69 protein-coding genes (1 of these 69 running past the window's edge) are annotated in these 54546 nt (G+C 44.6%); 14 read left to right on the top strand and 55 right to left on the bottom strand.

What is annotated here, in order from left to right; all coding sequences use genetic code 11:
* The first annotated feature begins 22 nt into the window (after positions 1–22).
* Genes ACHUFI_RS11865 through ACHUFI_RS11855 form a run of 3 tightly spaced genes read left to right on the top strand, consistent with a single transcriptional unit; the run spans position 23 to position 1969 of the window.
* Entirely contained in the window at positions 23–589 is a 567-nt protein-coding gene (locus ACHUFI_RS11865; protein ID WP_394249325.1) for a Crp/Fnr family transcriptional regulator, read from the top strand.
* Positions 590–647: 58 nt separating this feature from the next.
* Positions 648–1100: a GNAT family N-acetyltransferase gene (locus ACHUFI_RS11860; RefSeq protein WP_394249323.1), complete on the top strand. Its 453-nt coding sequence runs from the start codon at positions 648–650 to the stop codon at positions 1098–1100.
* On the top strand, positions 1100–1969 hold the full coding sequence (locus tag ACHUFI_RS11855; RefSeq protein WP_394249321.1) for a DMT family transporter: 870 nt from the start codon (positions 1100–1102) through the stop codon (positions 1967–1969). Before ACHUFI_RS11860 ends, ACHUFI_RS11855 begins: the two co-directional genes overlap by 1 nt.
* Positions 1970–1972: 3 nt before the next feature.
* Here ACHUFI_RS11855 and ACHUFI_RS11850 read toward each other — a convergent pair whose 3' ends face one another.
* The gene (locus tag ACHUFI_RS11850) at positions 1973–2536 is read right to left on the bottom strand and encodes a LysM-like peptidoglycan-binding domain-containing protein (RefSeq protein WP_394249319.1); all 564 of its coding nucleotides are present in this window, start codon (positions 2534–2536) and stop codon (positions 1973–1975) included.
* 212 nt (positions 2537–2748) lie between these two features.
* Between ACHUFI_RS11850 and ACHUFI_RS11845 the strand changes: the two genes are divergently transcribed.
* Entirely contained in the window at positions 2749–3369 is a 621-nt protein-coding gene (locus ACHUFI_RS11845; RefSeq protein WP_394249317.1) for an FKBP-type peptidyl-prolyl cis-trans isomerase, read from the top strand.
* Positions 3370–3472: 103 nt separating this feature from the next.
* The gene (locus tag ACHUFI_RS11840; protein WP_394249315.1) at positions 3473–3961 is read left to right on the top strand and encodes a DUF2780 domain-containing protein; all 489 of its coding nucleotides are present in this window, start codon (positions 3473–3475) and stop codon (positions 3959–3961) included.
* Between the two features lie 126 nt (positions 3962–4087).
* Here the strand turns inward: ACHUFI_RS11840 and rplQ are convergent, their stop codons facing one another.
* From rplQ to fkpA, 39 genes are all read right to left on the bottom strand, one after another.
* Positions 4088–4468 carry a 50S ribosomal protein L17 gene (gene rplQ / locus ACHUFI_RS11835; RefSeq protein WP_004729812.1) on the bottom strand — a complete coding sequence of 127 codons (381 nt, stop codon included), beginning with the start codon at positions 4466–4468 and terminating at the stop codon, positions 4088–4090.
* Positions 4469–4492: 24 nt separating this feature from the next.
* A complete protein-coding gene (locus tag ACHUFI_RS11830; protein ID WP_004729813.1) occupies positions 4493–5485 on the bottom strand; it encodes a DNA-directed RNA polymerase subunit alpha in 993 nt (330 codons plus the stop codon).
* 22 nt (positions 5486–5507) lie between these two features.
* Positions 5508–6128, bottom strand: coding sequence for a 30S ribosomal protein S4 (gene rpsD, locus ACHUFI_RS11825; RefSeq protein WP_137358611.1), 621 nt, complete (start codon positions 6126–6128; stop codon positions 5508–5510).
* 31 nt (positions 6129–6159) lie between these two features.
* Complete coding sequence (gene rpsK / locus ACHUFI_RS11820) at positions 6160–6549, bottom strand: 30S ribosomal protein S11 (RefSeq protein WP_004738778.1); 390 nt, start codon at positions 6547–6549, stop codon at positions 6160–6162.
* Between the two features lie 19 nt (positions 6550–6568).
* On the bottom strand, positions 6569–6925 hold the full coding sequence (rpsM, locus tag ACHUFI_RS11815; protein WP_017029081.1) for a 30S ribosomal protein S13: 357 nt from the start codon (positions 6923–6925) through the stop codon (positions 6569–6571).
* A 148-nt stretch (positions 6926–7073) separates the two neighbouring features.
* Positions 7074–7187 carry a 50S ribosomal protein L36 gene (gene rpmJ, locus ACHUFI_RS11810; RefSeq protein WP_000868186.1) on the bottom strand — a complete coding sequence of 38 codons (114 nt, stop codon included), beginning with the start codon at positions 7185–7187 and terminating at the stop codon, positions 7074–7076.
* Between the two features lie 41 nt (positions 7188–7228).
* Entirely contained in the window at positions 7229–8563 is a 1335-nt protein-coding gene (gene secY, locus ACHUFI_RS11805; protein WP_137358610.1) for a preprotein translocase subunit SecY, read from the bottom strand.
* A gap of 20 nt (positions 8564–8583) precedes the next feature.
* Entirely contained in the window at positions 8584–9018 is a 435-nt protein-coding gene (gene rplO, locus ACHUFI_RS11800) for a 50S ribosomal protein L15 (RefSeq protein ID WP_137358609.1), read from the bottom strand.
* A 5-nt stretch (positions 9019–9023) separates the two neighbouring features.
* Positions 9024–9200 (bottom strand): 50S ribosomal protein L30, encoded by a 177-nt coding sequence (gene rpmD, locus ACHUFI_RS11795; protein ID WP_004736756.1) that lies wholly within the window; start codon positions 9198–9200, stop codon positions 9024–9026.
* Between the two features lie 7 nt (positions 9201–9207).
* The gene (gene rpsE / locus ACHUFI_RS11790) at positions 9208–9708 is read right to left on the bottom strand and encodes a 30S ribosomal protein S5 (protein ID WP_004738783.1); all 501 of its coding nucleotides are present in this window, start codon (positions 9706–9708) and stop codon (positions 9208–9210) included.
* Positions 9709–9722: 14 nt separating this feature from the next.
* Positions 9723–10076: a 50S ribosomal protein L18 gene (gene rplR, locus ACHUFI_RS11785; protein ID WP_394249311.1), complete on the bottom strand. Its 354-nt coding sequence runs from the start codon at positions 10074–10076 to the stop codon at positions 9723–9725.
* Between the two features lie 9 nt (positions 10077–10085).
* Entirely contained in the window at positions 10086–10619 is a 534-nt protein-coding gene (rplF, locus tag ACHUFI_RS11780; RefSeq protein ID WP_137358606.1) for a 50S ribosomal protein L6, read from the bottom strand.
* 12 nt (positions 10620–10631) lie between these two features.
* Positions 10632–11024, bottom strand: coding sequence for a 30S ribosomal protein S8 (gene rpsH, locus ACHUFI_RS11775; protein WP_004738788.1), 393 nt, complete (start codon positions 11022–11024; stop codon positions 10632–10634).
* A 29-nt stretch (positions 11025–11053) separates the two neighbouring features.
* Positions 11054–11359, bottom strand: a complete 306-nt coding sequence (gene rpsN, locus ACHUFI_RS11770; RefSeq protein WP_004738789.1) for a 30S ribosomal protein S14 — start codon at positions 11357–11359, stop codon at positions 11054–11056.
* Positions 11360–11376: 17 nt separating this feature from the next.
* Positions 11377–11916, bottom strand: a complete 540-nt coding sequence (rplE, locus tag ACHUFI_RS11765; protein ID WP_137358605.1) for a 50S ribosomal protein L5 — start codon at positions 11914–11916, stop codon at positions 11377–11379.
* A 24-nt stretch (positions 11917–11940) separates the two neighbouring features.
* Entirely contained in the window at positions 11941–12258 is a 318-nt protein-coding gene (gene rplX, locus ACHUFI_RS11760) for a 50S ribosomal protein L24 (RefSeq protein WP_113795478.1), read from the bottom strand.
* Positions 12259–12269: 11 nt separating this feature from the next.
* The gene (gene rplN, locus ACHUFI_RS11755) at positions 12270–12641 is read right to left on the bottom strand and encodes a 50S ribosomal protein L14 (protein WP_004738793.1); all 372 of its coding nucleotides are present in this window, start codon (positions 12639–12641) and stop codon (positions 12270–12272) included.
* Between the two features lie 162 nt (positions 12642–12803).
* Positions 12804–13058, bottom strand: a complete 255-nt coding sequence (gene rpsQ, locus ACHUFI_RS11750; protein ID WP_394249308.1) for a 30S ribosomal protein S17 — start codon at positions 13056–13058, stop codon at positions 12804–12806.
* Positions 13058–13249, bottom strand: coding sequence for a 50S ribosomal protein L29 (gene rpmC, locus ACHUFI_RS11745; RefSeq protein ID WP_004736737.1), 192 nt, complete (start codon positions 13247–13249; stop codon positions 13058–13060). The genes rpsQ and rpmC overlap by 1 nt, the downstream gene beginning before the upstream one ends.
* Positions 13249–13659, bottom strand: coding sequence for a 50S ribosomal protein L16 (gene rplP, locus ACHUFI_RS11740; RefSeq protein ID WP_004398466.1), 411 nt, complete (start codon positions 13657–13659; stop codon positions 13249–13251). The genes rpmC and rplP overlap by 1 nt, the downstream gene beginning before the upstream one ends.
* Before the next feature lie 11 nt (positions 13660–13670).
* Positions 13671–14369 carry a 30S ribosomal protein S3 gene (gene rpsC, locus ACHUFI_RS11735; RefSeq protein ID WP_004738797.1) on the bottom strand — a complete coding sequence of 233 codons (699 nt, stop codon included), beginning with the start codon at positions 14367–14369 and terminating at the stop codon, positions 13671–13673.
* A gap of 18 nt (positions 14370–14387) precedes the next feature.
* Entirely contained in the window at positions 14388–14720 is a 333-nt protein-coding gene (gene rplV, locus ACHUFI_RS11730) for a 50S ribosomal protein L22 (protein WP_004736732.1), read from the bottom strand.
* Positions 14721–14730: 10 nt separating this feature from the next.
* Entirely contained in the window at positions 14731–15009 is a 279-nt protein-coding gene (gene rpsS, locus ACHUFI_RS11725) for a 30S ribosomal protein S19 (protein ID WP_004736729.1), read from the bottom strand.
* Between the two features lie 19 nt (positions 15010–15028).
* Complete coding sequence (rplB, locus tag ACHUFI_RS11720; protein WP_137358603.1) at positions 15029–15853, bottom strand: 50S ribosomal protein L2; 825 nt, start codon at positions 15851–15853, stop codon at positions 15029–15031.
* Between the two features lie 15 nt (positions 15854–15868).
* Positions 15869–16171, bottom strand: coding sequence for a 50S ribosomal protein L23 (gene rplW / locus ACHUFI_RS11715; protein ID WP_004736765.1), 303 nt, complete (start codon positions 16169–16171; stop codon positions 15869–15871).
* On the bottom strand, positions 16168–16770 hold the full coding sequence (rplD, locus tag ACHUFI_RS11710) for a 50S ribosomal protein L4 (protein WP_032553334.1): 603 nt from the start codon (positions 16768–16770) through the stop codon (positions 16168–16170). The genes rplW and rplD overlap by 4 nt, the downstream gene beginning before the upstream one ends.
* 16 nt (positions 16771–16786) lie before the next feature.
* Positions 16787–17416, bottom strand: a complete 630-nt coding sequence (gene rplC / locus ACHUFI_RS11705) for a 50S ribosomal protein L3 (protein WP_004738804.1) — start codon at positions 17414–17416, stop codon at positions 16787–16789.
* Between the two features lie 14 nt (positions 17417–17430).
* Complete coding sequence (gene rpsJ / locus ACHUFI_RS11700; RefSeq protein WP_102406620.1) at positions 17431–17742, bottom strand: 30S ribosomal protein S10; 312 nt, start codon at positions 17740–17742, stop codon at positions 17431–17433.
* Positions 17743–18106: 364 nt separating this feature from the next.
* A complete protein-coding gene (bfr, locus tag ACHUFI_RS11695; protein ID WP_394249304.1) occupies positions 18107–18589 on the bottom strand; it encodes a bacterioferritin in 483 nt (160 codons plus the stop codon).
* Between the two features lie 81 nt (positions 18590–18670).
* Positions 18671–18859, bottom strand: coding sequence for a (2Fe-2S)-binding protein (locus tag ACHUFI_RS11690; protein WP_394249302.1), 189 nt, complete (start codon positions 18857–18859; stop codon positions 18671–18673).
* Between the two features lie 300 nt (positions 18860–19159).
* Positions 19160–20344, bottom strand: coding sequence for an elongation factor Tu (tuf, locus tag ACHUFI_RS11685; RefSeq protein WP_394249089.1), 1185 nt, complete (start codon positions 20342–20344; stop codon positions 19160–19162).
* A 147-nt stretch (positions 20345–20491) separates the two neighbouring features.
* The gene (gene fusA / locus ACHUFI_RS11680; protein ID WP_394249300.1) at positions 20492–22588 is read right to left on the bottom strand and encodes an elongation factor G; all 2097 of its coding nucleotides are present in this window, start codon (positions 22586–22588) and stop codon (positions 20492–20494) included.
* A gap of 143 nt (positions 22589–22731) precedes the next feature.
* On the bottom strand, positions 22732–23202 hold the full coding sequence (rpsG, locus tag ACHUFI_RS11675; RefSeq protein ID WP_017073678.1) for a 30S ribosomal protein S7: 471 nt from the start codon (positions 23200–23202) through the stop codon (positions 22732–22734).
* A gap of 104 nt (positions 23203–23306) precedes the next feature.
* Positions 23307–23681 carry a 30S ribosomal protein S12 gene (gene rpsL / locus ACHUFI_RS11670; RefSeq protein ID WP_004737194.1) on the bottom strand — a complete coding sequence of 125 codons (375 nt, stop codon included), beginning with the start codon at positions 23679–23681 and terminating at the stop codon, positions 23307–23309.
* Between the two features lie 181 nt (positions 23682–23862).
* On the bottom strand, positions 23863–24138 hold the full coding sequence (gene tusB, locus ACHUFI_RS11665; RefSeq protein ID WP_394249298.1) for a sulfurtransferase complex subunit TusB: 276 nt from the start codon (positions 24136–24138) through the stop codon (positions 23863–23865).
* A 7-nt stretch (positions 24139–24145) separates the two neighbouring features.
* Positions 24146–24502: a sulfurtransferase complex subunit TusC gene (gene tusC, locus ACHUFI_RS11660; RefSeq protein ID WP_394249296.1), complete on the bottom strand. Its 357-nt coding sequence runs from the start codon at positions 24500–24502 to the stop codon at positions 24146–24148.
* Complete coding sequence (gene tusD / locus ACHUFI_RS11655; RefSeq protein ID WP_394249294.1) at positions 24499–24897, bottom strand: sulfurtransferase complex subunit TusD; 399 nt, start codon at positions 24895–24897, stop codon at positions 24499–24501. Before tusD ends, tusC begins: the two co-directional genes overlap by 4 nt.
* On the bottom strand, positions 24894–25616 hold the full coding sequence (locus ACHUFI_RS11650; RefSeq protein ID WP_137358596.1) for a helix-turn-helix transcriptional regulator: 723 nt from the start codon (positions 25614–25616) through the stop codon (positions 24894–24896). The genes tusD and ACHUFI_RS11650 overlap by 4 nt, the downstream gene beginning before the upstream one ends.
* Before the next feature lie 193 nt (positions 25617–25809).
* The gene (fkpA, locus tag ACHUFI_RS11645; RefSeq protein WP_394249292.1) at positions 25810–26595 is read right to left on the bottom strand and encodes an FKBP-type peptidyl-prolyl cis-trans isomerase; all 786 of its coding nucleotides are present in this window, start codon (positions 26593–26595) and stop codon (positions 25810–25812) included.
* A gap of 131 nt (positions 26596–26726) precedes the next feature.
* Between fkpA and ACHUFI_RS11640 the strand changes: the two genes are divergently transcribed.
* Together ACHUFI_RS11640 and ACHUFI_RS11635 are read left to right on the top strand one after the other, a co-directional pair.
* Complete coding sequence (locus tag ACHUFI_RS11640) at positions 26727–27707, top strand: WD40 repeat domain-containing protein (RefSeq protein ID WP_394249290.1); 981 nt, start codon at positions 26727–26729, stop codon at positions 27705–27707.
* A 1-nt stretch (position 27708) separates the two neighbouring features.
* Positions 27709–27936 (top strand): SlyX family protein, encoded by a 228-nt coding sequence (locus ACHUFI_RS11635; RefSeq protein ID WP_394249288.1) that lies wholly within the window; start codon positions 27709–27711, stop codon positions 27934–27936.
* A 51-nt stretch (positions 27937–27987) separates the two neighbouring features.
* Here ACHUFI_RS11635 and ACHUFI_RS11630 read toward each other — a convergent pair whose 3' ends face one another.
* The 5 genes from ACHUFI_RS11630 to kefG form a co-directional block, all read right to left on the bottom strand.
* A complete protein-coding gene (locus ACHUFI_RS11630) occupies positions 27988–28953 on the bottom strand; it encodes an isoaspartyl peptidase/L-asparaginase family protein (RefSeq protein WP_394249286.1) in 966 nt (321 codons plus the stop codon).
* A 189-nt stretch (positions 28954–29142) separates the two neighbouring features.
* Entirely contained in the window at positions 29143–29727 is a 585-nt protein-coding gene (gene slyD / locus ACHUFI_RS11625) for a peptidylprolyl isomerase (protein ID WP_394249284.1), read from the bottom strand.
* A 96-nt stretch (positions 29728–29823) separates the two neighbouring features.
* The gene (locus ACHUFI_RS11620; RefSeq protein WP_394249282.1) at positions 29824–30024 is read right to left on the bottom strand and encodes a YheV family putative zinc ribbon protein; all 201 of its coding nucleotides are present in this window, start codon (positions 30022–30024) and stop codon (positions 29824–29826) included.
* Between the two features lie 27 nt (positions 30025–30051).
* On the bottom strand, positions 30052–31845 hold the full coding sequence (gene kefB, locus ACHUFI_RS11615) for a glutathione-regulated potassium-efflux system protein KefB (RefSeq protein WP_394249280.1): 1794 nt from the start codon (positions 31843–31845) through the stop codon (positions 30052–30054).
* Positions 31832–32413, bottom strand: a complete 582-nt coding sequence (gene kefG, locus ACHUFI_RS11610; protein ID WP_394249278.1) for a glutathione-regulated potassium-efflux system ancillary protein KefG — start codon at positions 32411–32413, stop codon at positions 31832–31834. The genes kefB and kefG overlap by 14 nt, the downstream gene beginning before the upstream one ends.
* A 178-nt stretch (positions 32414–32591) precedes the next feature.
* Between kefG and ACHUFI_RS11605 the strand changes: the two genes are divergently transcribed.
* Both ACHUFI_RS11605 and ACHUFI_RS11600 read left to right on the top strand, forming a co-directional pair.
* Positions 32592–34514, top strand: a complete 1923-nt coding sequence (locus tag ACHUFI_RS11605; RefSeq protein ID WP_394249276.1) for an ABC transporter ATP-binding protein — start codon at positions 32592–32594, stop codon at positions 34512–34514.
* On the top strand, positions 34511–34990 hold the full coding sequence (locus tag ACHUFI_RS11600) for a TIGR02444 family protein (protein WP_394249274.1): 480 nt from the start codon (positions 34511–34513) through the stop codon (positions 34988–34990). Before ACHUFI_RS11605 ends, ACHUFI_RS11600 begins: the two co-directional genes overlap by 4 nt.
* A gap of 17 nt (positions 34991–35007) precedes the next feature.
* Here ACHUFI_RS11600 and ACHUFI_RS11595 read toward each other — a convergent pair whose 3' ends face one another.
* Complete coding sequence (locus tag ACHUFI_RS11595; protein ID WP_394249272.1) at positions 35008–35604, bottom strand: LysE family translocator; 597 nt, start codon at positions 35602–35604, stop codon at positions 35008–35010.
* Between the two features lie 131 nt (positions 35605–35735).
* On the opposite strand from ACHUFI_RS11595, the gene ACHUFI_RS11590 reads away from it, so the two are divergent.
* The 5 genes from ACHUFI_RS11590 to crp all read left to right on the top strand — a co-directional run bounded on the left by ACHUFI_RS11590 (position 35736) and on the right by crp (position 40186).
* A complete protein-coding gene (locus ACHUFI_RS11590) occupies positions 35736–37124 on the top strand; it encodes an aminotransferase-like domain-containing protein (RefSeq protein ID WP_394249270.1) in 1389 nt (462 codons plus the stop codon).
* On the top strand, positions 37121–38098 hold the full coding sequence (locus tag ACHUFI_RS11585; protein ID WP_394249268.1) for a hydrolase: 978 nt from the start codon (positions 37121–37123) through the stop codon (positions 38096–38098). The genes ACHUFI_RS11590 and ACHUFI_RS11585 overlap by 4 nt, the downstream gene beginning before the upstream one ends.
* Positions 38099–38139: 41 nt before the next feature.
* The gene (locus ACHUFI_RS11580; RefSeq protein ID WP_394249266.1) at positions 38140–38352 is read left to right on the top strand and encodes a YheU family protein; all 213 of its coding nucleotides are present in this window, start codon (positions 38140–38142) and stop codon (positions 38350–38352) included.
* A gap of 88 nt (positions 38353–38440) precedes the next feature.
* Positions 38441–39310 (top strand): phosphoribulokinase, encoded by an 870-nt coding sequence (locus ACHUFI_RS11575; RefSeq protein WP_394249264.1) that lies wholly within the window; start codon positions 38441–38443, stop codon positions 39308–39310.
* Between the two features lie 243 nt (positions 39311–39553).
* Positions 39554–40186: a cAMP-activated global transcriptional regulator CRP gene (gene crp / locus ACHUFI_RS11570; RefSeq protein WP_004410522.1), complete on the top strand. Its 633-nt coding sequence runs from the start codon at positions 39554–39556 to the stop codon at positions 40184–40186.
* Positions 40187–40322: 136 nt separating this feature from the next.
* Here the strand turns inward: crp and ACHUFI_RS11565 are convergent, their stop codons facing one another.
* From ACHUFI_RS11565 to ACHUFI_RS11525, 9 genes are all read right to left on the bottom strand, one after another.
* Positions 40323–41114 carry a DUF1338 domain-containing protein gene (locus ACHUFI_RS11565; RefSeq protein ID WP_394249262.1) on the bottom strand — a complete coding sequence of 264 codons (792 nt, stop codon included), beginning with the start codon at positions 41112–41114 and terminating at the stop codon, positions 40323–40325.
* Positions 41115–41264: 150 nt separating this feature from the next.
* Positions 41265–42722, bottom strand: a complete 1458-nt coding sequence (gene astD, locus ACHUFI_RS11560; protein ID WP_394249260.1) for a succinylglutamate-semialdehyde dehydrogenase — start codon at positions 42720–42722, stop codon at positions 41265–41267.
* A 44-nt stretch (positions 42723–42766) separates the two neighbouring features.
* On the bottom strand, positions 42767–43786 hold the full coding sequence (gene astA / locus ACHUFI_RS11555) for an arginine N-succinyltransferase (RefSeq protein WP_394249258.1): 1020 nt from the start codon (positions 43784–43786) through the stop codon (positions 42767–42769).
* Between the two features lie 93 nt (positions 43787–43879).
* Complete coding sequence (locus ACHUFI_RS11550) at positions 43880–45091, bottom strand: aspartate aminotransferase family protein (protein WP_394249256.1); 1212 nt, start codon at positions 45089–45091, stop codon at positions 43880–43882.
* A gap of 379 nt (positions 45092–45470) precedes the next feature.
* Complete coding sequence (locus ACHUFI_RS11545; RefSeq protein WP_394249254.1) at positions 45471–46049, bottom strand: aminodeoxychorismate/anthranilate synthase component II; 579 nt, start codon at positions 46047–46049, stop codon at positions 45471–45473.
* A 176-nt stretch (positions 46050–46225) separates the two neighbouring features.
* On the bottom strand, positions 46226–47122 hold the full coding sequence (locus ACHUFI_RS11540) for an endonuclease I family protein (RefSeq protein WP_394249252.1): 897 nt from the start codon (positions 47120–47122) through the stop codon (positions 46226–46228).
* A gap of 47 nt (positions 47123–47169) precedes the next feature.
* Entirely contained in the window at positions 47170–50550 is a 3381-nt protein-coding gene (locus ACHUFI_RS11535) for an ExeM/NucH family extracellular endonuclease (protein ID WP_394249250.1), read from the bottom strand.
* A gap of 113 nt (positions 50551–50663) precedes the next feature.
* Positions 50664–53861, bottom strand: a complete 3198-nt coding sequence (locus ACHUFI_RS11530; protein ID WP_394249248.1) for an ExeM/NucH family extracellular endonuclease — start codon at positions 53859–53861, stop codon at positions 50664–50666.
* A gap of 21 nt (positions 53862–53882) precedes the next feature.
* On the bottom strand, positions 53883–54546 hold the 3' portion of the coding sequence (locus ACHUFI_RS11525) for a porin (protein ID WP_394249246.1). The gene runs 443 nt beyond the window's last position; the window shows 664 of its 1107 coding nt (coding positions 444–1107); the start codon falls outside the window, past its right edge; it ends in the stop codon at positions 53883–53885.

Genomic DNA, 54546 nt, shown 5'->3' with positions numbered 1-54546 from the left:
ATTTATCTTAGCCGCCTCGATTATGCATTCGTCTTTTATTGAACAACTTCAATCCTTCAATTTTACTGACAGTGAAATTGAATCATTAGTGAACATTGCCAAACCGTTAGAGCTCCCAACCCGACACATCTTAGTCAATCAAGGGGAAGTGCCTGACTCTTTTTATTTCATTATCGAAGGTCTTTGTCATGCTTGCTACCTCACTCAAGAAGGAAAGCAGTTCAGCAAAGAGTTTTACTGGGAACAGGATTGGGTCATGGGCTTTGAAAGTTTAATCAAAGAGCAGCCTTCCCCTTACCTGCTCGAAACGTTGACTCCCATCGTGCTTCTCCAGCTCCCTATGAGCGCTCTTTCTGAATGGCGACAAGAATCCAACCCGCTTTACATTAAGCTGTTGGAAACACAGCTCATGTACAAAGAGAACAAAGAACGCTTTATGCTGCTATATACACCAGAGCAACGATACCAACTTTTTTGCGAACACTATCCAGATTTGGAAGAGCGCTTGAACGACAACCAAATTGCCGCCTATCTGGGGATAACAGCCATTAGCCTAAGTCGAATTAAGAGCCGCCTTAACATTTGTTAATGCTTAACTAAAACAGCACTGCTAAAGTCGATGTCAACTTAGATAAAAGGAACATCGAATGATTACTTGGCAGTGCACCCCTTTCGCTCAACTTTCTACCACCGAACTCTACGAGCTGTTAAAGCTGCGCGTTGATGTATTCGTAGTAGAACAGACCTGCCCTTATCCAGAACTCGATGACAAGGATCACCAAGATGGAGTTCAGCATCTTTTGGGCTACCAAGATAACGAACTCGTGGCCTGCGCTCGATTGTTGCCCGCTGGCACAACATATCAACATGTCAGTATTGGACGGATTGCGACCAAGAAAAGCGCTCGAGGCATTGGACTAGGTCACCTGTTACTTACAGAAGCGCTAGATGCTTGCGAAGCACTGTGGCCCAAGCAAACTATTGATATTGGCGCACAAGAACACTTGAATAGCTTTTATCAAAGCCATGGGTTCAAGCAGATATCTGAGATGTACTTAGAAGATGATATTCCTCATATCGATATGAGGCTCAGCAAGTAGTGAGCAATACGACTGCTGCCATCCTGTTATTAGTATTTGGGAACTTGTTAGCGTCCCTCTCTGATGTCGCTGTAAAGGTACTGGATGGTGAAGTGTCCCCTTTTCAATATATGTTTGCACGGCAGATAATCTCATTACTGCTGATCTTTCCCCTCTGGTACAAACAATCCAACGCCCAACGAGCGCTAAAACAGATACCCGTGACGATAATTCGAGCCCACCTCATTCTAATTGGGAGTGGGTGTATGGTTGTTGCAGTCACATACTTACCGTTAGCGACTGCAAATGCGGTTTTCTACGCAGCGCCTCTAATTATGATTCCGCTATCCATCGTACTAGTAAAGGAAACGCCTCCTACAGCTAAGATAATAGGAACGGTCATCGGGTTCATTGGTGTTTTGATCGTATTAAGGCCTTCCCATTTCCATTGGGCAGCTTTATTTGCACTAGGGACAGCCTGCACACTCGCGCTCTTTAATGTACTGGTTCGCAAACTACCCAATGAGCAATCTGTCGTGACAACACTCTGGTGGACAACGCTATTCTCTATTCCAGTGTCGTTGGCCTTATGTGTGATTTATTGGCAGCCAATTGAATGGAAAGCAATCATGTTCATTGCCTTAAGCGCATTATGCATATTGGGGTACAATGGTTTAGCAGTGGCAGCTTATAAGAAAGGACCTGCAGGGCAAATTGCTCTAGCTGAGTATTCCGGTTTAGTCTTTGTGAGCCTGTTTGGGATCATGTGGTTCAACGAAGTACCAGATGGTTACACTGCATTAGGGATATTACTTATCGTCATCCCCCTAATGCCACTAAAATATGGGAAAGGGTTGGCTACAAAATGGAAAAGAATAGCGCAGATTTAAACGCTATTTACTTCGACCAAAGCCACCATCAGATAATCTGAAAAACATCACTGAATCACCGCTCTTCTCAAGCTGTAAGATATCTAATTGACCAGTTTCTGCTAGTTTGAAACGGACTAACTGGCCTTTTTTTATACGACTCAAAGGCTTGTCTTGGCCTTCTATTTTTACTAATGCATTAAGGTCTGATAACGGGAGATCGTTGTTTCGAAACACCTGAGCTAAAGTGTCGCCTTGCTTAACACTGTATTCTTTCCACTGACTAGACTTCAATTCTTTTTGTTCAGTACTCTTTTGCTCACTTAAACCTACCGTACTAATTTCAAGTTCAACGCGACTTGAAGGTGAAGAGGTCGAGGTTGGCTCCGCCACTTTAGGGGACGGCAGAACTGCAAGAATACCCACAACAGGAACTAAAACCATCAGAAGTTTACGGTGGAGTGACGGTAGTACATTCCAAGTATGAGAGAACTTGGATTTTATCTGGGGAACATCAATCGCGCCCAAGCGAGTTTTCACTAGATCCACATAATCAACTTTTTGCTTTTTCTTATGACGACGATTCATAGCTATATGCCCAAACTTAAAACTAGTAAGAGTATAAAAAGCAAATGCCACTGAGTATAGGTTTTTCAAACAAAGCACCAAGGAAATGACAGAATTCAAACAATTTTGAGAGCTAAATACACACCTTTCTATATAACGGACGAGCAAGGGATTTCTTCACAAAGTCAGAACTGGTATCCTTTGCCTTTCTCTACACAATAAGAGTGACATTCATGTCTGAAGTAAAATTTGAAACCGTTGAGCAAAAAGCTAGCTACGGTATCGGTCTACAAATGGGCCAACAACTTGCAGGTTCTGGTCTTGAAGGCCTAAGCGTTGACGCTATCGCAGCAGGTATCGCAACTGCACTAACTGGTGACATGCCAGCAATCGAAATTGATGAGATCAACAACGCTCTTCAAGAACTTCACACTCGCGGTGAAGCTGCTCGCCAAGAAGCGGCAAAAGCAGCTGCTGCAGACGGTGAAGCTTTCCTAAAAGACAACGCTCTACGTTCTGAAATAACAGTTCTTGAGTCTGGCCTACAGTACGAAATCATCACTGAAGGCACTGGTGAAATCCCAACTTCAGACAAGCAAGTTCGCGTTCATTACCACGGTGAACTTACAGACGGTACTGTTTTTGACAGCTCTGTATCTCGTGGCCAACCAGCTGAATTCCCAGTAACTGGCGTAATCAAAGGTTGGGTTGAAGCACTTCAACTAATGCCTGTAGGTTCTAAGTGGAAACTATACATCCCACAAGACCTAGCATACGGTGAGCGTGGCGCTGGCGCATCAATCCCACCGTTTGCTGCTCTAGTATTTGAAGTAGAACTTCTAGCTATCCTATAAGATAGTTTTAATACAAGAACTTCAATTCACGGCGATGTAACAACATCGCCGTTTTTCGTTTATAGTAATAATTCAATTTAGCTTTATTACTTAAGGACGAATAATGAAGAAAGCGCTTACCATAGCACTTGGCTGCCTGACCATTACATCATGTGCAACTACATCTGATTCAACAGATACTTCAAGTGATACAAACTACACTCAATTATCTCAAACGGCACTCACAGCCGCCTTATCTATGTGGTCACAACAAGAGCAAACCGCAGCATTAACAGAAACAGTCGCAACACAAGCTTCAGTAACTACCGAGCAAGCAGCTGGAGGAATTGGTTCGCTATTGGCGGTTGCCCAGAATTCATTAAGCTCAGCGGACAATAAAGAGTTGAATGACTTAATACCTGGTATGTCTAGCTTACAACAGACTGGCTTAACAGCCTTACTCAGTGACAATGCAGCCGTCTCGGGTGCTTTCAAAAGCTTAGGTATGGATCCGACATTAATCAGCACTTTTGCTCCCATCATTCTTCAAGCTCTTCAGTCACAAGGGGCAAGTGATTCGTTGTTAGGATCGTTAGGTTCGATCTGGGGATAAACTTGACGTCAAACGTCTGGATAGATAATGACACCTAACTAATTAAATTGATGTGTACTTAAAAAGCATTAGATACAAAAAAGCCGAGCAGATGCTCGGCTTTTTGTATTAACAATCTAGTGTAGATTACTCGGCAGCTTCTTCAGCAGCTGGGCGGTCTACAAGCTCAATGTAAGCCATTGGAGCTTTATCACCAGTACGGAAACCACATTTAAGAATGCGAGTGTAACCACCTTGGCGAGCCGCAAAACGCGGGCCTAGTTCATTAAATAGTTTTGCTACAACTTCGTTATCACGAGTGCGAGCAAATGCAAGACGACGGTTAGCAACACTGTCTGTCTTAGCTAGGGTAATCAACGGCTCAATTACGCGACGTAGTTCTTTTGCTTTTGGCACGGTAGTTTTGATAACTTCGTGGCGAACAAGAGAGCTAGCCATATTGCTGAACATCGCTTTACGATGACTGCTGTTGCGGTTGAGTTGACGACCACTTTTACGATGGCGCATGACCTAATCCTTCTAACTTTTCGATTAATCTTCAGCGATTGACGCTGGTGGCCAGTTTTCTAGACGCATGCCTAGAGAAAGACCACGTGAAGCAAGCACATCTTTAATCTCTGTAAGAGATTTCTTACCAAGGTTTGGCGTTTTAAGTAGCTCAACCTCAGTGCGCTGTACAAGATCACCGATGTAGTGAATCGCTTCTGCTTTCAAACAGTTAGCAGAGCGAACTGTTAGTTCAAGATCGTCTACAGGACGCAGTAGGATTGGATCGAATTCTGGCTTCTCTTCCTTCTCCTCAGGTACACGTACATCACGAAGATCTACGAACGCATCCAATTGCTCAGCTAAAATAGTAGCTGCGCGACGGATAGCTTCCTCAGGTTCAAGAGTACCGTTCGTTTCCATGTCGATAACAAGCTTGTCTAAGTCAGTACGCTGCTCTACACGTGCCGCTTCTACAGCGTAAGCGATTTTATCAACCGGGCTGTATGTAGCGTCAACAAGTAGACGACCGATTGGACGCTCATCTTCTTCAGTATGGATACGAGCTGAAGCTGGAACGTAACCACGACCACGTTCAACTTTGATACGCATAGCGATCTCAGCGTTGTCATCCGTTAGGTGACAAATTACGTGCTCAGGGTTAGCGATCTCTACATCACCATCGTGGGTGATGTCACCTGCAACAACAGGGCCTGAGCCTGATTTGTTCAGTGTAATAAACACTTCATCTTTGCCTTCAGCAACGCGTACAGCTAAACCTTTAAGGTTTAGAAGGATTTCAAGAATATCTTCCTGAACGCCTTCTTTTGTGCTGTATTCGTGTAGCACACCTTCAATTTCAACTTCTGTTACGGCACAACCCGGCATAGAAGATAGAAGAATGCGGCGAAGAGCATTACCTAGAGTGTGGCCAAAACCACGCTCTAATGGCTCAAGAGTTACTTTTGCGTGTGTCGTATTGATCTGTTCAATGTCAACAAGACGCGGCTTAAGAAATTCTGTTACAGAACCCTGCATTGTGTCCTCTCTTTTTTTAACCTTACTTAGAGTAAAGTTCGACGATCAAGTGTTCGTTGATGTCAGCTGATAGGTCAGAACGCTCAGGCATACGCTTGAATGTACCTTCCATCTTGCCAGCATCTACTTCAATCCAAGTTGGTTTTTCACGTTGTTCAGCAACTTCTAGAGCCGCTTTAATACGAGATTGCTGTTTAGCTTTCTCGCGGATAGAAACAACGTCGTTAGCCGCTACTTTGAAAGAAGGAACGTTTACAACTTTACCGTTAACTAGGATAGCTTTGTGGCTAACTAGTTGACGAGATTCAGCGCGAGTTGCACCAAAGCCCATGCGGTAAACTACGTTATCAAGACGACCTTCAAGAAGCTGAAGTAGGTTTGCACCTGTGTTGCCTTTAAGACGTGCAGCTTCTTTGTAGTAGTTACGGAATTGTTTTTCTAGAACGCCGTAGATACGACGAACTTTTTGCTTCTCACGAAGCTGAACGCCATACTCAGATAGACGACCGCGACGAGCGCCGTGTACACCTGGTGCGTTATCAATTTTACACTTGGTATCGATCGCGCGTACACCTGACTTAAGGAATAAGTCTGTACCTTCGCGACGGCTAAGCTTCAGCTTAGGACCCAAATATCTTGCCATGATCTTTCTCCAATATTCCTAGAAACGAAACTTAAACGCGACGTTTCTTAGGTGGACGACAACCGTTATGAGGGATTGGTGTCGCATCAACAATGTTAGTGATACGGAAACCAGCAGCGTTCAGTGCACGAACAGTAGATTCGCGACCTGGACCTGGACCCTTAACCATAACTTCCAAGTTCTTTAGGCCATATTCTTTAGCCATTTCACCACAACGCTCAGCTGCAACTTGTGCTGCGAACGGAGTAGATTTACGAGAACCACGGAAACCTGAGCCACCTGCTGTAGCCCATGCAAGAGCGTTGCCTTGACGGTCAGTGATAGTTACGATTGTGTTGTTGAAAGAAGCATGGATGTGCGCTACGCCATCAGCTACTTGCTTGCGTACGCGCTTACGCGCGCGAGTTGGTTGTTTTGCCATTGTACTCTACCTTATCCGACTATTTCTTGATCGGCTTGCGCGGACCCTTACGGGTGCGAGCGTTGGTTTTAGTACGCTGTCCACGTAGTGGTAGACTGCGACGATGACGAAGACCGCGGTAACAGCCAAGGTCCATAAGACGCTTGATGTTCATCGATACTTCACGACGTAGATCACCTTCTACAGTGTACTTAGCTACACCATCACGCAGTTGATCGATCTGCTCTTCAGTTAGTTCACTGATCTTAGCATTTTCAGCAATACCCACTTCAGCTAGGATAGCTTGAGAGCGAGTTTTACCGATGCCGTAAATTGCAGTTAATGCAATCACAGAATGCTTGTGATCAGGAATGTTAATGCCTGCTATACGGGCCATTATTCACTCCTAAGGGGTTCATAAAAGAATTATCCGCAGCAAAGCCCGTTATGGATACGCTGCGGCATACTACTTCTTTTGCACGCAAAAGGTAGGCCGAGGAATATACTCGACACTACCTTATATTTCAAGTAAAAATTTCTGCTAATTAGCCTTGGCGTTGCTTATGCTTTGGCTCACTGCAAATCACGCGAACGACACCGTTACGCTTGATAACTTTACAGTTACGGCAGATTTTTTTAACGGAAGCACGAACTTTCATTGCTAAACTCCGTAAATGGAACTGAAACTATTACCACCGAATTAACGGCCGTAACCTTTCAGATTCGCTTTCTTTAACACAGAATCATACTGTTGTGACATCAGATGAGTCTGTACCTGTGCCATGAAATCCATGATTACAACCACTACGATAAGTAGTGACGTTCCGCCGAAGTAGAAACGTACGTTCCACGCGACCATCATGAATTCAGGAATCAGACAGATAAAAGTAATGTATAGAGCGCCCGCTAGGGTCAATCTTGTCATCACTTTATCGATATACTTCGCTGTCTGCTCACCTGGGCGGATACCGGGTACGAATGCACCAGACTTCTTCAAGTTATCAGCTGTTTCACGTGGGTTAAACACCAACGCTGTATAGAAGAAACAGAAGAAGATTATAGCTGCTGCATAAAGCATTACATACAGAGGCTGACCTGGGCTAAGAGCTAATGACACGTCAGTTAACCAACCGAACGCGCTGCTTTCACCATTTTGACCAAACCACTGTGCTAATGTTCCTGGGAACAAAATAATACTTGATGCGAAAATCGCTGGAATAACACCTGCCATATTAATTTTAAGAGGCAAGTGAGAGCTTTGTGCTGCAAAAACCTTACGACCTTGTTGACGTTTCGCATAGTTAACGACAATACGACGTTGACCACGTTCCATGAAAACTACGAAGTAGATAACAGCAAAAGACAATACAGCAATCAACAGCAGAAGAAGCACATGCAATTCACCTTGACGCGCTTGCTCGATTGTTTGACCGATTGCAGAAGGCAATCCAGCAACAATACCTGCAAAAATCAGAATGGATATACCATTACCGATTCCTCGCTCAGTGATTTGTTCACCTAACCACATTAAGAACATGGTACCAGTTACTAAACTCACGGTAGCAATTAGCGTAAACATGGTTTGGTTGATAACAACCAGATTGTCGACCATGTTTGGTAAGCCAGTTGCAATACCAATAGCTTGGAATGTTGCAAGTACAAGCGTGCCGTAGCGTGTATATTGGCTGATCTTACGACGGCCTGCTTCACCCTCTTTCTTGAGTTCCGCTAACGCTGGATGAACTACAGTTAGCAATTGGACTACGATCGATGCCGAAATGTACGGCATGATACCCAATGCTAATATAGATGCACGCTCAAGAGCACCACCGGAGAACATGTTAAACATTTCTACGATGGTACCTTTTTGCTGTTCGAACAAATCGGCAAGTACAGCTGCGTCAATACCAGGAATCGGCACAAAAGAGCCGGCTCGGAATACTAAAAGAGCACCCACTACGAATAATAAGCGCGACTTTAGTTCACTTAAGCCGCTCTGAGCACTACGAAAATCTTGTCCTGGTTTCTTAGCCATCTGTACCTCGTTCCTCGAGATTATTCCTCGATTTTACCGCCTGCAGCTTCGATTGCAGCTTTAGCGCCTTTAGTCACGCGTAGACCTTTAACAGTCACAGCTTTGCTAAGTTCACCAGAAAGAACAACTTTTACAAATTCGATGTTCTTAGTGATTACGTTAGCAGCTTTTAAGCTGTTTAGGTCAACTACGTCACCTGTTACTTTCGCCAGCTCAGCTAGACGAACTTCAGCAGACACTAGGCTCTTACGAGAAGTGAAACCGAATTTAGGTAGACGTTGTTTCAGAGGCATTTGACCGCCTTCGAAACCTGGACGAACAGAGCCGCCAGAACGTGACTTTTGACCTTTGTGGCCGCGGCCACCTGTTTTACCAAGGCCAGAACCGATACCACGACCTACACGCTTCTTAGAAGGTTTAGAGCCAGCAGCCGGTGATAGAGTATTCAAACGCATTCTGATTACTCCTCAATCTTAACCATGTAGTAAACCTTGTTGATCATACCGCGTACGCACGGAGTATCTTCAAGTTCTACTGTATGGTTGATGCGACGAAGGCCTAAACCTTTCAAGCACGCTTTGTGCTTAGGTAGGCGACCAATTGAGCTTTTAGTTTGAGTTACTTTAATAGTTGCCATAGTGTTCTTACTCCGAAATAGATTCAACAGTTAGACCACGTTTAGCAGCAACCATTTCTGGTGACTTAACGTCTACTAGAGCACCAATCGTTGCACGAACGATGTTGATAGGGTTCGTAGAACCGTATGCTTTAGAAAGTACGTTATGTACGCCCGCAACTTCAAGTACAGCACGCATTGCACCACCGGCAATAACACCTGTACCTTCAGCAGCTGGCTGCATGTAAACTTTAGAGCCCGAATGACGACCTTTCACCGGGTGGTGAAGTGTGCCTTCGTTAAGCGCAACAGTAACCATGTTACGACGCGCTTTTTCCATTGCTTTTTGAATCGCAGCAGGTACTTCACGAGCTTTGCCGTAACCGAAACCTACGCGACCATTACCGTCACCAACTACTGTTAGTGCAGTGAAGCTCATGATTCGACCACCTTTAACCGTCTTAGAAACACGGTTAACTGCGATCAGCTTTTCTTGCAAATCATTAGCTTGTTGTTGTTCTTTAGCCATCTTCCAACCCTACCTTAGAATTTCAGACCAGCTTCGCGAGCAGATTCTGCTAGCGCCGCTACTCGACCGTGGTATTGGAAACCAGAACGATCGAAAGCAACATCTGAGATGCCTTTTTCGATAGCGCGCTCAGCAATAGCTTTACCTACAGCTTTAGCAGCGTCAACGTTACCAGTATTCTTAACTTGCTCACGGATCGCTTTTTCTACAGTAGAAGCAGCTGCGATAACCTCAGAGCCGTTTGCCGCGATAACTTGTGCGTAAACGTGGCGAGGAGTACGGTGTACTACCAGGCGAGTTGCACCAAGTTCTGCAATCTTACGACGTGCACGTGTAGCACGACGGATGCGAGATGCTTTCTTATCCATAGTGATACCTTACTTCTTCTTAGCTTCTTTAGTACGCACATTTTCATCTGCGTAACGAACACCTTTGCCTTTGTAAGGCTCAGGTTCGCGGTAAGAACGAATGTCAGCCGCAACTTGACCAACTAGCTGCTTATCACAACCAGTAATAATGATCTCAGTTTGGCTAGGGCATTCAGCTTTAATACCTTCAGGTAGAGCGTGCTCTACTGGGTGAGAAAAGCCAAGTGTTAGACCTACAGCGTTGCCTTTCATAGCAGCACGGTAACCTACACCTTTAAGCACTAATTTCTTAGTGAAGCCCTGAGTAACACCAACAACCATGTTGTTAACTAGAGCGCGAGCTGTACCAGCTTGTGCCCATGCGTTAGCAACACCTTCTTTCGGACCGAAAGTTAGGTTGTTTTCTTCCTGTGCAATCACTACTGCGCCGTTAAGAACGCGAGTTAGCTCACCTTTACCACCTTTTACAGTGATTTCTTGGCCGTTTAGTTTCACCTCTACGCCAGCTGGAATAGCGACAGGTGCTTTAGCAACACGAGACATAGTCTACTCCTATTAAGCTACGTAACAGATGATTTCACCACCAAGACCTGCTTTGCGAGCAGCACGGTCAGACATAAGACCTTTGGAAGTGGAAACAACAGCAATACCAAGACCGCCCATCACAGTTGGTAGAGAGTCTTTATTTTTATAAACTCTTAGACCAGGACGTGATACACGTTTGATTTGCTCGATTACAGGTTTAGCTTGGAAGTACTTAAGAGTAACTTCTAGCTCAGGTTTTGCTTCGCCTTCAACAGCGAAGTCAACGATGTAACCTTCAGCTTTAAGCAATGCAGCAATTGCAACTTTAAGCTTTGAAGAAGGCATTTTTACAGCAACTTTGTTTGCTGCCTGACCGTTACGAACGCGGGTCAGCATATCCGAAATCGGATCTTGCATGCTCATAAGATTTACTCCAAATGATTAAGTGGCAATTACCAGCTAGCCTTACGAAGACCCGGAATCTCGCCTTTCATGCAAGCTTCACGAACCTTAATACGGCTTAGACCGAACTTACGTAGGTAACCGTGTGGACGACCAGTTTGGTTGCAACGGTTGCGCTGACGTGATGCACTTGAATCACGTGGAAGAGATTGCAATTTAAGAACTGCATTCCAACGATCTTCTTCAGATGCGTTTACATCGCTAATGATAACTTTTAGCGCAGAACGCTTTTCAGCGAACTTAGCTACTAGTTTCGCACGTTTAGCTTCACGTGCTTTCATTGATTGTTTAGCCATAACAGTAACCCTACACCTTACTTACGGAATGGGAAGTTAAAGGCAGCCAGCAGAGCACGGCCTTCCTCATCGGAACCAGCAGTCGTCGTGATAGTGATATCAAGACCGCGGACACGATCGACTTTATCGTAGTCGATTTCCGGAAAGATGATTTGCTCGCGAACGCCCATGCTGTAGTTACCGCGACCGTCAAAAGACTTAGCGCTAACACCACGGAAATCACGTACACGTGGAAGAGCAATAGAGATTAAACGCTCTAAAAATTCCCACATGCGCTCACCACGCAAGGTTACTTTACAACCAATTGGGTAGCCTTCACGAATTTTGAAACCAGCTACAGATTTACGCGCTTTAGTGATAAGAGGCTTTTGACCAGAGATCGTTGCCATATCAGCTGCTGCGTTTTCTAGCAGTTTCTTATCGTTGATTGCTTCACCAACGCCCATGTTTAGGGTGATTTTCTCAATCCTAGGGACTTGCATGACGCTTGTGTAGCTGAACTCTTTGGTAAGCTCAGCGACTACAGACGACTTGTAGTAATCATGCAGTTTCGCCATAGTAGAACTCCAAATTACTTCTAATTAGTTAGAAACGATTTCGCCGTTAGATTTAAAGAAACGAACTTTCTTACCATCTTCAATACGGAAACCGATGCGGTCTGCTTTACCAGTAGCCGCGTTAAAGATTGCAACGTTAGAAGCATCAATAGCTGCTTCCTGTTCAACGATGCCGCCTTGTTGACCTAGAGCCGGTACAGGCTTTTGGTGTTTTTTAACAAGGTTGATACCTTCAACGATAACTTTGCCAGTTGTCAGAACCTTAGTTACCTTACCTTTCTTGCCTTTATCTTTACCAGCAAGAATGATTACTTCGTCATTACGACGGATTTTAGCTGCCATGTTGCCGCTCCTTACAGAACTTCAGGTGCTAGTGACACAATTTTCATGAATTTCGCGTTACGAAGTTCACGAGTCACAGGACCAAAGATACGTGTGCCGACTGGTTGCTCAGTAGTGTCGTTTAACAATACACAAGCATTACTGTCGAAGCGAATGACAGAACCGTCTGGGCGACGAACGCCTTTACGGGTGCGCACTACTACCGCCTTCAGAACATCACCTTTTTTTACTTTACCGCGAGGAATTGCTTCCTTAACTGTAACTTTGATGATGTCACCGATATGTGCATAACGGCGGTGAGAGCCACCCAGAACCTTAATACACATTACCTTGCGCGCGCCAGAGTTATCTGCTGCGTCAAGTGTACTTTGCATCTGGATCATTGTTAGTGCTCCGCTAAATATTAAAACTAGACCCTCTCGGGTCGGGCTGCCTCTTTAAAAGGGACGCGAATTGTACCACCCTTTTTTTAAATTGGGTAGACAAAAAACAAGCGGCCCCAAAAAAAATTTTGGAGCCGCTTGGAAGTTATAGAATTACAAAGATTAAATCTTTGCTTTTGCTATAACTTTAACCAATGTCCAAGACTTAGTCTTAGACAGAGGACGACACTCAGCGATTTCAACTTTGTCGCCTAGGCCACATTCGTTGTTCTCGTCGTGTGCGTGTACTTTAGTCGTGCGCTTAACGTATTTACCGTAAATTGGGTGTTTTACAGTACGTTCAATAGCAACAACGATAGACTTGTCCATCTTGTCACTTACAACACGACCTTGCTGGATGCGGTTAGTTTCGCTCATTATGCGCCTGCCTTTTCAGTCAAAACAGTTTTCACACGTGCGATATCACGGCGTACAGCTTTTAGAGTATGAGTTTGCTGAAGTTGACCAGTCGCAGCTTGCATGCGCAAGTTGAACTGTTCACGTAGCAAATTCAAAAGCTCAGCGTTAAGCTCTTCAACGTTCTTTTCGCGTAGATCTTGTGCTTTCATCACATCACCTGCTTAGTTACAAAAGTAGTTTTAACAGGCAGTTTACGTGCCGCTAGGCGGAACGCTTCACGTGCCAACTCTTCAGGTACGCCATTCATCTCGTACATAACCTTACCAGGTTGGATTTGTGCTACCCAGTACTCAACGTTACCTTTACCTTTACCTTGACGAACTTCAAGAGGTTTTTCAGTAATCGGTTTGTCTGGGAAAATACGAATCCAGATTTGACCTTGACGCTTAATGTGACGCGTCATAGCACGACGTGCCGCTTCGATTTGACGAGCAGTGATACGGCCACGGCCTACAGCTTTAAGACCGAATTCGCCGAAGCTCACTTCAGTACCTTTAGCTAGACCACGGTTACGACCAGTCTGAACCTTGCGGAACTTAGTACGTTTTGGTTGTAGCATCGTTCGACTCCTTACTTACGGCCTTTACGCTGCTTCTTAGGCTTATCGCCTTTAGGCTCTACTGCGTTAGCAGCTGGCATACCGCCTAGAATCTCACCTTTGAAGATCCAAACTTTAATGCCGATCACACCGTATTGAGTGTGAGCCGAAGAAGTTGCGTAATCAATGTCTGCACGTAGAGTGTGTAGAGGCACACGGCCTTCACGGTACCACTCAGAACGTGCGATTTCAGCGCCGCCTAGACGACCACTTACTTCCACTTTGATACCTTTAGCGCCTAGACGCATAGCGTTTTGTACTGCGCGCTTCATAGCACGACGGAACATAACACGACGCTCTAGTTGAGACGCGATGCTATCAGCTACTAGCTGACCATCTAACTCAGGCTTACGTACTTCAGCGATATTAATTTGCGCTGGTACACCTGCGATTTTAGCTACAGCTGCGCGTAGCTTTTCTACGTCTTCACCTTTCTTACCGATAACAACGCCAGGACGAGCAGTGTGAATAGTCACACGGATGCTCTTAGCTGGACGCTCGATAACGATACGAGATAGTGATGCTTTTTGTAGTTCCTTTGTAAGGAACTGACGTACCTTGAAGTCGCCGTCTAGGTTGTCAGCGAAATCTTTGGTATTAGCAAACCATGTAGCATTCCAAGGCTTAACGATGCCAAGACGAATACCATTAGGATGTACTTTCTGACCCATTGCTTACTCTCCTAGTCTTTAGCGATCTGCTACAACAATAGTGATGTGGCTTGAACGCTTCAAGATACGATCCGCACGACCTTTAGCACGAGGCATAATACGCTTCATGATAGGGCCCTCATCTACGAAGATTTTAGCGACATTTAGATCGTCGATATCTGCACCTTCGTTATGTTCCGCGTTAGCGATAGCTGACTCAAGAACCTTCTTAACTAAAACAGCAGCTTTTTTGTTGCTGAAAGTTAGGATTTCTAGAGCTTGGTCTACCGACTTACCGCGAATTTGGTCTGCAACTAAGCGAGCTTTCTGTGGAGAAATACGAGCAAAGTTATGTTTAGCTAAAGCTTCCATCATCTACTCCTTACTTCTTCTTAGCTTTCTTATCTGCAGCATGACCGCGATAAGTACGAGTTGGTGCAAATTCGCCCAGTTTGTGACCGATCATTTCTTCAGTTACAAATACTGGTACGTGCTGACGACCATTATGGACAGCGATGGTCAAACCAATCATTGTTGGGATGATCATTGAGCGACGGGACCAAGTCTTAATAGGCTTTTTGTCTCCGCTTTCCACCGCTTTCTCTACCTTCTTCAGCAAGTGTAGGTCAATAAAAGGACCTTTCTTGAGAGAACGTGGCATGGCGATTCCTCTTTATAGATTATTTGTTACGACGACGTACGATGTACTTGTCAGTGCGCTTGTTCTTACGAGTCTTGAAGCCCTTAGTAGGAACGCCCCAAGGAGAAACTGGGTGACGACCACCAGATGTGCGGCCTTCACCACCACCGTGTGGGTGATCCACCGGGTTCATTACTACACCACGTACGGTTGGACGTACGCCGCGCCAGCGTGAAGCACCAGCTTTACCAAGTTCACGTAGCATATGCTCAGAGTTACCAACTTCACCGATCGTTGCACGACCTTCAGAAAGTACTTTGCGCATCTCACCAGAACGTAGACGGATAGTTACGTATGCACCGTCGCGAGCAACGATTTGAGCATAAGCACCAGCCGAACGAGCTAGTTGAGCACCTTTACCAGGCTTAAGTTCAACACAGTGTACAGTAGAACCTACTGGGATGTTGCGCATCGGCAGAGTGTTACCTGCTTTGATTGGCGCATCTGCACCAGATTGAATCTGGTCACCTGCTTGAACACCTTTAGGTGCAATGATGTAACGACGCTCACCGTCTGCGTACAGAACTAGAGCGATGTTTGCGCTACGGTTTGGATCGTATTCTAGACGCTCAACTTTCGCTGGGATGCCATCTTTAGTACGTTTGAAGTCAATTACACGGTAGTGATGCTTGTGACCACCACCGATGTGACGTACTGTGATACGACCGTTGTTGTTACGACCACCGTTCTTAGAGTTTTTCTCTAGAAGAGGTGCGTATGGCTTACCCTTGTGTAGGTCAGCGTTAACAACTTTAACGACGTGACGACGACCAGGGGAAGTCGGCTTACATTTAACAATAGCCATTTTTAACTACTCCTGTTATTCCGCGCCGCCAACGAAGTCAAGATCTTGACCTTCTTTCAAAGTAACGTAGGCTTTCTTAACGTCTGAACGACGGCCTTCACGCATACCTTGACGTTTGGTCTTACCCTTAAGAACAAGAGTATTTACAGACTTAACTTCAACTTCAAATAGCTTTTCTACAGCTGCTTTGATCTCTTTCTTAGTTGCATCTTTAGCTACTTTGAAAACGATAGTGTTCGCTTTCTCAGCTGCCATAGTAGCTTTTTCAGAGATGTGCGGAGCACGTAGAACTTTTAAGATACGCTCTTCAGTGATCATGCTAGCGACTCCTCAACTTGCTTAACTGCGTCAGCAGTCATTAGAACCTTGTCAAACGCAATTAGAGATACTGGGTCGATACCAGCAACGTCACGTGCGTCAACTTTATATAGGTTGCGAGCAGCTAAGAATAGATTTTCATCTACTTCGCCAGTAACAATCAGAACGTCGCTTAGCTCAAGCTCTTTAAGCTTAGCTACAAGTTCTTTTGTTTTTGGTGCTTCTACTGAGAAGTTATCAACAACGATTAAACGCTCTTGACGAACAAGCTCAGAAAGAATGCTCTTCATAGCACCACGGTACATTTTTTTGTTTACTTTTTGGCTGTGATCTTGAGGTTTCGCAGCAAAAGTAACACCACCTGTACGCCAGATTGGGCTACGAATTGTACCAGCACGTGCGCGGCCAGTACCTTTTTGACGCCATGGCTTAGCGCCACCGCCAGATACTTCAGAACGAGTCTTTTGAGCACGAGTACCTTGACGAGCACCTGCTGCATATGCAACAACTACTTGGTGTACAAGAGCTTCGTTGAAGTCACGTCCGAAAGTAGTCTCGGAAACAGTTAGTGCATCAGCACCTTTAACCATCAATTCCATTACTTACTCCTAGACGTTATGCTTTAACAGCAGGTTTTACGATCACGTTGCCGCCTGTTGAGCCTGGTACTGCACCTTTAATAAGAAGCAGATTGCGCTCAGCGTCAACACGTACGATCTCTAGGTTTTGAGTCGTTACACGCTCAGCACCCATGTGACCTGCCATTTTCTTGCCTTTAAACACGCGACCTGGAGTTTGACATTGGCCAATTGAACCCGGTGCACGGTGAGACAAAGAGTTACCGTGAGTCATATCTTGAGTAGAGAAGTTCCAACGCTTAACTGCGCCTTGGAAACCTTTACCTTTAGATGTACCAGTAACGTCTACTTTTTTAATTTCGTTGAAAAGTTCTACGTTTAGCTCAGCGCCAACTTCAAACTCTTCGCCGTTTTCTAAACGGAATTCCCAAAGACCGCGGCCTGCTTCTACACCCGCTTTCGCGAAGTGACCAGCTTCAGGCTTAGTTACACGGTTAGCTTTCTTAGCACCAGTAGTTACTTGGATTGCTGCGTAGCCGTCGTTCTCTAGAGTTTTAACTTGAGAAATACGGTTCGCTTCAACCTCAACAACAGTTACTGGGATAGAAACGCCTTCTTCAGTAAATACGCGGGTCATACCCACTTTACGTCCGACTAGACCAATCATTATTCTTATCTCCCTTAACCTAGGCTGATTTGAACATCAACGCCAGCAGCAAGATCAAGACGCATAAGAGCATCAACAGTTTTATCTGTTGGCTCAACGATGTCGATCAAACGCTTGTGAGTACGGATTTCGTACTGGTCACGTGCATCTTTGTTGACGTGTGGAGAGACAAGAACAGTGAAACGCTCTTTACGAGTAGGAAGTGGGATAGGACCACGAACCTGTGCGCCAGTACGTTTTGCTGTTTCAACGATTTCCGCTGTTGAAGCATCGATTAGTTTGTAATCGAAAGCTTTAAGGCGGATACGAATACGTTGGTTCTGCATGAGACAGAGCTCCAATTATTAAAAATTACACAAACAATATCGCCACTCAAACTCGATAAAACGAGAGAATGCCGATTGATTTATGTGAAACCGTAGCATCCAAAATTAGGACGCATTGTCAGTTAACTTTTGAAGTAAACCTAATGTTTACTATTTTTATTAACCGCGAACATAAGCTGAGTATACATTACTAGGTAAAACCTACTCCTCAGTGCTCATTGGTTCACAACCAGCTTAAGCCAGTGCGGTGCATTATACAGATCACATTTTATCTTGCAAGTAGTGGAGAGAAAATAATCGAAATAGATATTTGGGGAGAGGGAATGCCTATGTCTCGGTAAGGCGACATAGGCAAAATACTTAGTTAATCGTCATCTTCATCTACATATTGAGCTTGTAGATAGTTTTCGATGCCTGTCATTTTGATAAGACCTAATTGAGTTTCAAGCCAGTCAACGTGTTCTTCTTCATCTTCTAGAATATCTTGAAAAAGGTCTCTGGATACATAGTCATGGGTATCTTCCGCATATGCGATTGCACTTTTTAAATCAGGAATTGCCCTCATCTCTACATCGAGATCACTTTCCAACATTTCTTTTGTATCTTCACCAATATTCAGTTTTCCCAAATCTTGCAAATTTGGCAAACCTTCTAAGAAAAGAATACGTTCAATCAAATGATCGGCATGCTTCATTTCATCGATTGATTCGTGGTATTCCTTGTCTGCAAGATGCTTTAGTCCCCAGTCTTTGTACATTCGAGCATGGAGAAAGTATTGGTTGATGGCAACAAGTTCATTACCCAGAACTTTGTTGAGATGTTGAATTATGATTGGATCACCTTTCATAGCATAGCCCTCCTCTTTGGCTCCTCTAACTTTAGAACCAATTTGAGAAGTGTCAAAAAAGTTAATCCACTATCTTTCGAACTAACTTGCCTGTTTAAACAGGACTGTTGCTGTTTCGTTGATGATTTCTTTTGCAGGACGCACACACTTGCCACATTGACTACCCAACGCTGTGCACTTTTTGATTCCCTTTATATCTGTTATGCCTTCGTCTAAAACAAGCTGTCGAATTTTTTTGTCCGAGACCCCATGACACAAACATACGTACATACTAAAACCCAAATCTTTAACCTGGGACTAAATATAAAAAGGAATCATTCTTATTACCAGTTCTATTTTGACGTTTGCCTAGAACATTCGGTTATATGAAAACGTGAAGTTTGGTATTTTCTTAGGCTAGATGGAGGAACGATTATTTGGGGCCATTTAAGTTATTGTATTTAGTCATACAATAAAGTGGCTTTGTTTCTATTTTAAAGGTTTTCCTTATAACCAAAAACAAAAAGGGAAGCCTAAGCTTCCCCTTTAAGATGCTATCTTCTATTGAAGATAAAGCAAAATCATTCGTTATTAAGCGAAGATTTTAGCTACAACACCAGCACCTACAGTACGGCCACCTTCACGGATAGCGAAACGTAGACCTTCGTCCATTGCGATTGGAGCGATTAGCTCAACAGTCATTTGAACGTTGTCACCTGGCATTACCATTTCTACGCCTTCTGGTAGAGTGATGTCGCCTGTTACGTCAGTTGTACGGAAGTAGAACTGTGGACGGTAACCTTTGAAGAAAGGAGTGTGACGGCCGCCTTCGTCTTTAGAAAGTACGTATACTTCAGACTCGAACTTAGTGTGTGGGTTGATAGAACCTTTAGCAGATAGTACTTGGCCACGTTCAACTTCGTCACGCTTAGTACCACGTAGTAGTGCACCAACGTTCTCACCTGCACGACCTTCGTCAAGCAGCTTACGGAACATTTCAACACCAGTACAAGTAGTAAGAGTTGTCTCTTTGATACCAACGATTTCTACTTCGTCACCTACACGTAGGATACCACGCTCGATACGACCAGTTACAACAGTACCACGACCTTGGATCGAGAATACGTCTTCGATTGGTAGTAGGAACGGTTGGTCTACTGCACGCTCTGGCTCTGGGATGTAAGAATCTAGTGCTTCTGCAAGCTCAATGATCTTGTCTTCCCATTGCTTTTCGCCGTTTAGTGCACCAAGAGCTGAACCTTGGATTACTGGTAGGTCATCACCTGGGAATTCGTACTCAGAAAGAAGTTCACGAACTTCCATTTCTACTAGCTCAAGTAGCTCTTCGTCATCAACCATGTCACATTTGTTCATGAATACGATGATGTAAGGGATACCAACTTGACGACCAAGTAGGATGTGCTCACGAGTTTGAGGCATTGGGCCGTCAGTCGCAGCAACAACTAGGATACCACCGTCCATTTGTGCAGCACCAGTGATCATGTTTTTAACATAATCCGCGTGTCCTGGACAGTCTACGTGTGCGTAGTGACGAGTTGGAGTGTCGTACTCAACGTGAGAAGTTGCGATTGTGATACCGCGCTCACGCTCTTCTGGAGCGTTATCGATAGATGCGAAGTCTTTCGCTTCACCACCGTACACTTTAGAAAGTGTAGTACAGATAGCAGCTGTTAGAGTTGTTTTACCGTGGTCAACGTGGCCGATAGTACCAACGTTTACGTGCGGTTTCGTACGTTCAAATTTTTCTTTAGACACGAGCGTGTTCCTTCCTAGTTATGATTCGCCACGATCCTTATTGATCGAGACGCGCCAGAAATTGCTATTTTATGCGCCAACTCTCGCTAGCGCAATATTTGGACGCATTAGATCTTTCAAAAAATGAAAAAAATGCGTTCCTTTTGTTTAACCACGCTCTGCAATGATTGCTTTTGCAACATTGTTAGGCACTTCAGCGTACTCACTAAACTCCATAGAGTAAGAAGCACGACCTTGTGTCGCAGAACGTAAATCAGTTGAATAACCGAACATGACAGACAACGGAACTTGTGCACGAATTATCTTCAGGCCAGCTGTCCCCTCGTCCATACCTTCGATGATGCCGCGACGACGGTTAATATCGCCAACAACGTCACCCATCCAGTCTTCTGGAGTAGTCACTTCAACTTTCATCATAGGCTCAAGCAGAACTGGTTGCGCTTCAAGTGCACCCGCTCTGAAAGCCATAGAGGCAGCGATTGTAAACGCCATCTCACTTGAATCTGTTTCATGGTAAGAACCATCATATAGTGTAGCTTTGATATCCAGAACTGGATAGCCAGCAAGCACACCATTGTTCATCTGTTCTTCAACGCCTTTAGCGACTGAAGCGATAAACTCTTTTGGTACTGTACCATCGGCAATTTCATCCACGAAGACAAAACCTTCGCCAACTTCTGATGGTTCCAGTTTCAGCCATACATGACCGTACTGACCTTTACCACCGTGTTCACGGATAAATTTACCTTCCGCTTTTGCTGTACCACGAATTGTTTCACGGTAAGCCACTTGCGGGTTACCAACGTTGCAGTTCACGCTAAATTCGCGCTTCATACGATCAACGATGATGTCTAAGTGTAGTTCACCCATACCAGATATAAGTGTCTGGCCTGTTTCGTCATCCATATCGACGCGGAACGATGGGTCTTCTGCAGCTAATTTGCTTAGTGCGATAGTCATTTTATCTTGATCAGCTTGAGAGCTCGGCTCTACAACGATCTGAATAACTGGGTCTGGGAATTCCATGCGCTCAAGAACGATCTTATGGTTCTGGTCACACAGAGTCTCACCAGTGGTTACATCTTTTAGGCCGATAATCGCCGCGATGTCGCCCGCACGAACTTCTTTTACTTCTTCACGCTTGTTTGAATGCATTTGAACAATACGACCTAAGCGTTCACGTTGTTTCTTCACTGAGTTGTAAGCTGTTTTACCGCTTTCAACAACACCAGAGTAAACACGAACGAAAGTTAAAGTTCCAACAAACGGGTCTGTAGCAATTTTGAATGCTAGCGCTGAGAATGGTTCGTTATCGTCAGCATGACGCTCTGCTTCATTCTCGTCTTCATCGATACCTTTAATTGCAGGTACATCAACTGGAGAAGGAAGGAAATCAACCACAGCATCTAGAACAGCTTGTACGCCTTTATTTTTGAATGCACTACCACAAGTGGCCAGTACGATTTCGTTATTAAGGGTACGAGTACGAAGACCTAGTTTGATTTCAGCTTCTGTTAGTTCACCTTCTTCAAGGTACTTATCCATTAGCTCTTCAGATGCTTCCGCAGCTGCTTCAACAAGTTCTGTACGATATTCTTCAGCCATTTCTTGCATGTCTGCTGGAATGTCTTCATACGTAAAAGTCATACCCTGATCAGCTTCGTTCCAGTTGATTGCCTTCATCTTGATAAGATCGACAACGCCTTGGAAGTTTTCTTCAGCACCAATGTTCAGCTGAATTGGAACAGGAGTTGCGCCTAAGCGATCCTTGATCTGTTCAATAACACGCAAGAAGTCTGCGCCGGTACGGTCCATTTTGTTAACGAAAACCATACGTGGAACTTGGTACTTATCAGCTTGACGCCATACTGTCTCAGATTGAGGTTCAACACCAGATGAACCACAGAACACAACAACGGCACCATCAAGTACACGTAGAGAACGTTCTACTTCGATAGTGAAGTCTACGTGTCCAGGAGTGTCGATGATGTTGATACGGTGATCTGGGAATTGCGCTTCCATACCACGCCAGAACGTAGTTGTTGCTGCTGAAGTGATCGTAATACCGCGCTCTTGCTCTTGCTCCATCCAGTCCATGGTTGCTGCACCATCGTGAACTTCGCCGATTTTGTGAGAAAGACCGGTATAGAACAGAATACGTTCACTTGTGGTTGTTTTACCTGCATCTACGTGAGCGACGATACCAATATTACGGTAGCGCTCAATAGGAGTTTTACGAGCCACGGTTGAATCCTCTTATTAGAGACTTAGGGACTATTGCTATACCTAGGATTGAAAATTACTTGCCCTAGAAATAGCAATAGTTCCTAGCATAAGCATAGGAACTAAAGAAGTGCTGCAAGGAACCTTGCAGCACTAAAAAGGTATTACCAGCGGTAATGTGCGAACGCTTTGTTTGCGTCAGCCATGCGGTGAACGTCTTCACGTTTCTTAACCGCAGTACCTTTGTTCTCAGACGCGTCTAGCATTTCAGCAGCTAGGCGTTGAGCCATAGATTTTTCACCACGCTTACGCGCAGCTTCAACTACCCAACGCATAGCAAGAGCGTTACGGCGAACCGGACGAACTTCTACAGGTACTTGGTAAGTTGAACCACCTACACGGCGAGATTTAACTTCTACCGCTGGGCGAACATTTTCAAGAGCTTCTTCAAATACAGCTAAGTGATCTTTACCAGATTTCTCAGCCATAGTTTCTAGTGCAGTGTAAACAATTTTCTCTGCAGTAGATTTCTTTCCGTCAACCATTAGGATGTTAACGAATTTTGCCAGCAATTCAGATTTGAACTTAGGATCTGGAAGGATCTTACGCTGACCTATTACGCGACGACGTGGCATGGATATTCTCCGTTGTCTTCTTCAGGTTATCCAAAACTTTACAGTTTTTTCAAAAATTAAGAATTTAAATTAATTTAGTGTTTGGCCTTACTTAACGGAATCCATTAAGACTTAGGACGTTTAACACCGTACTTAGAACGACCTTGTTTACGGTCATTTACGCCAGCACAGTCAAGTGCGCCACGTACAGTGTGGTAACGTACACCCGGAAGGTCTTTTACACGACCGCCACGGATTAGAACAACACTGTGCTCTTGTAGGTTGTGACCTTCACCACCGATGTACGATGTTACTTCGAAGCCGTTCGTTAGACGAACACGACATACTTTACGAAGTGCTGAGTTAGGTTTTTTAGGTGTAGTAGTGTAAACACGAGTACATACACCACGTTTTTGTGGGCACGCTTCTAGTGCAGGCACGTTGCTTTTAACAACTTGCTTTACACGAGGTTTGCGAACCAACTGGTTAATAGTTGCCATTAACTAGCTCCTGATTTACTTAAAAGTAAGCTTGTGAAAAATCTAGCCCTACTTACACATAGTATAAATAGGGACGCAAAATTCTATTCAGCAGTGAGAGGTGTGTCAAGAAATATACAGATCTTTTTTAGCCATCTAGAGCTCAGTAGAATCACTGCACTCTAGAAACAAGAAAACATCACTACCAAGTGATTGATTTATTATGCAAAACGGTGAGTTCTACAAAGCCTTTAAAATCTACTTTGCGAATCTGTTCTGATGCGACCAATTGAAGACCTCGAGCATTACAATCATTTTCTAATATTGAGATACGAAAATGATCACATAAAATACTATGCAGGTGATGATTTGGATTGGCGATGTACACAGAATCTTCGACCAATAACACGTGGTCATCATCACCAAGGTAGTCCACTAACAAGTTAATTTTGTCTAATGATTTTACGATATGCAGCATGAGAAGCCTAAAATGTTAAAACTTGTTCGCAATCCGCTAAGTGTTGCTTTATTTGCTCTGGTGGGATGATATCGACATCAATCACTTTTTCTGCGTGAGCGAGACCTAGCCTATCCAAACTTGCACTACACGCATAAATATTCTCGATATCGTATAAATCCATCAGCTTGAAAGCGCTGATATAGTCGCGACTTAACACAGAATCAGGCTGCTGATTTGCAAGTAACTGAGTCACACCATCCCCGAGAAAAAACACACTAATATCTTCAGTGTAGGCAGACGCGGCCAATAAGGCGTCTAAGCCTTCTCTTCCAGATGATGTCGAATGCGGCAAGCTATGAAATACAAATGCAACCTTCTTCAAAATTGAACAACCCTATCTTGTGTTAGTAATGCTTCTGCCAAGCTGCCTAATCCGGTTTGTTCAAAACCTTGCGCAACATTTGATGCCTCTAATTGATGTTGTTCTGCTTCAGCCTTACTAATGATGCCGCGTCGCAATGCCGCTGCGACACAGGTTTCTAAACTAACGTTATGTTCCAACGCCAATTCTTGCCACCCTTTAACAAGGTCAAACTCATCATTAGCTGGCGCAGTTAAGCTTGAGCCATTGTTTACGCCATCTTGATAAAAGAAGACACTTTTCAGTTGATGCCCTTGTGCGACCACTTCCTTAGCAAATAAGTAGGCATTACGAGCAGATTGTGAACCGTAAACAGAGCCATTGACTAACAGAGTGTAGGTTAAGCACGAACTCAACTTTCTTCATCCTCAGTTTTGCGTTGACGAATATAAAGATAAACCGTGTGCTTAGAAATATTCAGCCTATCAGCGACTCGGTTAATGGCATCTTTAATATCGAAGATCCCTTTGTCATACAGCTCCATGACAATTTGACGGTTTTTCGTATTGTTCGACACTGACTTATCTGCATTAATTTCTTCAATCGTGCGCTCAACAGTTTGATCAACCAACTCTTCAACATCACTTGCAAAGTTCACTGATGAAGCCGCTTCTTTGGCTTCTTGAGTTGGCATAAACGATTGCAGAACTTGCGAGAAAGGCGCGTCTAAATTGACGTTAATACACAATAAACCGATCACTCGATTTTCACCATTGCGAATAGCAATCGTGATCGACTTCATTAATACCCCACCTTTTGCTCGCGTGAAGTACGAACGTGAAAAGTTACGCTCTGAGCCTTCAATATCTTTTAGCATTTTTAAAGCTAGGTCTGTGATAGGTGAACCGACTTGGCGCCCCGTGTTCTCACCATTGGCGATTTTAATTGCTGATGTGTTCAAATCTTCCAATGAGTGTAAAACGATCTCACAAAAGGGGCCGATAAGACTGGCAATACCGTCTACAACGGCTTCATAAGATCTAAGAATAATTTTATCGTGTTCACTGAATGGCATTACATTGACAGATTCCATCTCAAGTAACATATCAGCATTGATCGTTTCTGTAGTTGTCACTTCTTCCTTACCTTCGTGTGAAAAATCAACAAATTTATGTAAGTTTATCAGAAAATTTTAATTGCACACCTAGCTAACATAGCAACTAGTGATTTAGGACAAGTATTAAAATTCAATTTTATTAATTTCATCGCGACAGAAACAACAAAGGCCTAACTAAGTTAGGCCTTTTATATTTATTAAACAGCTCTTATTACTGAGTCGCTGTCTCTTCGCCGTTATCAATTTTCAGAAGCTCAACTTCGAAAACCAACGTTGAGTTTGCTGGGATTGTCGGGGTATCTTGCTCACCGTATGCTAGCTCAGGCGGGATAACGAACTTGTACTTAGAGCCCACTTGCATCAGTTGAACACCTTCTGTCCAACCAGGAATTACACGGTTTAATGGGAAAGTTGCAGGTTCGCCACGATCGTATGAGCTGTCGAACTGAGTTCCATCAATAAGTGTACCTTTGTAATGCACTTGAACCGTATCAGTATCTTTTGGAGACTCACCTTCAGCCGCTGTGACTACTTGGTAAAGTAGGCCTGAATCTGTTTTGGTTACACCATCTTCTTTTGAAAATTCAGTGCGGAAATCATCACCCGCTTGCTTAGCTGCTGCTGACTTTTCCGCAGCTTGAGCTTGCATCGTTTCAGCTACACGCTTATCAAGCGCTTCAAGTGCTGCACGCGTTTCCTCTTCATTTAATTCAGGGTTACCCGCGAAAACGTGTTCAATACCTTTTAGTACTAAATCTTTGTTCAGGTTGATTCCTAGCTCGCTCGGCTTATCGATGCTAGTGCTTAGGTAATTTGCGAAAGAAATACCAATCGCGTATGCCGCTTTATCATCTTCAGTTTTGAACTCAACAGCTTTTGCCATTTCAGCTTGAACTTGCTCAGTTTGAGGCGCTTCTGCTTTTGGTTCTTCTTTCTGACAACCAACTGCTAACATTACCGTCGCAGCAAGCAGCGATACTTTTAAAACTGATTTCATTAAATTCTCCAATTAATGGCCAAGCCATTGGTTATTGTGCACAAATCTTATAATTAGATTGGTGTGAATATGTTAGTTATACCAATATACTAGTTATATGTCTGTCGACACAAACCGGATTATTAGATGTAATGCGAATAATTTCTCACTCATTACTATGCTTTATTGTCATCACCATGTTAAATGGCTGTTTTTTCTCTACCAAGGACGTAGAACGCTGGGAAATAGAGCCTAACGGCACCACCAGCTTTGCCCTTAGTCGAGAAGGCCGATTCGCCCTTCTTTATTCTAAACAAAAGCACTTATTGCTCTGGGATTTAGCCGAAAATAAAGAGCTCGCTCAACTCGGCCAACAAGACCAAGAAGCCCACTCAGTCAATCGAATTCGAATCTCAGACAATGGCCGCTATGCCGTTACCGCAAGCCAAATCAATTTTGCTGTTTGGGATTTATCATGGACCCAATCGGAAGGTTTATGGTCCATTTCAGATGGTTTGATCCGTGATGTGGATATCTCTAGCAATGGTGAACAAGTATTACTTGGCTTATCCAATGGAAAAGCCATCTATGTGGACTTAGTCACCGGTCGTCGCTTAGAGTTCCTTGCCCACAGAGAAAAAGTTAATTCCGTTGCCTTATCTCCTAACGGTCGATTCGCGTTATCTGGCGGAAACGACTATAAAGCTTATCTATGGGATACTCGCTCAGGACTGGTATTACGCACTTTCGAACATGAACAACGCGTGAATAGAGTGGCTTTACAGCGTGATGGCAAGCTGGCATTTACCTCCGATGGAGGTAATCAAGCCATCGTTTGGGATTTAGACTCAGGCGAGGAACGTTCACAACTAAGCAGTTGGTCAAGGCAGCTAATTTTTTCTAGCGCTCGCTTTTCTGATGATGGCAGTCAACTCATTACTGGCACACCTTCTGGTCGAGTGAGCCTTTGGGATACTGAAACAGGGAAACGTATTTCTAACTACGATGTTGAGCCATTAAAAGATACTCGCCCTCCGCGTGCGGTAGTGTATGATGCAGCCTTTGATTCACAGCAGCGCGTGATTACCGCCACATCCGCAGGTATTGCACAAGCTTGGAAAATCGACAATTAAAATGACTGATACCGATACTCAAACTTTGATCAATCGAATTGACGATCTTGAATGCAAATTGGCGTTTCAAGAGCAAACCATCGATGAGCTAAACGAAGCACTGACTCAACAACAGCTATTGATCTCCAAGATGCAAGATCAAATGAAGTACATGGTGGGTAAAGTGAAAAATATGGATAATTCAAATCTAGCAGATGCATCTGAAGAGACCCCGCCTCCTCACTATTAATCTGCTAAAAGGGAGGTAACAGCCACTTGCTGTTACCTCAAATCCCACAAGTTATTCATCGGCATAGATTTTAACTTCGACGCGCCCTGAAGTGTCGACGCTGGCACGGTACATCCCAGAACTGTTCATACCGAAGTGAATATCGCCTTGGCCGTCAATTGCAATCAAACCGCCTTCACCGCCCATGCTTTTTAATTCACCTTGGATGATATGTTCACATGCGGTATGAACGTCTTCTTTAAGATAACGGATGCGTGCAGCCACATCACTGGCCACCATTCTTCTTAAAAAGAACTCACCCATGCCGGTTGTTGAAACCGCAACAATTCCATTCTCGGCAATGGTTCCCGCACCAATGATTGGCGAGTCTCCCACGCGACCGTATTTCTTATTAGTGACACCACCGGTGCTGGTCGCAGCCCCTAAGTTCCCTGCTTGGTCTAACGCCACCGCACCGACTGTGCCGTACTTTTTGTCATCTGGATATTTGTCAACTTGCTGCTCATCGTATTTCGCTTCAGACAGAGCAAAGAGACCTTTCTCTTTCATCGATTGAAGCTGGTCATAACGGCGTTCAGTGAAGAAATAGTCCTGCTCGGTAAAGGTATAGTCATGTTCAAAGGCAAACTTCTCGGCACCTTCACCAATCAGTAACACATGATCGCTTTTTAGCATCACATCGCGAGCAAGTTCGATTGGATTTTTAATGTGACGTACGCCAGCAATGGCGCCCGCATCCATTTCGCGACCATGCATGACAGAAGCATCCATCTCAACAAATTCATCATGCGTCAGAACAGAGCCCTTACCTGCGTTGAAATGAGGGCTATCCTCCATCACTTTGACCGATGCAACTACCGCATCCAAAGCATCGCCCCCCGATTGCAACACGTGGTAGCCAGCCAAAACCGACTTTTCCAAATCCTCGGTAATGCCCGCTTTTAATTCTTCACTCATTTGCTCTCGCAAGATGGTTCCAGCTCCACCATGAATCGCAATTGAAAAAGGCTGTGACATGTAAATTCTCCACTGACATATTCTTATGATTTGTCGCTATCAATATCATATCCAAAGCCCGATGTCTGATAGCCACAACAAATCTTTTCGTTAGCATTATTGCTCTCGCTTAGAAACAACAATCCCAATACGAAAAAAGCCTCCACAAGGGAGGCTTTCATATTCTAAAACTAAACCGTTAGTTCGGTATTAGTGAGAACCACAGCTACCGCCGCCGCAGCAGCCGTCTTTTTTCTCTTCACCGTGGTCATGGCCTTCGCCACCACAGCAACCGCCTTCGTGGTCATGATCGTGGCTACCACAACCACCAGCTTGGTGTACATGACCGTGTTGAATTTCTTCTTCAGTTGCTTCACGAACCGCTACAACCTCAACGTCAAATGTTAAAGTTTGGCCTGCTAGCATATGGTTACCATCAACAACGACTTCGTCACCGTCAACTTCTGTCACTTCAACTGGGATAGGACCTTGGTCTGTGTCCGCTAGGAAACGCATACCCACTTCAATTTCTTCAACGCCTTGGAAAACATCAGCAGGAACACGCTGTACTAGCGCATCATTGTGCTCACCGTATGCATCTTCTGGAGTTACCGTTGCTGAGAATTTATCGCCAGCCACTTTGCCGTCTAGTTCTTTTTCAAGACCCGTGATTAGGTTGTTGTGACCGTGAAGGTAATCTAGCGGAGCTTCAGCTGTTGATTGATCAACAACTACACCGTCTTCAAGCTTAACTTGGTACGCTACGCTAACTACTACATTCTTTTCAATTTTCATGGATGCTCCAAGGAGGTTAGGTCCTAGGCTGTTACGCTAGGCCCTAGGAATAAATTCTGTTCCCAAACATTATGGGGACAAATTACCGAAACTCAATCATTCCGGTTTAAAAATACCAATCATTTCTTGTTGCCCGTGTTCATTTTTCTCTACAGCTTTTGGCTTGCGCTGTTCTGAAAAATCGCACTCGACGCACTCGACCAGTTCTATATTATTTTCAATCCACCAGCGTAAAGTATCTTGAGTTTTACAGCTTGGACAACTCGCCCCTGCAATAAAGCGTTTCTTCTGTTTCACGTCTACATCCTTTCTACAACTTATCTACTACCAGTAATTACGAGTCTGACGATCATTTTCCATTTCATGTCCAAAGATCTCTTCCAACTCTTTACGGGCTTCTTTAGCTCTTAAGGCTAATTCTTTGTCTTCTGTGTGCTGAGGCAGCAACTCTTTGAGCATAGCATTATCCAGCTTCTTAAAATGCGCTTCTGCTCGCTTAGCTTGATATGGATGCATGCCTAATTCTGTTAATACTTGTCGTCCTAAATCCAGTGCACCTAAGAAAGTCTCACGAGAGTAATTATCAACGCCATGGTTAATCAATTGATACGCTTCAACACGGCTACGTGCTCTGGCTAGGATTGTCAATCTAGGGAAATGATGTTTACACAACTCAACAATCTTCATGATTTCATCAGGGGAATCGGTACAGATCACGATGGCTTCCGCTTTGTCAGCGCCGGCAGCTCTCAACAAATCTAACTGGGTTGCATCTCCGTAAAACACCTTATAACCAAACTTACGCAATAGTTGAATTTGACTCGCATCACTTTCCAATACCGTAATTCGAATCTTATTGGCGTACATCAAGCGGCCGATGATTTGTCCGAAACGACCAAACCCAGCGATGATGACGCGAGGGCTTCGGTCAATCACATCACTCGACATCGAATCTTCCCCAAATTGATTCAACTTCTTAGCAAACCATTTGTCCTGCAGCTTAAGCATAAGTGGTGTGGTAACCATCGAAAGGCTCACCACAACTAACAAGAATGCCGATTGCTCTCCCGAGAGAATGCCTTGAGCACTCGCGGCCGTAAAGATGACAAATGCAAACTCCCCACCTTGGCTTAATATCATCGCCATACGACTTCTCGCTTTAGCACTGATATTAAAAACGCGCGCTAAGATGTACAGCACGCACCCTTTTGTGATTACTAGCCCTGCAACCGCAATAAGCACAGCAAAGGGAGCCAAAGCAAGTAGCCCAAGGTTCACCGCCATTCCAACTGAAATGAAAAATAGCCCTAGCAGCAACCCTTTGAATGGTTCGATAGCAATTTCTAGCTCATGACGGTATTCACTCTCGGCTAACAGCACACCTGCAAGAAAAGTTCCGAGCGCCATTGATAAGCCAATTTTTTGCATCAGTACCGCAATGCCAATCACTAACAGCAATGCCGCTACCGTGAAGAGCTCTCGCACCCCGCTCATCACGACATAACGGAAAAGCGGTCTCAATAAGTAATGCCCACCGATGAAAAGGCCAATAACCCCTCCAACCATCCATAGTGCATCTTGCCACCCACCTCCGGTGCTACCCGCTAATAGCGGTAATATAGCAAGCATTGGAATAACCGCGATGTCTTGGAATAGCAGTACAGCGAAACCAGAATGCCCGGCTTCTTTTCCGGCAAGCCCTCTTTCTTCTATCACTCTCAAAGCAATTGCGGTGGACGACAGGGCCAAGCCCATGCCTATCACTAAGCTGGTTTGCCAAGTATCGACAAACACATTGGCCACCAAAGCTATCAATACAGTTGTGAATACAACTTGCGCTCCGCCAAGTCCTAAAATTGGCCCTCGCATTTGCCACAGTTTCTTAGGATTCAGCTCTAAACCAATCAGAAAGAGCAGCAACACCACCCCAAATTCAGAGAAGTGCAGAATTTCTTCAACATCACTGATGAGCCCGAATCCCCACGGGCCAATCGCGACCCCCGCTAATAAATAACCAAGAACGGAACCTAGCCCAGCCCTTTGTGCAAGGGGTACCGCGACCACTGCAGCAGAGAGAAAGATAACGCTGCTTTGTAAGAAATCATTAGTCAGAGCCATGGGAAACCTCTAGTTCAGCTAATGGGTTAAGTAACCAGTGACGATATTTTTCGGCATGTTGATAACGATCCATTTCAGATACATTACGCGACCAGTGCAATACTAGAGGCTCAATCCAGTGCATTTGACACAAAGAGGCTACTAACTCAAATGGATGTAAGATCTGCTGTAATGGGTATTTATTGTATCCGTCTGCGCCAAACGCTTCTTCTTTACCGCCCGTGGTAATTACGTTTCTCCAGTACTTTCCTTGCAAGGCACTTTGTTCTCCGAAGGCAAAGCCTTTACCAAGAACTCGATCAAACCATTCTTTTAATAATGATGGGCATGAATACATATAAAGAGGGTGTTGGAAAATGATGATGTCATGTTCGAGCAACAGTTGATGTTCATGTGCAACATCAATGAAGAAATCTGGGTACGCCCCGTACAAGTCATGGATTTTGACATGAGGCAGCGCCTCAACCTTTTTGATCATGACTTGGTTGGCAATCGAATTATCAGGCTCAGGGTGAGCGTATATCACCAATACTTTCGGTACGGCTTCAGTAGACGGACTAGTATTCATTCCTTGGTGGGTTCCCTTACAAAGCAAAGCGGTGGCAAAGCCACAATAAATTCAAAACAAAGGTTATCAATATGTTATCCAATATGCATCATAACCCAAATTGCTTAATGATCGACTTTTATCTGGTTTCAGCCTACTATGCAGGCGTCTAATTACCTCAAATCTCAATGCATTCTCTATGATTACTTTCTCTGATATTCAACTTCTTCGTGGCGGAAAGCCATTACTTGATCAAGCCTCTGCAACCATTCACCCTGGTGATAAGGTGGGTTTAGTTGGCAAAAATGGTTGTGGTAAATCTACGCTTTTCGCTCTGATTAAAGACGAACTCTCAATTGATGCCGGCTCTTTTAGCCAACCTGCTCACTGGGAACTAGCGTGGGTTGCTCAAGAAACGCCAGCATTAGAGCGCACCGCCATTGAATATGTAATTGACGGAGACAGAGAGTACCGAGGTTTAGAAGAGCAACTCGCTCATGCCGAAAAAGTGGACGATGGCACCTTGGTAGCAGAAATCCATGGGAAGATTGAGACCATCGGCGGCTACAGCATTAAAGCAAGAGCCGCAGAATTATTAGACGGTTTAGGTTTTAGCCAAGAGCAAATGACTTGGAACCTGACGCAATTCTCTGGTGGTTGGAGAATGCGTTTAAACTTGGCGCAAGCACTATTGTGCCGCAGTGACTTATTACTGCTCGATGAGCCAACCAACCACTTAGATTTAGACGCCGTTATGTGGCTCGAACGTTGGTTACAAAATTACCCGGGCACTTTGATCCTTATCTCGCACGATAGGGACTTCTTAGATCCGATCGTGAATCGAATTATTCATGTGGAGAACCAGCTTCTTAATGAATACACCGGTAACTACTCTTCATTTGAAACGCAGCGCGCACAAAAGCTCATTTTGCAGCAAGCCATGTACCAAAAGCAGCAAAAGCAAATGGCACATATGCAAAGCTACATTGACCGATTCCGCTACAAAGCTTCTAAAGCTCGTCAGGCGCAAAGCCGTATTAAAGCATTAGAAAAAATGGAACAAGTGCTACCCGCTCAATTCGACAACCCATTCAGTTTCGAATTTAGAGAGCCAGACGCGCTTCCAAACCCAATCATGATGATGGATGAAGTCTCGGCTGGTTACGGTGATAACCTCATTCTAGAAAAAATCCGTTTAAATTTAGTGCCAGGAAGTCGTATTGGTCTGCTAGGTCGCAATGGGGCCGGTAAATCCACTCTGATCAAATTGCTTTCTGGGGAACTGAAGCAACAAGGTGGTGATTTAACTTACTCGCAAGGGGTTAAAATTGGCTATTTTGCCCAGCACCAACTAGAAACTCTGCACCCTGAAGAAACGCCGTTGCAACACATGATGCAAATCGCACCAAAGCACACCGAGCAACAACTGCGTGACTACTTAGGCAGCTTTGGTTTCCAAGGTGAAAAAGCGTTGGATAAAGTGGCTCCTTTTTCAGGTGGCGAGAAAGCTCGCTTAGTCTTGGCATTATTGGTCTGGCAGAAACCGAACCTGTTACTGCTCGATGAGCCAACCAACCACCTAGATTTAGATATGCGTCAAGCCCTGACCTTCGCGCTGCAAACTTTTGAAGGCGCAATGGTGATTGTCTCGCACGATAGATACTTACTACGCGCAACCACCGATGATCTTTACCTCGTACACGACCGCCAAGTTGCACCATTCGATGGTGACCTTGCTGATTACTACAAGTGGCTGACTGAGCAGCAAAAAGTCGAACGTAAAGAAGCTCAAGCTTCTGCACCATTGAAAGAAACCACTAACAGCGCAGCCGCTAAAAAAGATCAAAAACGCAAAGAAGCTGAGTTCAGGAAGTTAACAGCACCAATTCGCAAGAAATTGACACAATTAGAGAAGCAAATGGATAAGCTCAGTGCTGCATTAGAAGATGCAGAACAACAATTGTCCGACACTTCACTTTATGAAGCCGAAAATAAAGCTAAACTTAATCAAGTTCTAGCATTACAAGCGACCAGTAAATCTGAGCTTGAAAACGTTGAAATGGACTGGATGTCAGCTCAAGAAGAGCTGGAACAAATGGAGCAGGATCTAAATAGCCTATGAGCCGAGAGCACGCACAAATATCGCTGACCTTAGAAAGACTTTGGCAGTTTAGCCTCCAGTACTACAGTGTACGAGAGGTGAAAGATGCGTGCTTAGCTTTGCAAAACAATCACAATGGTAACGTGAATCTGCTCCTACTTCTAAAATGGCTAGACGAGCAACAAGTTTCGTTCCATGAAGAAGACTGGCATAAAGTACAAGAGTGCCTCGGCCGTTCCGAGGCATTACTCCATAGCTACCGAGATTTAAGAAAGCGCTTAAAGCATCAGATTGTCGACTCGCTTTATCGCGAAGCCTTGCAGTTTGAACTTCAACTAGAGAAGCAGCAACAGTCCGATCTCGTCGATTGTATTAACGCTCTACCTCTCATCATCAATCATCATGAGCCGTTAACCCTACGCTATTGTCGTTTGCTAGGAGGGGAAGCCTTATATGACGCCTTTGCTGAACCAGCCCCAAAAATAGCGAACCATTAACCCTCACTAGCCTACCCTTACCAAATAAATACCACGCAACTTGCCGTTAAGGCACCCATGCCTATATTAAAGCGTTTCCATGCTAGCGGGCTTGATAGCCAACGCCGTATTAACGTGCCAAACCCGACCCAAACTGAAGAAGTCTGGATTTGCACCAAAATAAAAATCACTGAAATCGCCATCACCGATACCCAATAGCTATCATCACTGTAAGCAAATGAGCCGACAGCTGTAATCGACATTACCCAAGATTTAGGATTTAAGTATTGAAATAGCATGGCTTGCAAACACGTCATGGGTTTCGCCACTTTAGCTGCATCTGTCGAATCTAAACGTGAAGAAGCGATCTTCCACGCGAGGTATAGCAGATACGCGCTACCAAGCACCTTTAATACTTGTTGAATAATCGGGTAAGTTTGGAAAAGTACACCTAGCCCCACACCGTTTAAGATGATCAAACTCACCAAACCGATCCCAATACCAATGAAGTGAGGAATGGATCGTTTATACCCAAAATTAGCGCCTGAAGCGGTCAGCATGACGTTATTTGGGCCAGGTGTCCCTGTCATCACGATCGCAAAAAGAGTTACTGAAAAGAAGAAATGCCACTCCATGAAAATATCCTTATGTCGCACACCTCAAATTGTATCGATACAATTCGAAGGAATTGTTGTAAATATGAGTTTTTGTCGACAAAATAACCATAACAATCGTTAATTGATTAATCAAAAGGTTTATTGTCACCATGACAATTCAAGATATGACGTTATCTAAGCACAGCAATGTGCCCATGTATAAACAGATTGCCGATCAGCTATCCAAGCAAATAGATCATGGTGATCTAAAAGCGAATCAAAAGCTGCCGACCCATCGAAAGTTGGCAGACCAACTTCAGGTCACAGTGGGAACCGTCACTCGAGCGTACGCAGAAGTCGAGCGAAGAGGGTTGATTGAAGCTAGGGTTGGCTCAGGCACTTACGTCACGGATAAACAAAAATCCAGCTGGGTATTCGCCGAAAGCAAAGCGTCTGAGAACGAATGTAATTTTGGTTATAACATCCCTCCGCAAATCGAGCGCAGTGACATGCTCACCAAAGCCATGGGGATAATTTCTCAATCCCCTCAAATGCTCAACCAGTTAATGATGTACCAAAGCCCCAATGGCATTGAGTCTCATCGCGCTCAAGTTTGCCAATGGTTAAATAAAAAGGGCGTGCAGCTAAATAGAGAACAACTGCTGTTCAGCTCTGGAGCTCAACACGGCATTCAAATGGTATTAGATACCTTCACTCGTGCAGGCGATACGCTGTTTGTAGAAAAGTACACTTACCCTGGGCTACTCAGCCTAGCGAGACAAAAGCAATTGTCCGTAAAAGGGATAGAGATGGATGAAGAGGGAGTGATCCCAGAAAGTTTGGATGCAGCCTGTAAACAAAACCAAGCACGCTTCATTTATCTCACCCCCACATTCCAAAACCCGACCACCGCCATCATGTCGCCCGAACGTAGGCAAGCCATCATTGAAGTGTGTAATCAACACAACCTTTTGATCATCGAAGACGACATCAATGGACTACTCGCTGAAGAAATAAATCCGCCGTTGGTGAATTTTGCCCCTGAGCACGTCATTCATATCGGCGCTTTTTCGAAAATCCTCGCACCTGGGTTAAGGGTGGGCTATCTGCATGCCCCACAGGCGTTGTACCAAAATTTAGTGGCAACACTGCAAAACCACAGCTGGATGATCAGCCCTTTACTGACAGCCTTAGTTTGCGAGCTGACCAGTAATGGTGCCGCCGATCGTGTATTAGATGAAATTCGCCAAGAAGTGTCGGATCGCCTTGAAATAGCGCTCAATAGCTTGACTCCATTTAACCCAATTTTTAAGAAAGATTGCTTCCATATTTGGCTACCCATTCCTGAGCAATGGCGAATGAGTGATTTCGTCGTCGCAGCAGAAAAACAAGGGGTTACCGTTAAGTCCGGCGAGCTATTTTCTCCACCAGCAGGCAGCATCAGCCCACATGTGAGACTTGCGCTCAGCTCACCAATAGACCAAGCTCAGTTAATGCATGGGCTTACCAAGCTCGAGACTTTACTTAAAACGGATCCCTTAACTGAGTTTGCTTTATGACAATATTCACTGCAGCAACCGGCTTAGCCAATCCACATCTACAAACGTTAGTACCGAGGTTCATAAGAAAACAGGCGTTGTTTCATCCGACGTGGCAAACCTTAGAAACGCCAGATGGCGATTTTCTTGATTTAGCTTGGAGTGAAGATCCACAAGGTAAAAATCATGATCACAAACCGATTTTTATCTTATTCCATGGCTTAGAAGGTAGCTTTGAAAGCCCTTACGCGAATGGCCTAATGAATGCCTTTTCGGAAGATGGCTGGCTGTCAGTGATGATGCATTTTAGAGGCTGCAGTGGTAAGCCAAACCGGTTGGCGAGAGCCTATCATTCAGGTGAAGTCGAAGATGCTCGATTTTTTTTGCAGCACGTTAATGAGCTCTTTCCTAACCAGCCAAAGGTCGCAGTCGGAATTTCACTTGGCGGCAACATGCTCGCCAACTACTTGGCAGACTATGCCGATGATCCATTACTCACCGCCGCCACCATCATCTCAGCGCCGCTCGACCTAGCCTCTTGTTCATTTCGCATAGAGCAAGGCTTCTCACGGGTTTATCGTAAATACTTACTCGATTCACTCAAAGAGAATGCGCTCAAGAAGCACCACTTATTGATGGAAGAGTTAGGGATATCTGATCAAACGATCAAAGACATAAAGCGTTTGTATGAGTTCGATGATCTGATCACCGCTCCACTCCACGGTTTCAAAAATGCTCAGGACTATTACGCGCAATGTTCCGGGATCCACAAGCTAAAAAAGATCAAACTCCCAACTCAGATCATTCATGCGAAAGACGATCCTTTCATGACTGAAGCCGTGATCCCTAAATTTATCTTGCCCGACAATATTGATTACCGTCTCTTCCAACACGGTGGGCATGTCGGCTTCATCACTGGTAGTGCGCTTAATCCTAGATTTTGGCTAGAAGAAGCGTTGCCTGCCTACTATGAAAGTATTCAAACTTCGGCATAATAGCGCTGCAAACCTAAAGCACATAAAATCATGAGGTATTTATGATCATTCCTTGGCAAGAGATTGCGGGTGATACGCTGGAAAATCTAATCAAAGAATTTGTTCTTCGTGAAGGCACTGACTACGGAGAAATGGAAATATCCCTTCAAGATAAAATCGATCAGGTCAAACACCAGTTAGCTCAAGGTGAAGCGGTCATTGTCTTTTCAGAACTGCATGAAACTGTCGATATTCAACTCCGCAAGCGAATGTAACCATTCGTCATGCTGTCCTAAAAAATAAGTCGTGTTATAGTAGAAAACGATTGCTAACAAGTAAGTTACTACACAGACAAGGGTTGTCATGTCCGCAAAACATCCAATAATTGCCGTCACTGGTTCCTCAGGCGCCGGTACTACTACAACGTCAGAAGCTTTTAGAAAAATGTTCAACATGATGGACGTAAAAGCGGCGTGGGTCGAAGGCGACAGCTTCCACCGTTTTACGCGTCCAGAAATGGATGTAGAAATCCGTAAAGCTCGTGAGCAAGGTAAGCACATCAGCTATTTTGGCCCACAAGCCAACGACTTTGGTGCATTAGAAGAGTTTTTCCGTAAATACGGAAATGAAGGGCTCGGCCAAGTTCGACGCTACCTTCATACCTTTGATGAAGCCGTACCATACAACCAAATGCCGGGTACTTTCACTCCGTGGCAAGACATTCCAGATAATTCGGATGTTTTATTCTACGAAGGTTTACATGGCGGGGTGATGGATGGCGATATTAACGTCTCCCAACACGTTGATTTACTGATCGGAATGGTGCCAATTGTTAACCTAGAATGGATACAAAAGTTCGTTCGAGATACGCGTGACCGTGGCCATTCAAGAGAAGCCGTCATGGATTCTATCGTTCGTTCGATGGATGATTACCTGAATTACATTACGCCCCAGTTTTCACGTACGCACATTAATTTCCAACGCGTTCCAACCGTTGATACTTCCAACCCACTCAACGCAAAAGGCATCCCTAGCCTTGACGAAAGTTTTGTGGTCATTCGCTTACGCGGCATTAAAAACGTCGACTTCCCCTACTTGCTCGCGATGATTGATGGCTCATTTATGTCCCGTCATAACACGCTTGTGGTACCGGGAGGCAAGATGAGTTTCGCCATGGAACTTATCGTTCGACCAATACTTCAACAGCTCATTGAAACCGGTAAAATCGGTTAACCGTCTGCTGTTCGTCACGGTTACTTTTCATACCGTGATCATGTGCACAATTTTGCGTAAAAAAACGTAGCCTTGTCACGATTAAAATCAAGAAATAGTATTCGAAAAAGGATACTATTTTAAACCGAAACACAAGATAGCTTGCAGCACTAATAAAGTGCTCTTATCCTAGTAAGTCAATTTAAGGCTTAGCTAATTAATACGGAAAGCGGCAAGCATACCCTGCAGAGGAAGTGAGATATTATGGTTCTAGGTAAACCTCAAACCGATCCAACATTAGAGTGGTTTCTTTCACACTGTCATATTCATAAGTACCCTTCAAAAAGCACGCTAATTCACGCGGGCGAGAAAGCGGAAACCTTGTACTACATTGTTAAAGGTTCTGTAGCGGTTCTTATCAAAGACGAAGAAGGTAAGGAAATGATCCTTTCTTACCTAAACCAAGGTGACTTTATCGGTGAACTTGGTCTATTTGAAGAAGACCAAGAGCGTACTGCTTGGGTTCGTGCTAAATCTCCTTGTGAAGTGGCTGAGATTTCTTTCAAGAAATTCCGTCAACTTATCCAAGTGAACCCAGATATCCTAATGCGTCTATCAGCTCAAATGGCAAGCCGCCTACAAGTGACTAGCCAAAAAGTGGGTGATTTAGCCTTCCTAGACGTAACTGGTCGTATTGCTCAAACGCTACTAAACCTAGCGAAACAACCTGATGCAATGACTCACCCAGACGGCATGCAAATTAAGATCACTCGTCAAGAGATTGGCCAAATTGTTGGTTGTTCTCGTGAAACCGTTGGTCGTATCTTGAAGATGCTAGAAGAGCAAAACCTAATTTCTGCTCACGGTAAAACAATTGTTGTTTACGGTACTCGTTAATAACGCACTCTGTTATTAAGAATTAAAAAGCCTAGCAAATGCTAGGCTTTTTGTTTTATTGGCTATACGGATATCTCAAGAAAGAAAAGCCGCCAATTCCTAACGGAGCTCAGCAGCTTTACTCTTAAAAAGTGACTTAACCGTTAGTGCTTTCAAAAATCTTATCGGCGGATGCTGCGACAAAACCAGTGTAAAGCTCACCATTATCCATTGGGTAGCGCTTAGCAAACTCATAGAAGCCACCAGGTACTATCTCAACACCTTCTGAAAACGTAACTGGCACTTTGTCTGCCATCGTTGAAGATTGCTCTAACAGCACTTCTGGCGTGCCTTTTACTTCACCACCGGATTCATTGATCGTAAAACCAGACTGGCGTAAATGATCATTCACCCCTTTCACTTCCTCAAAAGCGTTCAGCTGGTTCACGCTCACGGTAAAGTGATTCGCACCATAGCCATGCGCTGCAAGCCAAGACGCGTACTCACTTTCCTTAGCGAGTGTCTGGTAATCTTCAAAACTCAAATCCCATAATCGCCCTGAAGACAAAAACTCATGCCCAGATAACTTCGATGTGTCCACTTGCTTCACCAGCTTTGCAACAATTGCTTGTAGCTCTGGAGAACACTCTTCTACTTTTAGCTCACTGATGAACACTTTTGGCTGGTTGCTGTCTGGGTGCTCAAAGTGCTTAGCAACTAGCTTTTTACTTTCAAACACATAATCACCACAAGCTTTATAGCCTGCATCTAAAAATGGCTGAGCCAGTGTCGCGATACCAAGAGGTGCCGAGTTAAAGGTACGAAGAGCAATATGGTCGTTGATTAACGCTTCATCTTCTTGTAGCAGTTGATGAACTTTATCAGCCGAGGGGCAGAGGCGTTGAATATAGTCGTTCCATAGAGCAGTGAATAATACATCTGGCGTCATGATGACTCCTTGTCGAGGACGTCTAGCAAGCTAGAATTATTGAATTAAAAGGTGAAGGCTCTCCCACAAAAGGTCGAGCCATCAACCTGTGACGTACGTATTCTTATTATGATGTGTCAACTCACTACCCCTTAGGGTAGCAAGAAGTTTTTATAGTTCGATACCTGGGCTAAAGGTTGCTGGCAACTGAGTTTCGCCACCTTCCATTGAAGCCATTGGGTAAGCACAGTAATCGGCTGCGTAGTAAGCACTTGGGCGTAGGTTACCTGAAGCACCAGGGCCACCAAACGGCGCGTCGCCGCTTGCTCCCGTTAATTGACGGTTACGGTTTACAATGCCAGCACGGATATGATCAACGAAGTATTCCCATTCGGAATCATCGGTAGACACTAACCCTGCCGATAGACCGAATCGCGTGTCGTTCGCTAATTCAACAGCCTGCTCTAATGTTTCATAACGAACCACTTGCAGAAGCGGGCCAAAATATTCTTCATCAGGAAGCTCAGCGATATTGGTTGCATCGATAATGCCAGGTGTAACAAATGCCACTTCTCCCGCTTTCGCCTCAACCAAGCTCACGCCACCTAAAGATTGCAGATTAGCCTGCGCATCCAGAATGAATTTAGCAGCCGCTTCAGAGATCTGCGGTCCCATAAATGGTGCTGGCTCAGCAAAAGGTTGATCGACTCGAATCTTTTGCGTTGCAGCAATAAGCTTACTCAGAAGTACATCGCCTTTCTCACCCACAGGCACGTATAAACGACGAGCACAGGTACAACGTTGACCAGCGCTAATGAAAGCCGATTGAATGATGGTATAAACCGTCGCATCCACATCGCCGTATTGGTCAGAGATAACCATAGGGTTATTACCACCCATCTCTAACGCAAGCATTTTTCCTGGCTGCCCAGCAAATTGACGATGTAGAACATGACCCGTATTCGCACTACCAGTGAATAGCACACCATCAAGGCCTTTAGCGTCGGCTAGTGCAATACCGGTTTCCTTCGCACCTTGTACAAGGTTAATTACACCCGCAGGCAGGCCCGCTTCTTGCCACAGTTTCATTGCGAACTCACCCGTCCATGGGGTTTGCTCTGAAGGTTTGAATACCACGGTATTACCTGCAAGCAGCGCCGGAACGATGTGACCATTTGGTAAGTGGCCAGGGAAGTTATAAGGCCCAAATACAGCCATAACTCCTAATGGACGGTGGCGAAGTACGATTTGATTACCAGCGGCTTCACGTGAAGCTTCACCAGTACGATCGTGGTAAGCACGGATAGAAATCGCAATTTTTCCAGCCATAGCGCCAGCTTCAGTACGAGTTTCCCAAATTGGCTTACCCGTTTCTTTCGCAATGATTTGAGCGATTTCTTCGCTGTTTTCTTTTACTTTTTCAGCAAAAGCCAACACGATCGCTTCACGCTGTTCAAAGCTAAGCTTTTTCCAATCCACAAACGCATCACGCGCAGCTTTAACCGCCGAGTTCACTTGCTCTGGCGTCGCGCTGTCGCCTTTCCAAATCACTTCGTTGTTGAAAGGGCTTACTGAAGTCATTGCTTCGCCTTGGCCAGCTACCCACTGCCCTGCTATCCACTGAGTCATACTACTTTCCTTAAATTCAATTCATCACAGAGATAAATGCGCTCTTACTGAGCCAACATGCGAACAAAATCGCCTTCTTTCACTTCCAATGCCACTGCCACTTCAGGTGACAAAATCACAGTATCGCTTGCTTGGTCGTAAGCGCCTTTTGCTGCGGCCGCGCGGAAGTTTTCAAATGAGGTATTACCAATCAAGAAATCTTGAGAGCTTGAATGCTCTGCAACCGTCACCTTGGCTCGAATTGAATGTCTGACTGATTCAATATTACGAAGGTCACATTCTACTGTTGGACCCGCATCGAAGATGTCCACATAACCGCGGTTAGTAAAACCTTCTCGCTCTAGCAGCTTCAATGCAGGACGAGTGTTATCGTGCACTTGGCCAATCACATCTTGTGCTTCTTGACTCAGCAGGTTGACGTAGATCGGCAGCTTTGGCATCAAATCAGCAATGAAGCCTTTCTTACCAATTCCTGTTAAGTAATCAGCAAGCGTAAAATCGATAGAGAAAAAGTGCTCTTGTAGCCATTGCCAGAAAGGCGAATTGCCTTCTGCATCAGACACGCCACGCATCTCTGCAAAAATCGTCTCAGAGAAACGCTCTGGGTGCTCGGCCATGATTAAGAAGCGGCATTTAGACATCAATCTGCCGTTCAATCCACCACGAAATGCCGGGCGTAAGAACAACGTACAGATCTCACTACAACCCGTGTAGTTATTGCCAAATGTCAGCAGCTTCACCACATTGTTCACGCCAAGCTTTTGAGAAGAGTGTACAACTTTGCTGATATGGTAAGAATAAAATGGTACGTCCCAGCCAATCGATGCTTCTATGCCGGTCGTGCCTGCCACTTCTCCAGTTTCGCTATCAAAGCCCACCATTAGGTAGCCTTCATCACCCGGTTCAGTCACGTTGGGTTTAGCGAAGCTGTATTCAGAGTGGGTAATTCGGTTGGTTAACAGTTCTTCGTTAACCGGAAGAGATGTGAATCCATGTCCTGATTCCACGGCGCATGTATGAAGCGCATCGTAGTCAGATAATTTAATAGGGCGAACAACTAGCATCAATACTCCCTCCAGATGCAAAACAGGCCCAAAACTAACAGCTGGGCCTTATGGTTTACGCCATATCGAATCCTGATATGGCGTCACCTGTTACTAAACTAGAGATGCAATCGCTTTATCTAGTTTAGCCAAACCTTCTTCTATTTCTTGTGTTGTGATAACTAAAGACGGAGTGAAACGAACTACGTTTGCTCCAGCCACTAGTACCATCAAACCTTCTTTGCCTGCCGCAACCAATACGTCACGAGCACGGCCTTGCCATTCTTCATTCAGTGCCGCGCCAAGCAATAAGCCTTTACCACGAACTTCACTAAAGATTTGGTACTTATCATTAATCTTAGTCAAACCTTCACGGAATAGCGCTTCACGCTCTTTTACACCCGCTAAAGTTTCAGGTTGGCTTACTACGTCTACCACTGCTTCCGCAACTGCACACGCCAGTGGGTTACCACCATAAGTTGAGCCATGAGTACCAACTTTAAGGTGTGGTGCTAATTCGTCAGTTGTTAGCATTGCGCCGATAGGGAAGCCACCACCAAGAGATTTTGCAGTGCTTAGGATATCTGGCTTAATGCCTAGACCTTGGTAAGCGTAGAAATCACCAGTACGGCCGTTACCCGTTTGAACTTCATCAAAGATCAATAGTGCGTTGTGCTTATCACACAGTTCACGTACCGCTTTCACAAACTCTGGAGTCGGAGAAATAATTCCGCCCTCACCTTGCAGTGGCTCCATCATGATTGCACACGTGCGGTCAGAGATCTGAGCTTCAAGTGCTGCAACATCGTTGTATGGTAAGTGAGTTACATCACCAGGTTTAGGACCGAAACCGTCCGAGTATGCCGCTTGGCCACCCACAGTGACAGTAAAGAAAGTACGACCGTGGAAGCCTTGTTGGAATGCGATGATTTCAGATTTCTCTTCACCGTGAACATCCGCTGCCCAACGACGAGCTAGTTTAAGTGCTGCTTCGTTTGCTTCTGCACCAGAGTTGGCAAAAAACACTTTGTCGGCAAAACTTACGTCTGTCAGCTTCTTCGCTAAACGCAGTGCTGGCTCGTTTGTCATTACATTACTTAGGTGCCATAGCTTATTTGCTTGCTCAGTCACCGCGTTCACCATTGCAGGGTGACAGTGACCCAAGCAGCTCACCGCAATGCCACCAGCGAAATCGATATATTCGCGACCTTCTTGGTCCCAAACTCGTGCGCCTTCCCCTTTTACAGGGATCATTTCCATTGGGTTATAACAAGGCACCATCACCTCATTAAAAAGACTACGTTCTACTTTATTTTCCACTGTCATCGCACATTCCTTCTCGATACCGCATGCTTCGCAAATAAGCGTAATGATTCATAAGCGAGACAAAAATATTTTGTTCCGCTTTTATCCTGCTGCAGCATTGTATTTACATTTAATTAACCATTTCAATAGTAGATTATTCTTTCACTCCGCAAATCAACTGAGCAAACATCACTACTTATGACTATTTATGCATCAAGTAATCTATTTTATGAAGCTTTTTTTCACTAATGGTATAGCAAACAGTAATTAAGCTCAGCGCGTACAACCGCAGCACCCTATCCGCACTAAATACGGCGAATAAGTTTGCAAAGAGGAGGATTGTGAAAATGAATGAAAGAAATGTTATAAAAAGTGATCGCGGTCAGACAAGGTTAAACACTTAACGGGCCAGAAAGTTAGCCAGCAACTGGTGTCCTTGCTCTGTTTTAATTGATTCTGGGTGAAATTGAACAGCATCGATCGGCAAGGTTTTATGCTGGTAACCCATGATTTCATCCATAGAACCATCTTCAAGCTCAGTCCATGCGGTCAACTCAAAACAGTCAGGTAAAGTGCCATTTTTGACGACCAATGAATGATAACGCGTCACGGTCAGAGGGTTATTTAAGTTTTGGAAAACGCTTTTGCCATTGTGGCGGATAGGAGACGTTTTCCCATGCATGACTTGTCTTGCTCGCACAACTTCACCACCAAAGACTTGCGCGATCGCCTGATGGCCCAAACATACGCCCATAATCGGCAGTTTACCTGCAAAGTGCTCAATCACCGCCAGAGATATTCCTGCATCGTTCGGTGTACACGGACCCGGAGAAATTACTAAATGCGTCGGTTCGAGTGCTGTTATTCCATCAATATCTATCTCGTCATTACGAACAACTTTCACAGTTGCCCCTAACTCGCAGAAGTACTGGTACAAGTTATAGGTAAAAGAGTCGTAGTTATCGATGATAAGTAACATGAGTCGAAATCGTTTGCTAATGGCTGATTGATTGGAGGTGTAGGGGCGGTATTGTGCAATACCCATAGGGAAAGGCAAGTGGAAACTGCACCAGACAAAAAAATAAGGTCAACCGAGGTTGACCTTAATTGTTTACAGTTTGCCTCGTAAAAAGCCTAACTGACTAGAAGTATCACCTACTGGTCACAGTCTTTCCTAAAAATGGACTCACCCCAATGAGGGTTATCGACAAATGGGTTTCGGTTACCCTGAATCTCTTGAATTTTACTATTTCGATCAAACTCAAAGTGATCGACAGGGTCTTGCTCATTCCACTCAAGAAGCACACACACGTTGCCTAGAGCAGTACCGTTATTGGTTACGCTCGGTACAAGTTCAAGGTCGGGATTAGACACATCGCTTGTATCGTTACCCTCATAACGTGTTGCCATATAAAACATCATACGAGCAACATCACCCTTCACTTCATCACGCGGCTCAAATGAATCGCCATCACTATAGTTGCCTGGTGCTTCAGTAATTTCCGAACCACCATTGTCAAACTCCAAGTTACTACGCTTGCTGTTTACCGACTCATCGGTAGGACGTAGGTGGTGAATATCTGTATACGCCGATGCACGATCGTCATTGAACTCACCATTAGATTTAGGGTAAGTATGCTCACGGTTCCAGTTATCCTGTCCGAGGCTACCTTGTCCTGTTTTCTGACCTTTCTCTTGCGAGCGGCCAGTGTACAACAGAATAACGTTGCTCGAATTATTCGGGTCTTCGTCAGTTACGTCCAAAGCATCCCATACATCAAAACTACTCGATGAATATGGCAATTTCGTTACACCTGTCGATATGATGTTATTCAGCGCTTCTTTCAGTTCATCACCTGTTTTATTCAATGCGCTGTCGTAATAGCCATCAGGGTTATGCACTTCACCCGGTGGTACTGGTGGCTCAACGATCGTTGTTTGACAAGTCACCTTAGGTAACGTGCCTACAACATGCGGATCATGTGCTTGTTCATATGCAGCATTAACACTGAATGCACACGGAATAAGTAAAGTCAGTAGTGTCTTTTTCATACTTTTAATTAGGGGCGACAAAGCCCCTACTCCTTAATGCAATGAGGTTACTTGTTAAAACGACGACGTAGGAAACCAAGTCCTAATAGGCTCAATAGACCACCTAGGCCAAATGAACCACCATCGCTGTCAGAATCACTCATCTGAGTAATAGACACTTGCTGCGTTTCAATCACTTGACCTTCAACAGCTGTTGTTACTGTGTAGTCACCAGTCTCTAGACCTGAGATTGGCACTTCCGTCCAACCAAGCGCAATTTCGAACTGATCCAGAACGTCTTTTTGAACATTTGAAGACGTTGCCACAAACGCTTGAGTTGCATTGTTGAAGCTTACCGACACTTCATCACCCACTTTCAAGTAAGCAGAATTTGAGTATTTCGTTAGATCAACAAAGTGGTTAAAAGTCGCACCACCAACCGGAGACTCAGGGCGAGGCTCATTAATTGGCTCATCAGGAAGCTCTACTGGCGTACCCGGTTGTACTGGCTGATCAGGATCTGGGAATACAGGATCAACTGGGTCAATGGGTTTGCCGGCAAAGGCAATCGATAGTACAACTGGATCATGGCCTGCTGCGCGGAAAGAATCCGAGTATGCTTGACCAAGTTCGTGCTTAGCATCCAGTGTTTGAGATTCACCCGCATTGATATTCCAATGGGTTGCACCAATAACTTTCGACTTAAGTCCCGCAGAAGTTAGGATATAGTCGAGGCTACCATTCTCATCCCCTTGAACTACGTTGTAGCTATTTGGATCTACAATCTCCATTACGTTTTCAAAACCGTAGCTATCAGCAACAACGACACCTTCTTCGTGCAGAGACTCTTCACCGATAAAGGTTTTTTCAGCCGTCTTGATCTCATAGTTTTCAGGCGCACCTGAACGATCGGTTAGAACTGTAATTGCATCTTCGTTATTAAATGCATTTAGACTACCAAGAATGACTTTTTCGCCTTCCATTTCAGCCAACTTCTGGCCTAGGTAATCCGCAGCAGACACCCGTAGATTTTCACAACCACCTTGACGATCGTCATCCGACGTATCTTCCAAACAAACTTGGTCTTTATCCGCAAAGTGGCTTACCGCAACCACAAGTTTTTCTTCACGATCTTTAAACGAGAACACTGGTACAACTGCTGCGTGTTGAGTCGTAAACTCACCATTTTCAGCCTCTTGCTTCGGCATCGGGATCACTTGCAGCGAATCTAAACCGACTGTACTCGGACGGAAAATCACAAAGTTAGCTGTCGCTAGCTCACCAACCGTTGTTAAGCCTTCGCTGCTAGCGATGTTGTACTGCTTAGCCTCTGGGAGGTCAGCATTAAGCTGAGTTACTAGGTAAGAAATTGCAGAACTATCTTCAAAGCCGTTGTTTTCAACCTCCATCAGACCAACGATGTCCGCATCAAGCGCTGTTAACGCCGCAACAAGCTTCGCTGTTTGATGATCAAACTGAGTTGAATCTTGCGCGCCAGGTGTTGCATCGTAGGCTAAGAAATCATTAGCCTCACCACTACCTTGCAAGCTGTTAAAGTACTCTTGAGCATTGAATGTTGCGATACGTACGTCGCCATCATCAACCTCTGGCGTTACATCACGGTTGTTACCACGAGCAATGAAGGTATCGTTGTTTGCATCTTCTGTTACGTAGAAGCGGTAGTCTGAGTAGGAGTACCCAAGCACACCCTGAAGGTTACTCGCACGATCGCCTACACGAATGAAGTCTTCAGTCGAACCATTTTGGTCAATATCAGTTTTAGCAAAGTCTGGATACCATGCCGGTGCACCAATAGTATCTTTCTTAAATGACTCAACCACTAGGCGTGCGTCATCGTTACAGTCAGCGGCTTTTTCTGCTTGATCAGTACCGGGAAAATTCGCTTGGTTCGGGTGAACATTTGCTTTCCCTTGGCTAAGGACTAGGTTGTAACGCTTAGGACCTTCATCAAAGCTGTAGCTACGCGAAACTCGCATATCAACCATCGAAGTCAGGTTAACCAGCATGCCTTCATGACGCTCTAAAGTGAAATCAAACTCTGAATCTGAAGTACTTTGCTCAAGGTTAACTGCCGCTACAGAGCCAGTACCAACAGCGGTAATGGCTGTTGCTGGAATTTGAGTCCAACCAAAGTTTTCCTCTACAGGACCAGTTACCTGAACCTTATCCCCTACACTTAAGTCAGTTACATCACCGACAACAAAAATACCGTCAGAAGTTTTCGGGTCGTTATCTGGCGTTTCATCTTGCATGTAGAAACCAACGGCAACATCACCATCAAGCGCTTCGCTTTGAATTGCGGTGATAACCCCTTCCACAGTGAAGGTTTCATCGGAGATAAACTTGCCATTGGCTGGATCGGTGTACGGAGAAGCCCAAGAGCCGCCCTGAAGTTGACTGATCAAAGTATCTGGCGTTGGATCTGGGTCAGGATCGGGATCTGGGTCAACCGAGCCATTAACTTTACCTAAGCCATCAAATGTGTCTTTTACTAGCTCAGTCCAGTCCGAGTCATTGTAAGTAGTTGACGGCGATGTACCATTTCTTTGCAAAGTAACATCTTTACCCCAACCACTCGCAGTTGGAACCGCACCAACAACATCAACCAGGCTATCGCCATTGAACAGACCGACTGCGTCGCCACCATTGTGATACAAACCACCGGTGATTGAGCTTACGCCATCATCTAGCGTGATATCTGCAGAATCATGCAGAACAACTAATACCGAGTTTGCAGGTAATGTTTGCCCATCAAGACTTACCATATCCAATGGGCTTTCATCGCCATCTTTATAACGAACAAGTTTGTAGCCAGTTAGATCAATATCTTCAGAACCGTTGTTATAGAGTTCGATCGCCTTGTTGTTTGAGCTGCCTTCTACGTATTCAGTAATGACAACTTCCCCTGCACCACCGCCACCTAACTCAACTTTGCCGATATCTTCCCAGTTATCTTTTTCAAGGACTTCAAACTTTGCTGGGTCATAGCTTGTACTTGGAGTCATGTCGATACGCTTTAGCGTGACATCTTTGTTGTAGTCCGTATCGTTAACGTATCCCAAGATATCGACAATATTTCCATCTTTTTGCAACGAAATAGAGTCATCGCCATTGAAATAAGTAATTGTGCCTGTCGCATCTCCTTTTGCGAGCAAGTCTTCAGTCGCTTGTGCGTGAGTGACTACATGCGTCTCACCTGAACCTAAAGTGACCTCAGACAGGTCGTACTCATTATCCCAATTTCCGCTGCCGTTCGATTCAATAAAGAGGCTGTAACCTGACAGCTGCACCGAAGACGAGCCAACGTTTGCAACTTCAATCGCTTTGTTATTGCTAGAACCTTCAACGACTTCTGAAATAACAATATTCGCATTTGCAATAGGTGCGATAACCGCACCAACAGCAATCGCTATTAAACTTTTTTTCATGTTTGAACCTCAGAGGTAAACAGATTTATATCCATATCAGCCAAGTTAACGCTGTGTTTCCTAGGCTTTACTCAAAAGAAAGGGTTAGTAAAAATGACTAACCCTTTTACCAGTTACTGACGGCGGCGGCGCAGGAAACCAAGACCCATCAGTGACAACAGAGCACCGAAGCCGAAGCTACCACCTGAACCATCGTATTCGGGAGTCACTGGCGAAACATTGCTTGAATCTTGCTTGCTAATGTTGGTAGACATTGTCATAGAATCAATAACTTGAGAAGAAGACGCCCCAGCATTTTGTGCAGCAACACGGTCTCCCATTAGCTTCATCGAAATCGTGTAAGTACCCGTATCAAGGCCAGCCACGTCAAACATTACTGTTTGTGCACCGTCTTGACTCAACGTTACTTTCGGCAAAGAGACATTTTGTGGTTGTGGAGAGATAGAGATTTCAGCAACATCACCAGATCTCGCATCAGCCGAAACCGGGAATGCGATGTCAGCACGGCCGCTCTTCACAGCAATATTCACATTCGACTCACCCGCTTCGCCGTACTTGTAGCCTAGCGATACCATTGCTGGATCGTGGTCAGAAGAACGAATTGGTGTTTCTCTACCGAATGGGTTAGAAGCCTCATCAGATGCTTTCTTGTAGTTACTGTAATCATTCAATGAAGATTCAGCCGCATTGATATGCCAGTCAGCAGCATCAACCAAACGATCTTTCAGTGAAGGCGTGATTAAAAGATGATCCAGAGAACCGATCTCGTTGTTGTATGAGTAACTCCAAGCTGTTTTGCCTGCTGGTGTTTTCAAGTCAACCGCATTTAGGTAGCCAAATGTTGTCGTGATCTTTTGACCATTCTTTTCAAACAATTCATCACCAACAAAGGTGTAGCTTGATGCGTAAATGTCTTTGTCTGTTGGGTTATCGGTAAGAACAAGCATTGGATCTTCATAGGTGTATGAGTTCATGTCACCCAACACGACTTGGTCACCACCAATTTTTGCCATCTCTGTACCTAACTGGTACGCAGCTGATACGCGGAAGTTTTCACAAGAGCCTTGGTAATCATCGTTGCGAACATCATCGTTCACTGGATCAAAGTCAGCCCAAGTTTCCCAACCAACCCAATCTTCATGACAAGTAGAACCTTTCGATTTCAAGTGGTTAATCGCAACCGTTAGACGCTTACCGGTATTAAGAACTTGGAATGTCGCCGCGACGGTATTACGCTGGTAGTTGTCACCACTTTCACGAACCGCACCATCACCATCAACAATCGCGCCACCATCAGGGTATTCCACTAACGGAGCATGCTGTTCAGGCATTTGAATAATACGACCTGACACAATCGAAACTTTAGACGGACGGTAAATTACACCTGATGTAATCGCATCAGTACCTATAGTGTCGTTTTCATCTAGGATGGTATCTCCATTGCTATCGAAGCCAACAAAGACATAGCGATTGTGGATAGAATCTTGATCACCACGCTTCGCGTAGTCTTCTTCATCGTATTTTGCATTAACCGATGCTAAAAGCGTCTTGATTGCACCAAAGTCACCAAAACCATTGTTCTCAATTTCCATCAAACCAAGAATATCTGCGTCTAGGCCGTAAATCGCTTCTACAATTTTTGCTTTCTGCAGTTCGTATTCTTCTTCCGACTCTGCACCACGGTTATCACCAAACTGATTTGAGCTACCACCGTAAGGAGAGTTAAACAGGTTCAATACGTTTTGCGTGGCAACTTTAATGGTAAAACCAGCATCGTATTCTTCATTAATGATGTCATACTCACCAGAGCTTGAAACTGGACGTGGTGTATTTGGCGTAATATCAGCACTTGTCATCTGATAACCACCAGCATCAGGATCCTTCACCACCAAGCGATATTCATCGTAGGTGTACGCAATCACACCTTCTACGTTCTTAATCCCGTCGTTAATACGAATTGGGTTGTCGTAGCTAAAGTTAGCGTAATAAGGGATTTCGCCATTGCTTGGGGCTTTTTCACTATCGAGGAATAGAGTGGCATCACGGTTTTGTTCGATCTTAGCAATCGATTCGAAGCTGCCAGCTACATATTCTTGATTCGGGTGGAAGTTTGGCTCTTCGTACGCTAACGCCAAGTTATTACGGAATTGGCCTTTGTGGTAAAGTTCAAAGTCGAAAGCAAATGCACGCGTTACGCGCATATCTTGATTGCCCTCTGTTTCATCATCCATGTCTTCAACAAGCTTAACGAACATGCCTTCATGACGCTCTAGTGTATTGGCAAAAGATGCGCCGTCTTCAGGGAGACGTTTGAGCTCAACAGGGGTTGGAGGAGTAATATTATTGCCCGTTTCAACCCAATCTTCCGATAAATTAAACTGCGTTTGACCAAAGTATTCACGAACGCTACCAACAACGGTAATTTCTGTACCGACTGCAGGTTGAGAGCTTGAATATACAAACAGGCCATCAGAAGTAAGCGGGTCACCGTCGTTATCGTAAAGGAAAAAGCCTTTTGACAGGCCGTTCCCTGCACTCGGCAATACGTACCCCACATACGCCGTTAGCTTGTACGAAGCTTCAGTTTCATAAAACTGATCTTCTTTTAGTGACGTTCCAAATTCCTCTTCAACCAGTGGAGAGAATTTACCCGAACCTTGCACTTCAGCTAGAGTCACTTCAATCGGCGGTGGCGGTGGTGTTGGTGGCTCTTCTAGCGTCAGTTTCCCCAAATCTTCGTAAACATCTGTACCAACGTTAGCCCAATGTAGCTCAACATATGAGCTGTCTGGCGTTGTCGCATCATTAGTACGACGTAAGGTGACCTCTTTACCCCAGGTTGATCCGCTGACACCAATAATGTCGTGAATGGTATCTGGGTTATCATCAGCCCCAATCCAAACAGGATCATCTCCATTAAAGTTCAATGCGTCATGCCCAATACCACCGTAGCTACCTGAATAAACGATAGTGGCACCATTCGCTGCAACCGCATCTTTCAAATCAGAAGTCGCATTGTCGCCAACGACAACGATGCTTTCCCCGGCAGCAATCGTGACGTCTTCCAGTACAGGTGTTACATCATCCGGCTTAAGAACTTTGTTTTTATAACTGCTGTAATACAAAGCATGATCGGTAAAGGTAAAAGACGTAGAGCCTGTATTGGTGATTTCAATCGCACTGTTAATTGCGTAGCTATCTACGCTCGATTCTACGTACTCTGTAATCAGAATATTATTTATATCCGCCAGTGCAGCGCCGCTAAGTACACTACTAATCGCACCAGCAAGTAGAGTCATTTTTTTATTCATTTCGATATCTCTCTGATTTAATTAGAAGTAAACACGAGCGTAAGCGTAAGCATCTTGAGCTGCTTCACCGGTGTTCCACTCAAATGCGATCACGCTAGAACGTGTTGGACGGTAGTTAACGCCGAAGGTGCTCCATACACGCTCATCACCCCAGCTGTAATAATCTTTGCCGTAACGAGCACTATAATTTCGGTTCACATCACCCCAAGATTGGTATTCCTCAAAGTTATACGACGCTGTAAATTCCCATACTTCAGAGAATTTATATCGAACAGAAGCTAAATAACCTTTGTTATCTTCTGTTTGGAAATCATTGTATTGCTCAACTGGGTCCTCTTCTCCTGGCAAACAGTTGTCAAGGCATGTAGGATCTTCACGGCTTCTATCTTCTTCTTCAATGAATGCATTTAAACCAAGATCCAAATTATCCGTTACAGATATACGAGCCCCTACACCATATAACAGTTGTTCACCGTACGATGATGAGCCATCAGAACCACCGCGAGCTTCCGCACCAGCTACTACAGAGAAGCGATCGCCAAAGTAACCAATGTAACCATTGACGATTTCTCCAAGTTCAGAGCCAGAAGAAGACTCAGCACGGTTGGTGTATGAAGCGCCAACTTTGATCGAACCAAAGTAACGGCCTTCGTACTTAGCCGTCATGTCTTGATCGCCAGCTTCG

The organism is Vibrio profundi (genome assembly GCF_043642225.1).
GTDB lineage: Bacteria > Pseudomonadota > Gammaproteobacteria > Enterobacterales > Vibrionaceae > Vibrio > Vibrio profundi_A.
The sequence above is the reverse complement of the archived record's forward strand: the minus strand, read 5'-3'. Positions and strand labels throughout refer to the sequence as shown.

What these genes read in the sequence shown, in the direction of transcription:
- ACHUFI_RS11565 (WP_394249262.1), bottom strand. Translation starts at nt 41,114, where the DNA reads ATGACGCCAGATGTATTATTCACTGCTCTATGGAACGACTATATTCAA.
- rpsN (WP_004738789.1), bottom strand. Translation starts at nt 11,359, where the DNA reads ATGGCTAAACAATCAATGAAAGCACGTGAAGCTAAACGTGCGAAACTA.
- rpsL (WP_004737194.1), bottom strand. Translation starts at nt 23,681, where the DNA reads ATGGCAACTATTAACCAGTTGGTTCGCAAACCTCGTGTAAAGCAAGTT.
- rpmD (WP_004736756.1), bottom strand. Translation starts at nt 9,200, where the DNA reads ATGGCAACTATTAAAGTAACTCAAACTAAAAGCTCAATTGGTCGCCTA.
- ACHUFI_RS11590 (WP_394249270.1), top strand. Translation starts at nt 35,736, where the DNA reads ATGACAATTCAAGATATGACGTTATCTAAGCACAGCAATGTGCCCATG.
- rplO (WP_137358609.1), bottom strand. Translation starts at nt 9,018, where the DNA reads ATGCGTTTGAATACTCTATCACCGGCTGCTGGCTCTAAACCTTCTAAG.
- rpmJ (WP_000868186.1), bottom strand. Translation starts at nt 7,187, where the DNA reads ATGAAAGTTCGTGCTTCCGTTAAAAAAATCTGCCGTAACTGTAAAGTT.
- rpsJ (WP_102406620.1), bottom strand. Translation starts at nt 17,742, where the DNA reads ATGCAGAACCAACGTATTCGTATCCGCCTTAAAGCTTTCGATTACAAA.
- ACHUFI_RS11840 (WP_394249315.1), top strand. Translation starts at nt 3,473, where the DNA reads ATGAAGAAAGCGCTTACCATAGCACTTGGCTGCCTGACCATTACATCA.
- rplW (WP_004736765.1), bottom strand. Translation starts at nt 16,171, where the DNA reads ATGATCACTGAAGAGCGTATCTTAAAAGTTCTACGTGCTCCGCACATC.
- rplN (WP_004738793.1), bottom strand. Translation starts at nt 12,641, where the DNA reads ATGATCCAGATGCAAAGTACACTTGACGCAGCAGATAACTCTGGCGCG.
- rpsQ (WP_394249308.1), bottom strand. Translation starts at nt 13,058, where the DNA reads ATGAGCGAAACTAACCGCATCCAGCAAGGTCGTGTTGTAAGTGACAAG.
- rpsC (WP_004738797.1), bottom strand. Translation starts at nt 14,369, where the DNA reads ATGGGTCAGAAAGTACATCCTAATGGTATTCGTCTTGGCATCGTTAAG.
- kefG (WP_394249278.1), bottom strand. Translation starts at nt 32,413, where the DNA reads ATGAATACTAGTCCGTCTACTGAAGCCGTACCGAAAGTATTGGTGATA.
- rplR (WP_394249311.1), bottom strand. Translation starts at nt 10,076, where the DNA reads ATGGATAAGAAAGCATCTCGCATCCGTCGTGCTACACGTGCACGTCGT.
- ACHUFI_RS11575 (WP_394249264.1), top strand. Translation starts at nt 38,441, where the DNA reads ATGTCCGCAAAACATCCAATAATTGCCGTCACTGGTTCCTCAGGCGCC.
- rplC (WP_004738804.1), bottom strand. Translation starts at nt 17,416, where the DNA reads ATGATTGGTCTAGTCGGACGTAAAGTGGGTATGACCCGCGTATTTACT.
- ACHUFI_RS11830 (WP_004729813.1), bottom strand. Translation starts at nt 5,485, where the DNA reads ATGCAGGGTTCTGTAACAGAATTTCTTAAGCCGCGTCTTGTTGACATT.
- ACHUFI_RS11690 (WP_394249302.1), bottom strand. Translation starts at nt 18,859, where the DNA reads ATGTACGTATGTTTGTGTCATGGGGTCTCGGACAAAAAAATTCGACAG.
- secY (WP_137358610.1), bottom strand. Translation starts at nt 8,563, where the DNA reads ATGGCTAAGAAACCAGGACAAGATTTTCGTAGTGCTCAGAGCGGCTTA.
- astA (WP_394249258.1), bottom strand. Translation starts at nt 43,786, where the DNA reads ATGCTAGTTGTTCGCCCTATTAAATTATCTGACTACGATGCGCTTCAT.
- rplX (WP_113795478.1), bottom strand. Translation starts at nt 12,258, where the DNA reads ATGGCAGCTAAAATCCGTCGTAATGACGAAGTAATCATTCTTGCTGGT.
- kefB (WP_394249280.1), bottom strand. Translation starts at nt 31,845, where the DNA reads ATGGCTCTGACTAATGATTTCTTACAAAGCAGCGTTATCTTTCTCTCT.
- rplQ (WP_004729812.1), bottom strand. Translation starts at nt 4,468, where the DNA reads ATGCGCCATCGTAAAAGTGGTCGTCAACTCAACCGCAACAGCAGTCAT.
- ACHUFI_RS11595 (WP_394249272.1), bottom strand. Translation starts at nt 35,604, where the DNA reads ATGGAGTGGCATTTCTTCTTTTCAGTAACTCTTTTTGCGATCGTGATG.
- ACHUFI_RS11845 (WP_394249317.1), top strand. Translation starts at nt 2,749, where the DNA reads ATGTCTGAAGTAAAATTTGAAACCGTTGAGCAAAAAGCTAGCTACGGT.
- rplB (WP_137358603.1), bottom strand. Translation starts at nt 15,853, where the DNA reads ATGGCTATTGTTAAATGTAAGCCGACTTCCCCTGGTCGTCGTCACGTC.
- rpsM (WP_017029081.1), bottom strand. Translation starts at nt 6,925, where the DNA reads ATGGCCCGTATAGCAGGCATTAACATTCCTGATCACAAGCATTCTGTG.
- ACHUFI_RS11600 (WP_394249274.1), top strand. Translation starts at nt 34,511, where the DNA reads ATGAGCCGAGAGCACGCACAAATATCGCTGACCTTAGAAAGACTTTGG.
- ACHUFI_RS11585 (WP_394249268.1), top strand. Translation starts at nt 37,121, where the DNA reads ATGACAATATTCACTGCAGCAACCGGCTTAGCCAATCCACATCTACAA.
- ACHUFI_RS11850 (WP_394249319.1), bottom strand. Translation starts at nt 2,536, where the DNA reads ATGAATCGTCGTCATAAGAAAAAGCAAAAAGTTGATTATGTGGATCTA.
- rpsD (WP_137358611.1), bottom strand. Translation starts at nt 6,128, where the DNA reads ATGGCAAGATATTTGGGTCCTAAGCTGAAGCTTAGCCGTCGCGAAGGT.
- crp (WP_004410522.1), top strand. Translation starts at nt 39,554, where the DNA reads ATGGTTCTAGGTAAACCTCAAACCGATCCAACATTAGAGTGGTTTCTT.
- rpsE (WP_004738783.1), bottom strand. Translation starts at nt 9,708, where the DNA reads ATGGCTAAAGAACAACAACAAGCTAATGATTTGCAAGAAAAGCTGATC.
- tusB (WP_394249298.1), bottom strand. Translation starts at nt 24,138, where the DNA reads ATGCTGCATATCGTAAAATCATTAGACAAAATTAACTTGTTAGTGGAC.
- rpsG (WP_017073678.1), bottom strand. Translation starts at nt 23,202, where the DNA reads ATGCCACGTCGTCGCGTAATAGGTCAGCGTAAGATCCTTCCAGATCCT.
- ACHUFI_RS11605 (WP_394249276.1), top strand. Translation starts at nt 32,592, where the DNA reads ATGATTACTTTCTCTGATATTCAACTTCTTCGTGGCGGAAAGCCATTA.
- ACHUFI_RS11640 (WP_394249290.1), top strand. Translation starts at nt 26,727, where the DNA reads ATGCGAATAATTTCTCACTCATTACTATGCTTTATTGTCATCACCATG.
- rpsS (WP_004736729.1), bottom strand. Translation starts at nt 15,009, where the DNA reads ATGCCACGTTCTCTCAAGAAAGGTCCTTTTATTGACCTACACTTGCTG.
- ACHUFI_RS11630 (WP_394249286.1), bottom strand. Translation starts at nt 28,953, where the DNA reads ATGTCACAGCCTTTTTCAATTGCGATTCATGGTGGAGCTGGAACCATC.
- ACHUFI_RS11550 (WP_394249256.1), bottom strand. Translation starts at nt 45,091, where the DNA reads ATGACAGTGGAAAATAAAGTAGAACGTAGTCTTTTTAATGAGGTGATG.
- rpsH (WP_004738788.1), bottom strand. Translation starts at nt 11,024, where the DNA reads ATGAGCATGCAAGATCCGATTTCGGATATGCTGACCCGCGTTCGTAAC.
- astD (WP_394249260.1), bottom strand. Translation starts at nt 42,722, where the DNA reads ATGACTCAGTGGATAGCAGGGCAGTGGGTAGCTGGCCAAGGCGAAGCA.
- bfr (WP_394249304.1), bottom strand. Translation starts at nt 18,589, where the DNA reads ATGAAAGGTGATCCAATCATAATTCAACATCTCAACAAAGTTCTGGGT.
- rplE (WP_137358605.1), bottom strand. Translation starts at nt 11,916, where the DNA reads ATGGCGAAACTGCATGATTACTACAAGTCGTCTGTAGTCGCTGAGCTT.
- fkpA (WP_394249292.1), bottom strand. Translation starts at nt 26,595, where the DNA reads ATGAAATCAGTTTTAAAAGTATCGCTGCTTGCTGCGACGGTAATGTTA.
- ACHUFI_RS11865 (WP_394249325.1), top strand. Translation starts at nt 23, where the DNA reads ATGCATTCGTCTTTTATTGAACAACTTCAATCCTTCAATTTTACTGAC.
- rplP (WP_004398466.1), bottom strand. Translation starts at nt 13,659, where the DNA reads ATGCTACAACCAAAACGTACTAAGTTCCGCAAGGTTCAGACTGGTCGT.
- rplD (WP_032553334.1), bottom strand. Translation starts at nt 16,770, where the DNA reads ATGGAATTGATGGTTAAAGGTGCTGATGCACTAACTGTTTCCGAGACT.
- slyD (WP_394249284.1), bottom strand. Translation starts at nt 29,727, where the DNA reads ATGAAAATTGAAAAGAATGTAGTAGTTAGCGTAGCGTACCAAGTTAAG.
- ACHUFI_RS11540 (WP_394249252.1), bottom strand. Translation starts at nt 47,122, where the DNA reads ATGAAAAAGACACTACTGACTTTACTTATTCCGTGTGCATTCAGTGTT.
- rpsK (WP_004738778.1), bottom strand. Translation starts at nt 6,549, where the DNA reads ATGGCAAAACAACCAACTCGCGCGCGTAAGCGCGTACGCAAGCAAGTA.
- ACHUFI_RS11530 (WP_394249248.1), bottom strand. Translation starts at nt 53,861, where the DNA reads ATGAATAAAAAAATGACTCTACTTGCTGGTGCGATTAGTAGTGTACTT.
- ACHUFI_RS11545 (WP_394249254.1), bottom strand. Translation starts at nt 46,049, where the DNA reads ATGTTACTTATCATCGATAACTACGACTCTTTTACCTATAACTTGTAC.
- rplF (WP_137358606.1), bottom strand. Translation starts at nt 10,619, where the DNA reads ATGTCTCGTGTTGCTAAAGCACCTGTCGCTATTCCAGCTGGCGTAGAG.
- rpmC (WP_004736737.1), bottom strand. Translation starts at nt 13,249, where the DNA reads ATGAAAGCACAAGATCTACGCGAAAAGAACGTTGAAGAGCTTAACGCT.
- ACHUFI_RS11860 (WP_394249323.1), top strand. Translation starts at nt 648, where the DNA reads ATGATTACTTGGCAGTGCACCCCTTTCGCTCAACTTTCTACCACCGAA.
- rplV (WP_004736732.1), bottom strand. Translation starts at nt 14,720, where the DNA reads ATGGAAGCTTTAGCTAAACATAACTTTGCTCGTATTTCTCCACAGAAA.
- ACHUFI_RS11580 (WP_394249266.1), top strand. Translation starts at nt 38,140, where the DNA reads ATGATCATTCCTTGGCAAGAGATTGCGGGTGATACGCTGGAAAATCTA.
- ACHUFI_RS11635 (WP_394249288.1), top strand. Translation starts at nt 27,709, where the DNA reads ATGACTGATACCGATACTCAAACTTTGATCAATCGAATTGACGATCTT.
- ACHUFI_RS11535 (WP_394249250.1), bottom strand. Translation starts at nt 50,550, where the DNA reads ATGAAAAAAAGTTTAATAGCGATTGCTGTTGGTGCGGTTATCGCACCT.